We start from the raw sequence: 57,671 nt of genomic DNA on the forward strand, positions 1-57,671 counted from the left end.
AAGTCCTATACAAATTGTTACTGCATCTTTTGCCCCGTCAAATACGGCTTTATTTATTGCTTCCATCGTTCCATTTATCATGGCATATACAATCCCTATGACTGCCATCGCTACCCATACGAGATTAACCATCGCTCCCAACACCTATCATATGAGAAAAAATTTCTTTCACATTATTCCAGTACATTCCCGTTGCAGCTACTAACTTTCGTTTACTATAAAATAAATTCCGTTCTCCAACTTTCTCATTGCCAACATAAATTTCTGTCTTTCCAACCTTTACGCCATCTTTAAGTTTTGCACTTTTATCGAGTTCAACTTTTAATACGACATTCTTTCTCTCCTGCTCAGTTAAAGGCACCGCAAAACTATTTTTCGTATAAACATGATTGGCATATTTCTTTTCAGTTATTTCAGCAAGAGCTCCTTGCCCTACAACGTTCGTTTGTTTAAAACGTTCAAAACCTTTATCAAATAAATTCATATGATCATCCCAATCACTAGAAGCGCTCAAAGTTACGACAATCAGCTCTAGTCCATCTTTTGATGCCGTTGTGACCAGCGTACGTCCTGCTTTCTTCGTAAAACCTGTTTTCCCTCCTGTTGCAAATTCATAATACGACGTCACGAGTTTATGTTTGTTTTTCCACGGATAATCCCATGAATCTGATTTATACGTTTTTGTCCCAAAAATCTTCTTAAAGGTTTCGTTCCCCATTGCATACTTCGTTAAAAGTGCCATATCATAAGCCGACGAATAATGGGATCCATCTCCATCCAAACCATGTGGATTAGAAAAGTGAGTATCTTTCATTCCGATTTGTTTCGCCTTTTCATTCATTAAATATACAAACCCTTCTATACTCCCTCCTACATTTTCAGCAATTACTTGTGCTGCATCATTACCAGATCTAAGCATGAGTCCGTATACTAAATCCTCTAACTTCACTTTCTGTCCAGGCTTTAAATAAATTGCTGAACCTTCTACTCTCACTGCTTCATTACTAACCGATACCATTTCTTTCATTTTCCCTGATTCAGCAGCTAACAAGGCAGTCATAATTTTCGTTATACTAGCAATCTTTTGTGGCTCATGTTCTGCTTTTCCGTATAATACACGACCTGACTGTTGCTCCATTAATACAGCATTTCGAGCACTGACATTACTATTCATCTTTGCATATGTAGGAATTGGCATAACGCTTGCGTACATCATAAGAAGCGTGATTATTACACAAATTCGTCTCATATTTCCCCCCACGTCCTTTTGGCACTTTTTGTACAAGTGTATGCTTGGCCTTTTAAAATATGAACGAAATCTCCCTCTCCTTCCAATAAAAAAGACGCAGAGAACCTGCGTCTAGTACGGTGTCCATTCAATTTGTTTTGCACTTTCAAATCTTTTTTCTACATCAGGCCAATTTACAACATTCCACCAGTTTTTAATATATTCATCTTTGCGATTTTGGTATTGTAAATAATACGCATGTTCCCACACGTCTAATACAAGGAGCGGTATCGTATCCCATTGTGTAAATAATTGATGAAGTGTACTCTGTAAAATTTCTAATCTTCCCGATCGTGGCACCCAAACGAGAATCGCCCATCCTGATCCTTCCACTTTAGAAGCTGCTTCTGTGAAATGTTTTTGAAAACGTAAAAAACTCCCAAAATCTTGTTCAATCTGTTGTGAAAGAGCACCCCTTGGACTTCCGCCACCATCTTTTTTCATGTTATTCCAAAATATCGTGTGTAAGTAATGGCCTGATCCATGAAAAGCCGCTTCTCTTTCCCAATGCTTAATTAGATCAAATTGATTTGTTTTTCTCGCCTCTTCCATCATCTTCTCTGCCTTATTTAATCCTTCCACGTAACTGCGATGATGTTTATCATGGTGTAACATCATAATTTCTCTAGAAATATACGGTTCTAACGCATTATACGGATAAGGTAATGGCGGGAGTGTATGCCCTCCAATTGGAACAGCTCGTTCACTATCCCCTCTTTCATATAGTTCATATTCCTCTTCTCCCTGCACGAATACTTCCTGCAAATGATGCTGAATATGTTCTACATCGTCACTTATTTCATACATAAACTCTGCATCTGTATCATACTCATGCTCTTTCATACGGTCTAATAACGTTTGAATTTTATAAGCAAGCATATGGACATCATACACTTCCACTGCGCGGCTATCTAATACGTGAAGAACACTTTCACACCAACTTTCTACTTCATGAAAGTAATCTGTAAATACACCTTGCTGACTCATGTTACACCTCCTTAATGCTATCCCCTTAAATATATTCAAAGGAAATCTCTTATATAACTGCACAAAAGGAAAAGAAGCTAAGTCCCCTTAGCTTCTTTTTTCGCAATTAATATTTGTGTAACATCTTTGTTTGGTAATCCGTCTCATAATATTCTAGTTCTTCACGCATCAATTGAAATTTACCTTCTAAACTCTTCATCACTTGCTCTATAGATGCAGGTGGCGTTTGCTGAAAAACGATGGAATTTTTCCCTGTATAGGCAGACCGACTATTTTCATACCAATGATCACTCTTTGGTGAAAAAAACTCTGCAATTACTTGATGATAAATTTTATATAAAATTTTTTCAGCTGCTGTTTTTCGAAATGGCTGGCTATTTAACAAAACAAAACATGCATCATGCCCTTCTTCACAAAAAACGAGAAGACGTCTTATTGATGCTAATAACCCTTTATAATATTGTTCATTCCCTGCTGGTGTCTCTTCTAATAAAGAAGGTAACGTATGATAATTTACATAATTGGTTATCAAAGTAATAACATCTTCTAAAAACATAGAAACTTGTTCTGTTTGATTTTCAACCATTAGATTAGACATTTTTCCCTCTCCTTTGCCATTTCACGCTATTTCTACTCTTTTATTTTTATGTAATTCAGCCAATATTTCTTGTACTTTCACCACTGTTCCCGCATCAAAATATTGTTGGAATTCTTCTATATTATTTAAATACAAACGTTTTTGCATGCGAAGCCCATTCTCTTTCAGTAAACAACATATCGCTACAATATCCCGTAAATATATGTCTTGTTCTTCTACTTTACATACTGGATTTCCTTCAAAAGGAGTAATTTCTTGTAAAACTTCTTCAAAATACCGAACGTATAAAACGGAAAACGTTCTCTCTTTATTATTTAATATATATGTCACTTCAGATCTATTAAAAAAATCTTCTGATGTATTAGGTTTTGCTTTCTCTAACTCGTACCCCGCATAACCTATTATAATCATCTACTTCCCCTCTCTTCCTTCTTTCAATTTATTTTAACTTAATTTTCTGACAAACGAAATACTCTTTTAAATATACCTCTTATAAAAAATAGCTTCCTTATACAGGAATTTACCTTTTTATTTTTCTTGAAGTTTGTCATAATAATATTATTGTCTCAGTTTTCTTATACAAGGAGAGTTGTATTTATGTCGTTTTCATGGAAACGTTTCTTACAAATAGGGAAATTTATCTTCCCATTTGTTGTATTAACAATTGTATTCTTTCAAGCAAAAAAAGAATTAGCAGGCATTTCTTTTTTAGAAGCAATCAATACAATTAAAAACATTCCAACCGGAGGAGTCTTTTTAGCAATTACACTTGGCGCATTTGCCGTATCAACAATGTTCTTTTATGACTATGTTATGCTTCGTTATTTAAAAGCTGATATACCAGTCCAAAAGATTTTCCGCATCTCATGGATTGCTAATACTTTAAATGGATTTATTGGCTTTGGTGGTCTCGTTGGAGCGGGTGTACGCACAATGCTTTATCGTCCATATATAAAAGAAAATGGCAAACTGATTAAAAGTATCGCCTGGATGACAACTGCTTTTATTAACGGACTCGCAATTCTTTCATTCCTCGGTCTTATTGGAATATTAGACACAAGTTTTATTTTGCATGAAAAACCGTGGCTATGGCCTGTTCTTATCTTCTTTGCTCTTTTCGTCCCTATATATATCGGCTTTTCTAAACTGAAAAATAGAAAAACAAAACAAACCGAAGGACAAGAAGAAGGAGAAGAAGAGAAAAACCCAACTGTTTTATACTCATTAGTTTCATTAGTTGAGTGGGTATCTGCTGGTATTGTTATGTACGTCATATTAATATTATTTGGCATCGATATCGAATTTCAAAAGTTTTTAGGTGTGTATGTAATTGCTGCTTTAGCTGGCGTTGTAAGTCTTGTGCCTGGTGGACTTGGTTCATTTGATCTTGTCTTTTTAACTGGACTCGGACAATATGGCATTGATACAGGCGTATTACTACCTGCAATGTTATTATATCGCCTCGTCTATTACATTTTACCTTTCTGCCTTGGTCTTATTTTTGCAGCTTTTGAAATGACAGGTGTGGCCATTAAAAAGTTTGAAGATAAACCTTTTATTGCGCCTGCATTAGAAACAACTGGTGTTATATGGACTTTGCAGCGTGACTTTCTCGGAAAGCTCGGTTCATGGGCATCTGCTGCTTTAACAGTATTTGCTGGACTAATGGTTATTTTATCGACCATTCTACCGACAAGTATAAACAGAGCACACGCCTTACATATTCTAGCTCCAAAACATCTTATTCAATTTTCTTTTAGCTTATCACTAACATTTGGTATTCTCCTCCTAATCCTTTCAAGGGGGATATATTATGGAACAAAGCGTTCTTACTATATGACGATTATTTCTTTAATCGGAGCAGCCATCTTTAATACGCTAAAAGGAATTGATATTGAAGAAACATTTATTTTATTAATCGTACTCGCTGTATTATATATGCTTCGTAAAAGATTTGTACGCGAGAAAATGGAAGTCTCACTTTCTGATATAGTAAAAGTTTTTATATTCTTACTTGTAACTTTATATTTATATAAAAACTTAGGCATTTTATTTGCAGGTGCAAAAGAAGCTTTTAAACCTGATTTTGTCGTTCGTAATATTACGCAAGTGAAACGAAGTGCATTAGCAGCTGCCTTTTTCGTTCCTACTTTTTTACTGATTGGCTCACTCATTGCCAATCGTTATCGAAATGAATTTCCCGGGCAACCAGCTAATGATAAAAGATTGCAAAACTTTTTAGAGGAACATAACGGAAATGTACTTAGTCATTTAGGATTTTTAGGTGATAAACAATTCTTCTTCAGTAGTGATGGGAAAGCGCTCCTTCTCTTCTCTATAACTGGAAAACGTCTTGTTGTACTAGGTGACCCAATTGGTGACCCTTCCTCCTACCGTACTGTGTTACAAGAGTTTTTAGCCGAAGCTGATCGATTTGGATACATTTGTGTATTCTACCAAATCGAAAGTAAATGGATGAGTTTATATCATGATTTTGGTTATAACTTCTTTAAGCTTGGTGAAGAAGCTGTCGTTGATTTGAACACATTTACAATAACAGGAAAAAAACGCGCCGGTATGCGAGCGACTTTCAACCGTTTTGAAAGAGAAGGCTATACATTCTCTATTCACCAGCCACCATTCTCAGATGAACTATATGAAGAGTTACAAAAAGTTTCAGATGCGTGGCTCGGCGGTAAAAAAGAGAAAGGTTTTTCACTCGGATACTTTGATCGTGAATATATTAGCCGAGCACCTATCGCTACATTATCTGATGCAGATGGAAAAATCATCGCATTTACAACCTTTATGCCCGTATATCAAGACGGATCATTGTCTGTTGATTTAATGCGATATTATCCAGATGCACCTAGCGGCATTATGGATGCAATTTTCATCCACCTATTCCAGTGGGCGAAAGAAAATGAATACCATTCCTTTAATATTGGTATGGCACCACTTTCAAATGTAGGTTTATCGACACAATCTTTCTGGTCTGAACGGGTTGCTGCTGCCATCTTTAATAATGTTCGTTATACATATAGTTTCAGCGGGTTACGACATTTTAAAGAAAAATATAAACCAGCATGGAGCGGTAAATATTTAGCATTTAGAAAGAATCACTCTTTACCCATTACAATGCTCTCTGTAACGAAATTAATAGGAAAAAGAAAAAACAGCTAAACATTTAGCTGTTTTTTCTTTTTTGAACTTGTACAATAAATTCTTTTTCATATTTCTTACCGTTTATATAGAAATCTCCCCATATTTTATACGTTCCTTCTACAGGAAATGTAATGCGATATTGTAATTGCTCATCTGTATCAACAGGTATTGCATACAAAAAGTTTTCTCTCTTTTCGTCCACGATATAAAGCGCCTCCACTTCTCCTCTCTCTGCATGTAATTTCAATTTTTCACCCTTTTTCGCTTGGAATTGAAATGTTAACGTCACTGGCTCATTCGGGTGCAATGCACCAAATAAAAGAGAAACTTCATACTCCCCTATTTTTTTTGTAAGTACATTATCAATTGGAAATTTTACTTTTTTCTTATTTTTCTCCTCTATTTCTTTCCCAAAATCTTTCTTCGCAAATGAGTTCACAGACTTGTTTTTGTCTTCATATAAAAATATTGTATATCCTTCATCTTTCGCTATTTTGGAAGATACCTTATATGATCCATTCCCTGCAAATGTAGGTTTCATTTGCTGTACATGTTTTAATTGTCCGTCTACAATAACTGCCCGAATTTGATCATTCACACCACGAACTTCATTATTTTTATTATTTAGTAATTGAAACGAAATATCTACTTTTTCATTTCCTTTTCCATTTGACACATCCCATTTCACTTCCTGAACATCACCTACAGTCTCTGTAGTTTCCTGATACTTCTTTATGTAAAATCCGCCTACTACAACAAATAGCAAAGCAACGAGTCCAATGACAAGATTTTTCAAAACATCACCTACCATTTTTATAGTCTCTGTTCATACAAAACTTCTTACTTATATATTCTAGATTGTGATTTATGAAATCCTCCTGTTTTGCACATATTACAAATAATAAAAAGATTTTAATTGAAAGGATTCGTAGTGTATAATGCAAATGATATTGATTTCTATCAATACATTATAAGGAGGACTTTTCATGAGTGTACATATTGAAGCAAAACAAGGCGAAATTGCTGAATCTATTCTATTACCTGGTGATCCATTACGCGCAAAATATATTGCTGAAACATTTCTAGAGGACGTTACTTGCTATAATAACGTGCGTGGTATGTTAGGTTTCACTGGAACTTATAAAGGAAAACGTGTATCTGTTCAAGGTACGGGTATGGGTGTTCCTTCTATTTCTATTTATGTAAACGAATTAATCCAAAGCTACGGAGTTAAAAATTTAATTCGCGTTGGAACTTGTGGTGCCATTCAAAAAGACGTAAAAGTACGTGACGTTATTATCGCAATGACAGCTTGTACGGATTCTAATATGAACCGTTTAACATTCCCAGGTTTTGATTTTGCACCAGCTGCAAACTTCGACCTTTTAAAGAAAGCTTACGATGCTGGAACTGAAAAAGGCTTACACGTTCGTGTTGGTAATGTTTTAACAGCAGATGTATTTTACCGCGAAAGCATGGACATGGTTAAAAAACTTGGAGAGTACGGTGTACTAGCAGTAGAAATGGAAACAACTGCTCTTTACACATTAGCAGCGAAATACGGTGTAAATGCGTTATCTGTATTAACAGTAAGCGATCACATCTTCACTGGTGAAGAAACAACATCTGAAGAGCGTCAAACTACATTTAACGAAATGATTGAAATCGCTTTAGATGCAGCAATTCAACAATAATACATTAAAGAACTCGTCATACGTCTGTCGAGTTCTTTTTATGTGACTTTTTATTAAAAACTACTTTCGGAAGAGACAGATTTTCTCCTCTACTTTTTTGTAACGTTTGTTATAATAAAGTAATCATTTACAGTATTTCTCACAAGAGGTGACGCAGTGAAAAACAGAAGTATCGTCTTTAAACTATTTTTATTAACATCAACATTATTTACAATCATATTCCTCCTCTTTTTCCTAGGACAATCTCTATTTTTAGAGAAATTTTATATTAATAAAAAAGTAAAAACAGTTCAAACTGCTTTTGAGAAGTTCGTAGATACTTACGAAAAAAGTGGTAAAACTTATGAGGAAATTAGAAAGCTAAAACAAGAATTTCATGATAAAACAAATGCTGAAATGCAGTTTTTAAATTCTAACGGAATTATTAAAAGTGACAATAATTTCTACATTGATGTCATTAATCCTAAAAATAATAAAACATATTCCATTCCACTCAACAATCTTTTAACACCAGAAGAATATAATAAATTCGAAAACTTAGGGTTGAAAAAAGATGGAGTGATAAACGTCGTCGGTTTTGTACAAGAAAATATAATTACGCCACTAGAACTGACAACGAATTATAATCGATGGCAAAACGAACATGTCAACTCAGATTTTCAATCCATTAATGGCAATCCTTCTAAAAATAGACTTACAAACCGATACAAAACTCCAACTCAAATTGATTTTACTGGTATTGTATCTAAGTTACAGCTTCCATCCAAAGCGGATGTTCGTCTTGCAAATGATCTTGAAACATTACAAGCCGTTCAATATTTTGCAGAAATTATTAGAGATGGCACTTCTAACCCGCAGCAATTAAACACTTATATACTAGATGGCGGAGAAAATATAAAGAATAGTATCTTTGTAAAACCTATTATGAAAGATGGAAAGATTACAGAATACGCTTTTGCGATAGCATCTTTGCAACCTGTTAACGAAGCAATGCTCGTTTTAAAGGATTATTATGTCTATGCCTTAATCATCGTTTTTCTCGTAATCATTTTGTTATCCTTCTACTACTCAAAAATCATTGTGAAGCCATTAATTAAAATTAATCGTGTTACAAAGAAAATGGCCAATTTTGATTTTAGCGAGAAATTACCTGTGACAGCAGACGATGAAATCGGCGGGCTTTCCGGTAGTATTAATACGTTATCTGTAAACTTAAAAGACCGAATCGATCGATTAAATGTTGCCAATACAAAATTACAACAAGATATTGAACGTGAACGTCAATTAGAGAAAACGCGAAAAGAATTCATTTCTGGTGTATCACACGAATTAAAAACACCACTCAGTGTAATTAGAAGTTTCGCAGAAGGAATTAAAGATGGCGTTAGTAAAGATACGACGTATTATACAGATGTTATTTTAGAAGAAACTGAAAACATGAACAGACTTATTGTTGAAATGTTAGAATTAGCAAAATTAGAATCAGGTACGTACAAACTAGATATGACGACATTCTCAATCGGCGAATTAATTCAACAAGTCTATACAAAGTTATTATTTAGTATGGAGGAAAAGCATTTACAAGTGAACATAGATGTAGACTCTTCTATATTTGTTACAGCGAATCGTAGTCGTATTGAGCAAGTGGTTGTGAACTTACTTAGCAATGCAATTCGCTATACGCCAGATGGAGAAAAAATACAAGTCTCCGTTATAGCAATGGAAGATACAGTAAAAGTCGAAATTGAAAACACAGGAAATCCGATCCCAGAAGAAAGTCTTGAAAAAATTTGGGATCGTTTCTACCGTTTAGATGCATCTCGTAGCCGTCATACTGGTGGTACTGGTCTCGGATTATCTATTGTAAAAAACATTTTAGACCTCCACCATGCCGAGTACGGTGTATATAATACGACTAATAGTGTTGTATTCTACTTTAATTTACAAAAAGTAAAAGAAGTCAAATAATTTGTCTTAATTTCACTAGGAGTTCACATGAAATTCACACTCTCCCTTTATAGTAAGAAACAAGTTAATCCTTTCCTTTACACACATAAAAGAGGAGAGTGCGTGAAATGAAACAAGCAGGACAACCTATTCAAAATGAAAAACAATTAGAAACTATCAAAAATATACTTTTACAATCTTCGAAACGTGATGGCTTATTATTCGTATTAGCTGTAAATTCTGGCTTAAAAGTAAGTGAAATCTTACAATTAAAAGTTAGTGATGTAATCGATGAAAATGAAAATGTTCGCCATTCCATTTTATTTTACAATGAAAAAGTAAAGAAACATAAATGGTTTGCTGTAAATGAAGACTTACAGCACGCGATCGAAGATTACATGAAAGAACGTAAAACTTGGAAACGTAATGAACCATTATTAAAGTCTCAAAAAGGAACAAAATCTATTACGAGACAACATGCATGGTATATTTTAAACAAAGCTGCAAAAGAAGTTGGATTAGAAGGGATTAGCTCACATACACTTCGAAAAACTTGGGGATATTGTGCATACAAATCAGGTGTTGACATCGCATTTTTACAACACTTCTTTGATCATAGTACTCCATCAAAAACTTTAAAGTATATCGGTATTGCTTAATAACTCTTATACATAAAAAAGGTTACCATTTATAAATGGTAACCTTTTTTATGTTTCACATTTTCTTGTCTCTCCTATATTGTAGTGGTACTCTAATAGTAAGGGGGAGAAATTATGAACACATTAACAATTGAATTACCGAAAGAAACGGCTGAAAAACTTGATTTATTAAAACAAGCTTATGAAAAGAAAACAGGTGCTTCCATTTCTGAGAGTACCCTTGTTCAAACACTTATCTCAAAAGAATTTATCCAAGCGATAACTCCTTTTGATTTACAACAATTCGTCACTGGAAAAGAACAGCAATAATTGCTGTTCTTTTTTTTGATACTTTATCAGGTGTTTACTGGAAACCTACCCCTAAAAACTTTTTATTAGGAATCTCCCTACCATTCATGCCTCATAAAAAGTTTTTTATTTATTTTTCGGAAAACTATTGACAATGATAATGATAACCATTATCATTTATTACGAAGCCAACAATTGATGAATCAACCAAACGCTCAGTAACATTGTTACCCCTCTTTTTCATATAGAAAGGCACTGTACATTCCCCCTGTTTGTACAGTGCCTTTCTTGTTTATTATCATTCAAACAAATTTAATTGCTCAGGCTTCGGCTCACCATATGTAATGTTCATCATTTTCATAAGCTGTTTCGCATTATCCGCTGCATCTCCACCCGAATTATTATTAAATAGTACATATATGTCCTTTGTCTTCTTTTTTAATTGCTCTAATCTTTCTACCCATTCTTCCAATTCTTTATTGTTGTAACGATATAAGCAACGAACCGCTCTCCAATTTTCCCCTTTATCAAGCCACCCATGAACATTCCGACCGTGAAAACGTATAAGTGCCATGTCTGAATTCGTAACCTCTAACACGAGTGGTACCGAACCTATTCCAGCCTGTGGTTCATCACAAATTGTATGAATCCATTTCCCATGTTCTAGAAACTGTAACGTCTTATCTTTCATTTCGGGATAAAACCATGTTTGATTTCGAAATTCTATGGCACACGGTAAACCTTCCATTTTTTCTTTCGTATATTGAAGGAAATCTACATTTTTCTTTTTACAATCAAACCAAGGTGGGTATTGAAATAAAATCGTTTTTAATTTATTAGCTTCTATTAAAGGAAGAATAGATTGTTTATACACATCAAACATCTCATCGAACGTAGAATAAGGAATTTCTCCTTTCATGTGTCCCGTCATTCCTTGATATGCTTTTACGACAAAGGAAAAATCTTTCGGTGTTTCCATTGCCCACTTTGTATAGTTTCGTGCAGGCTGCATCGCATAAAATGAACTATCAACTTCCACAATAGGAAAATGCTCACTATATGTTCGTAATTTATTTCTATTTTCATAGGGATCTATATATAAAGAATCATGATCTCCCCATCCTGTCACTCCAATGAAAAGCAAATGCATCCCTCCCTTTTAACTTTATCTTCTATTCATTCTACTCACTTCTCAAATACTTCGGCTAATCCATTACATGAAGTATCCCTTTCTTTAAGAGTATCCTTATAAAAATATGATATACTAAATGGAAGAATTTTTAAATTGAGGGGTTATCTATTTATGCTTCCAAACGATGCTATTGTATCTCATGAAAAACGAATAGAAGAACTAGAAAATAAAGTACGTTTTTATGAAGAACTTGTGAATCAATTACCACATCATTTCACATACAAAAATCCACATATTGGTTTACAAATAAAGAAAACAAGAACGACTCATTCCATTCAAAACATACAAAAAGAGAATAAAGAGGCTGATTTTCAACTTACTTGTGATTCATTGTTTTTATTTGAACAACTTGAAAAATACTTTATTCATATTTTTGATGCTTTTTCACATCATGTAACCTTTGTTGATAATAAAGGGAATATTACATTATGTAATCAAGCTGCAGCAGATGATTTTGGTGTAGTACGAAATGATATAATTGGAAAGCCAATTCAACAATTATTAAACTTGCCAGAAGAACAAATTAAAGCTCTTGAAACATTAAGAACGGGCACAGAAATATATAATGAAGAAGTGCTAGACAAAAACTATGGTATTTTAAACAATCGAATTATTCGGGATTATAACGGAGAGATTTTTAGAGTTATTAGTGTCTTCCATTATTTAAACACAGAACGTGATGCAGAAAATTTTTCATTAGCAGGACGAATCGCAGCTGGGATTGCTCATGAAGTACGTAATCCTCTGACAACAGTACGGGGTTATTTACAATTTTTACAAGAAAGTGTTTCTCCATCTAATAAAGAATTATTTAAAAACTTACTTATTCCTGAATTAGATCGTGCAAATAGTATTATTACAAAATTTTTAGCTATTTCAAAAACACGTGAATTTACAAGAGAACCTTTTCCCATTCATACATTTTTACGTGAGTATATTCAACAGTTACTAGCTAGTGAAGTCTTTTTACATAACATTTTAATTGATTATAATTTTTCTACCGAATTAGATGATGTATTAGTTCATATTGATCGTCATGAACTTGTACAAGTTTTTTTAAACCTATTTCAGAACGCTGTCGATGCTCAAGGTGAAAAACAACTTTCTATTCAAATCACTAGTTATCGCTTAGATAACTTTATTCGAATCACTTTCACTGATAACGGAATTGGTATTCCTCCAGCTATTCAAGATTATATTTTTGATCCATTCTTCTCAACAAAAGATTCAGGAACAGGACTGGGCTTGTCAGTAACGAAGAAAATTATTCAAAATCATAACGGTACATTAAAAATGACTAGTAATCAAGATGGTACAACTTTCACTATTTAAATTCCAATTTTACCCAAAATACCTCTAGAAAGATTGAATGAATACAAATGAGGTACTCTTCCACAAACTGCATGCCAATTGTTAAATACCTCCAACAATTGGCATGCAGTTTTTTATATTGAACTTTTCTTCTTTATATCATATAAACCTTCTCTACATCTTACTTATTTTGGCTAGGTGGGCCAATTTCTTATTTTTTTAGAAATGGTAGTTTGTCCATCACGAATGTAGTATAAGTTTCATTTTAATATATATTAATTACTATATATTAAAATGAAAGAAAGAAATGAAAAGATGAACAATAAAAATAAAGGGAAAGTATTTTATGGTAATGATTGTTGCGAAGTCAGAGCCTGTAGTCATATTAACATCTCTAAGTCAAAACTTACAGAATTCGTTAGACTGCTTCAAACTCTTGGTCAAGCTATTCAAGCTGTCTTTCAAAACGCTTCTCAAAATAATATAGATAACTTGATTGCCGCCCTAAATAACCTACAAAAATTCCTCAATTGCTTAGATTTGTCTCCAGCACAAAAACAAATTGGAAATTCTATTATTGCTAATTTATTAACTATTTTAAGAACAACACCTTTCTCATGCGGAGCATTGTACGTTGAACTACAAAGCTTGCTTAATTATTTACTGTATATCGCAAAGCTATTCAAAATAGATTGTTGCACTATGGACAAACTAGTTAAACTCATAACAGAGATCCAAACTATCTTAGTTCAATACGGATCAGGTTGCCTTGGAGGAGGAGCAACAGGTGCTACTGGGGCTACTGGACCTCAAGGACCGGCGGGTGCTCAAGGTGCTACGGGGGCAACAGGAGCAGCGGGTACTCCAATTCCTGTAACTATCGAAGCTATCGGAAACTCAAATCCACAAACTATATCCCCTGGAACAAACATCCAATTCAATCAAGTTTTTGAATTAACTAATATCTCTTTCAACGATACTTCAGATACTTTAACAATTTTAGAAACAGGCGTATATGATATTAGTTTCTCAGCGTCTACAACTTTCCCAGGATCTTCACCATTTGGATTCGGTATTTCATTCAATGGCCAACCACCTACTCATAATTTCTCAACTAACGTTATCGGTAGTGCTGTTTCTTTCTCTACAATCGTTACTTTACAAGCTGGTACAACGATTGCTGTACAGCCTACAGCAAACACTATTTCTATTCCTAACACAGGCGATACAACTGCAACACTATCCGTATTCCGAATTTACTAATTTTCAATCAATAAGTATATTTATAATAATATGTATCGTTTAGCCGTGCATTAAATCTCTCTTTATATAGAAAGGAGCACTTATTTGGGAGGATAAGTGCTCGTTCTTTACGTTTCTTTACCTCAAATTTACTCTATCTTAATCCTCATTTTGTATGATAAATAGTGAAGTCAATGATATGAAAGAGGGATGAAAATGAGAGTTATGTCACTAATACGCATTTGGTTTGCTCTTATGGTATGCATTATTTTATGTGTAGGATTTTTTTTAACTCTAAAATATTCCACTATATCAAAAGCAGAGAGAAAAACTGTTCCATACAAACTTTTGTATACAAAACAAAGTAACATCCCTTATTCCAATGCCACAAATAATGAAAAAAAAGTTATAAAAGGAATGCTTATTACGAAAGCTTCTAGTTCCGAAGCACTACTTCAAATTGCCGAAACGATTAAAGATCAGTATACAAATAAAGAAATTGATGAAATCATGCTTTCTATTCACAATGAAAATAATGGTAATTACGAAGAAGAATTACCTTACGAGCCTATTAGTAAAGGAAAAATAATTATCACATACGATTCTCAATCCTTTGGCAGTACGAATGTTACACTTAACGAGTAATACCATTTATCCCAATTGATATGCGCTAATAACTAGTAGGTATATAAAGTTTCACTTAATTTTTCATACGAAAAAGAGGCGAATTTCGTTATTCGCCTCTTTCTTTTACCAAAATGATGGAATCCATTCTTTCACTTTATCAAACCACTCTTGTTGCTCTTTTTTTCTTTGTTGTTCCTCTTCTTTCCTCCTCTTCTCTTCTTCTTTTCTTCGTTTTTCCTCTTCTATTGTATTCAATTGTTTTTTATATTCAGCCTCAGATATGAGTGATAACTGGAATGCTTTTTGAGCTGGATTGGCATTCGCTTTTTTCATAATATCCCTGAACATTGTCGTCGTAATTTGACTCCCCCCTGGAACATAATGATCGCTATCTGTTTTATCATATCCTACCCAAATTGCACCTACTAAATCTGGTGTGTATCCAACAAACCATGAATCCTTTGCGCCTGTGCTTGGTCCATTTACAATTTGAGTAGTTCCTGTCTTACCTGCCGTATCAACATTATTAACTTTCGCTTTTTCGCCCGTACCCTTTTCGACAACACCTTTTAATAAATATGTCATCTTTTGAGAAATTTTCTCGCTCGTTACTCGTGTCTCTTTCTTATACCACTTTCCAATCGTTTCACCTTCCGCATTTTGTATCTCCCTAATCGCATGAGCTTCCACTTGGACACCGTCATTTGCAAATGTACTGTACGCTTGGGCCATTACAAATGGGGAGGTTCCCACATGCATCCCACCTAAAGCAATTGGATACGTACGATCTTCTGGCACTAATGGAATACCAAATCGCTCTAAAGATTTCAACCCTTTATCTAATCCAATCTGCTCTAATAGCCAAACAGCTGAAACATTGTACGACTTCGCTACTGCTTCATACATCGTTACATCACCATGAAAAGTATGATCACTATTTTGCGGTTTATATTCTTTAATATTAAATGGTTCATCTTTTAATATATCGTATACTTCATACCCTTGCTCTAACGCTGGTACATATACAGCAAGAGGCTTTAACGTTGAGCCTGGTTGTCTTTTTAATTGGGTTGCATGGTTAAACTGTAAAAACTGATACGGCCCTCTTCCTCCAACTAAAGCTGGTACACCACCTGTTTTCGGATTCATAAGAACTACACCTGTTTGCATAAGTTGATCTGAGCCACTATCTTTGAAATAACTCTCATTATTCACAACGTCTTCTACAGCCTGTTGTTTTTTCGGATCAAGCTCTGTATAAATACGATAACCACCTGCTAAAATTTCATTTTGTGTTAATTCGTACTTGTCCATCGCTTCTCTAACAATATAGTCTACATATTGAGAGTATTTCCCCTTGTATTTATCATCAACACCACGTTTCAACACAAGACCACTCTCTTTTTCTTTATTATACTGTTCGTCAGAAATATACCCTTGCTCTTTCATTAAATTTAATACAACATTACGTCGTTCGATTGATTTATTAAAGTTTTTATAAGGCGAATACGTAGACGGTGCTTTAATCAAACCTGCAATCGTTGCAGCCTCTGAAATTGTTACATCTTTTACATCTTTATCAAAATAAGACTTAGCTGCCTTTTTTATACCCCAAGCACCTTCACCAAAATAAATTTGATTCATGTACATTTCGATAATTTCATCTTTCGTATACGTACGTTCTATTTTTTTTGTTAAAAAATATTCCTTTATTTTACGCGAGAACGTGCGGTCTTGTGTCAGAAATACATTTTTCGCAAGTTGTTGCGTAATTGTGCTTCCCCCTGCTACAACTTCTCCTGCTGTAATATTTTTAAAAACTGCACTTATAATTCCACTATAGTAAATACCGTGATGGTTAAAAAATTCCTTATCTTCTACTGCAACAATTGCCTGAACCATAATATCAGGAATATCTTTCCTTTTCACGCCTTCTGTTTTAGAAGAAGCTAATTTTGTCGCGACTTCATTATTTGCATCATAAATTAAGGTCGGTTGCGGAACAGCTTGCTTTAATTCAGATATGTCTTGAATAGAAATTATTATATTTATAGCAATAAATAGAGTAGCAAGTAAACTTCCTAATACAATTAATGAATTACGAAGTTTCTTCCTCTTGTTGAACCACTCCTGTATTTTTTTCAAGTGAGTGTTCTTTAATTTCATTCGTTCACTTCCTTCGTTTGTTTACACTCTTCTTTTCAAAAGGAAGAATATACCTCCTTTTAAATTTATTATAATAACGTAGTCTTTCCTGTAGTGTAAAGCTTTTCTTTCACATTCATACTTTTTGCAAGAAAAGGACATTCTACAAGTAAGATATTCAATAGTGATTATTAATATTATTAATACAACAATGAGAGTTATGTTAAGTTTTTGTAAACTTTTCGATAAAATGTTTTAAAAAACGACAGTTTTTTGTTAGAATTGATTAGCCAATATATTTTACATATATTACTTTTGTGGGGGTAACTAATAATGGTCTTTAAATCAAAAAAAGATAAATTTTCTGAAATGTTAATGAATGTTTCTGAAAATTTAAAAGAAGGCGCGCAGTTTTTCGTGGAGTATAAAATTAAAAATGCTAGCGATTTAAAAGAGTTTTCTATGCGCATGAAAGAGTATGAGTCAAAAGGTGACTCATTTATTCACGAAATCATTATGGAGCTAAACAAAGCGTTTATTACTCCTATTGAACGTGAGGACATCCTACAACTCGCAATGAGTATGGATGATGTATTAGACGGATTAGATCATAGTGCTGGTCTATTCGAAATGTATTCTATTACAGAAGCTGATGAATACATGATTAAATTCGTTGAAGCAATTAATCAATGTGCGATTGAGATTGCAAATTCTGTTGAACTACTGTCTAAGAAGAAGTTAGTCGACATTCGTACGAACGCGATTAAGATTAAGGATTACGAATCACAATGTGATGATATTCGCCGTCATGCGATTAAGCACTTATTCTCTCGTGAGAAAGATCCGATTAAGATTATTCAATACAAAGAAATTTACGAAGAGCTTGAAGAAGTAGCGGATAGCTGCCAAAGCGTTGCAAACGTATTAGAAACAATTATTATGAAGAACGCGTAAGGAGTTTGATCATGGATACACTCTTGATACTGACCGTTTTAGTAGTCATTTGCGCTTTAGCTTTTGACTTTATCAATGGATTTCACGATACAGCAAACGCTATTGCAACGGCTGTTTCAACGAAAGCTCTAAAGCCTAGACATGCAATTATTATGGCAGCTATTATGAACTTTTTAGGTGCGATGACATTTACAGGTGTAGCAAAAACAATTACTAAAGATATCGTTGATCCATTTGCCTTGCAAAATGGTTCCCTTGTAATTTTAGCTGCTTTGCTTGCGGCAATAGCATGGAATTTGATCACTTGGTACTACGGTATTCCAAGTAGTTCTTCGCATGCAATTATTGGCTCAATCGCAGGTGCAGCTATCGCTGCTGCCGGTATTAGCTCATTAAATCTTAAAGGGTTTATCAAAATTCTTGAAGCCTTAATCATTTCACCGATTATCGCTTTTGTTATTGGTTATATCGTATACAGTATTTTTAAAGTAGTCTTTAAAAACTTTAATTTAACGAAAACGAACAAAAACTTCCGTATATTCCAGATTTTCACTGCAGCATTACAAGCTTATACACATGGTACAAATGATGCGCAAAAAGCAATGGGAATCATTACGATGGCTCTTATGGCCAATAACTATCATACTTCTAGCGACATCCCGTTCTGGGTACAATTATGTTGTGCGATCGCAATGGGGCTTGGTACTTCTGTCGGTGGATGGAAAATTATTAAAACTGTCGGTGGACAAATTATGAAAATTCGTCCTGTAAATGGTGTAGCTGCCGATTTATCATCATCACTTGTTATTTTCGGTGCAACATTCATTCATTTACCAGTTAGTACGACGCACGTTATCTCTTCTTCTATTTTAGGGGTTGGTGCTTCTCATCGTGTAAAAGGTGTAAAATGGGGAACTGCAAAACGCATGTTAATTACTTGGGTTATCACACTTCCTATTTCAGCTTCTTTAGCTGCTTTATTTTACTCTTTATTACACTTAATCTTTTAATTAAAAGTCGTCTTCCTTATTTTTCTAGGAAGACGACTTTTTTGTGAACAAACCTTTTTCTCATTAAAAAGCGTGTATAATAATTGGTGGATAAGTTATATAGAGGAGTTGGCAAATTTGGAATACATCATGTTACTTTTCATCGGGCTAATCGCCGGGACAGTTGGGAGTCTAGTCGGGCTTGGTGGCGGAATTATTATTGTTCCGTTATTAATCGGATTACACAGCCTATCACCACAACTTGCAGTAGGAACTTCAATGGTAACAGTCGTTTTTACAGGACTATCTTCCACCCTTACTTATATGAAGCATAAACGAGTAGATTACAAAAGTGGACTTATTTTATTTATCGGGAGTGGCCCTGGTGGTATCATCGGCTCATGGGCAAACAAATTTTTAAACCAAGACACATTTTCTTTATATTTTGGGATTTTCCTTATCTTTGTCTCCATTCTTCTTATGTTACGAGACAAATTAAACCCCCTTTCTTTATCAAATATGACTGTAATTAAGCGTTCTTTTACAGATAACGAAGGAAACACTGTACACTATCAATTCCCACCGCTTCTCGCTATCTTTATCGCCTTTATAGTTGGTTTTATATCTGGGTTATTTGGAATTGGTGGCGGTGCCTTACTTGTTCCAGCAATGATGCTCCTTTTTGCATTCCCAGCACATATTGCTGTAGCAACTTCTATGTTTATCGTATTTCTATCAGCAATTGTAAGTTCTGCAACTCACATCTCCCTTGGAAATGTCAGCTGGATTTACGCATTAATTCTTATTCCTGGTGCATGGATCGGTGGAAAAATCGGGGCTTATATCAATACGAAATTAAGTGGTAAAGCCGTAATTAATTTATTACGTATTACATTAATTATCCTCGGGACTAGATTAATCATTACTTCTTTTTTATAACGCGTTCTTTTTAGAATGCGTTTTTCTTATACGCATGAATATAAAAATCCTCCTAAGAGAACAAATAAAATTAAACAAACACATAATAACATATAATTGGAAATATGTAATTTCTTCAAGTTGACCACTCCTATAACTGCGACTGTTATCTTTATGATAGCGAAAATATAGTTTACTTGCAGTTACAAAGTGCTAACAATGCAAAATCATTTATTACAAATTTTATCCTTATATTTCATTTCTTTGTATATTCTATCGGTTTAATAAAAAAAGATGTCATATTGACATCTTTTTTAGTGAAGAAGTGACCATCCCATAAAATCCTCATGGACTTGGCACGCCCTCTTATCATTTCGATCATATAATTCAGCATAACTATCTGTTTCTTCATCATAAGCCATCGTATAAATAATTTGGCCGTCTACTTCAACGGATAAAACGACTCCACCTTTCATCTCTTCTACATGAATGATAGCATTCGCCGGAATTCTCATATCCGTCATTTTTATCGCATCTAACAATATACTAAACCTCCTACAGCGTATTCATTGCTAGTACTATTACACACTAAATAGTATACTACTGTAATAGCATACATTTCGTCAATGAAATTGCTGTTTAAATAGCATATTGTCTTTATACATATACACTAAAATAAAAAAAATAGAAATGTTTAAATGGGGGGCTAACATTGATTCTACACAAAGGAGATGTACTATTTCGTCAAGGCGAGGACGGTCCTTTATATTTTATAAAAGCAGGTTTATTAAAAGTAGTAAGAATAGAAGAAGATGGAACACCATTTTTATTCAACATTATCGTTCCAGGTGAAACAATACCTCACCATTCTTTAATTTCACCGAAGGAGTATCACGGTACAGCAATTGCTTTAATGAAAACAGAAGTTGAGCCTATAATTAGTAATGAATGGTACGATCAACTTCAGGCAAATCCCGCATCCTATGCAAATATCGCTATGCAATTACAATCAAAATTAAGAATGATGCAACAGCGTATCGATCAATTGACAACCGTCTCTCCGAAAGAACGTCTTCATCGTTTACAAGAATGGTTCACATTATATTTAGGTGACATTCCTATATATGAAATATTAACGCAAACTGAAATTGGTCAACTAATTGGTATACGCCGTGAAACGGTAAATCGGCTGTTACGAGAACAAATAAAAAACGAGGTAAAATAATACCTCGTTTTTTCGCTTATTCAAATCCATTCTATTGTAAGCTCGATGCTGGACCGAAAAATTCATAGTGGATATGCTCTTGTTTCACACCTAAATCAGTTAGTGCAGCATTTATATGTTTCATAAATGGTACGGGTCCACAGAAATAAAATTCTGCTTCAGTTGTCGGAATAATAGTTTGTAACCATTCACGCTCAATGAAACCTTCTTTATCAAAGTTCTTCATTTCCAAATCTTTTTCAGTTGGTGCAGAATAGCAAGTGTACGCTTTAACTTGTTCGTATTCATTATCTACTGCCTCAACGTGTTCTTTCATTGCATGTGTATTACTATTTATCGCTGCATGAACAAAACATACATTACGTTTTGAGTCTTGTTCAATTAACGTATTTAGCATACTCATCATCGGTGTAATACCTACCCCACCACTAATTAGTACAACTGGTAATGTTGCATCCATATTTAATACGAAATCTCCTGCTGGTGCACTTACTGGTAACATATCGCCTTCTTTTACATGATCGTGTAAGTAGTTAGATACTTTACCGTCCGGTGTATCTACACCTTTTTCTTTCTTTACACTAATACGATAATATTCTTTTCCAGGAGCATCTGATAAGCTATATTGACGATTATGTGTATATGTTTCACCTTCAATATTTATTTGAATCGTTACATATTGCCCTGGGATGAATGAAGAAACTTTTCCTCCATCTTCAGGTTTTAAATAAAATGATGTAATAACATCGCTTTCCTTCACTTTTTTAACAACTACAAAGTTACGGAAATCTTTCCATCCACCTTCTTTATGTGCCGCTTCTTCATACATCTCTGCTTCAATGCTAATGAATGCATCAGCAATGACACCATAAGCTTCTCCCCATGCGTTTAAAACTTCATCAGGTGCACCTGCAACCTCTTTAATTGCACGTAATAAACATGTACCTACAATCGGGTAATGTTCCGCTTTAATACCTAAACTTCTATGCTTATGACCAATTTGTTTTACAACTGGAATAATAGCTTCTAAGTTATCAATGTACGTTGCAGCTGCATAAACAGCATTCGCTAGCGCTTGTTGTTGTCTTCCCTTTTTCTGATTTGTATGGTTGAAAATATTCAATAACTCCGGATGTTCCGAAAATAAAATTTGATAAAATCTCGTAGTAATTTCAACGCCTTTTTCTTGTAATAATGGTACTGTTGACTTTACGATTTCAATTGTTTTTGCACTTAACATTGTATCCCACTCCTCTATTTCCTTAACTGTTTTTAGTTTAACTGAATTGTATAATACAGATTGTGATTTTAATCACTATTAACACGGTGTTTTTGTGAAAAATATATGAACATTGCACTTACAAAAGAAAATAAGCCAACTAGAATTCTAGCTAGCTTATTATTTGGACTGTATAGCTTGTTCAATTACCCTTATATCTTTCCCATCTCCAAACTCTGTATACCCCCAGACATTCGTTTCACCTCTATATTTATTTACGATAATATCCAAGTCATGGTATACACGATGTGCATAAATTACATACTCAATATTTTGGAGTTCCACACCTTTTTTTACAATTTCATAGCTTCTATTTACATCGCGTTTTATTTTTTCGTTCTTTATTTCTGTATGTATATTTTTTAATGACGATTCTTGTTGTTGAAACCATTGCTTAAATTGATTCCAGTCCCCGTCTGTATAATTCTCTGCTTTACCATAATTTAAAAAATTATTATAACTTTCATGTGTCATACGAATAAAATCAAGCACTTTTGTCTCTTCTTGCACATCTTCTATTTGAGCTATTGTACTTACCCCAGCGGGCTTATTCGCATAATGTAATAATACTTTCATAAGACTATAACTCGCAATTATCATCACGATAATAACACCAAACACATTTAGCAATTTCTTCATATACAGAACTCCTTTTCTACTATGAATATTACAATGTACTGTTACACTTGTAACATTCTCTCGTAGAAATGTAATTCCTGTTTAAATCCTTCTTGTCATTTCGACAATATTTTTCTATACATTTCTCCTTGGTAAATGTTCTTGTAAAACAATATACCCTTCATAAGCTGTGTAACCGAGTATAGCCATTAATCCGATATAACAAGCAAAGACTGTCCATTTCGTTTTCATATCAACTTTATAATAGTTTTCCTGTTGTCTCTTTTCTGTCTCCCATTCCTGTAATTTTCTTTCTGACACTTCAAACGCTTCTCTTATATGAATAATATGCGTTTCTTTTTCATCTTCATATGGAACGTAATCAAGTGGCTCAAACTTTGGTAAAAGATACTCTAACACTTCAATCTTTTGAAGTTCTCCTATTTTTAATTCTTTCTCTCTTTCTTTTTGCCTCAATACATTCATTTCATGTTGCATCATATATATATTTCGATGCACCGCACCAGTTTCTTTTAATTCCTCTTCAAGCCTTGCAACATATTCTTTCATTCCATCAATTCTATATCCTAATTCCTTAATTGGCTCATCTCTCTTTATTACTCTATATAATTCCATACAGCCGATAATAAAAATAAATCCTCCCAAAATACTTTTAAAGTAAATGGAATAACCGAGCAATATAATAAGGCCCGCTCCCCAAATCTTTGTACTTACAACTGAGATAATTCGTCCACCATCTAACGGAGAAACTGGAATCAAGTTAAAGAAGTTAATCATACTTCCAAGTAAAATAATTAATGCCCAAAATGGCTCTTTCGTTATTACATAAAGTGGAATTGCAGGTAAAAATGACAATAATCCGAAAAGAGGTCCCATATAGGCGATGTAAGCTTCATCTTTTGCATTTTTCGGCATTTCTTTCATCCCAATAAGAGCGCCCATAAATGGAATAAATATTGCTGGCGATGTTGGTATCCCTTTTCTTTTCGCAGCCCATAAATGGCCCATTTCATGAATAAACAACAAATAAATGAGCGCTACTCCAAATTTCCAACCATATATAACTGCGTATGCACCAAGTGATAGAAACATACTAAATACCGTTGAAAACTTTGCTAATTTAAAAATTGCAAATACCCACTTTAACTTAGAAAGTAAAAATAGCCCTATTGCAACAATAATTCCCCATAATCCTTTTTTATTATTTTTCATATTCCTCTCCTTTATCTCGCATTAATGAGTCATATTCATTCATTAAAGCTTTTTCTTTTCTCTATTATGACATATTTTTTTCTATCGTTAGAAATAATGTTTATTTAATCCATTTTTAGCCAAAAATATAAAAAAAGGAGGTGTATACGAATGAATTTACAGTCTCTCATAATAGGCGCTCTATCGTTTTTAGCTTCAACTCTTATTTTTTATACCGTTAGCTACGTATTATTATTAGATTTGTTGCCCAATCACGTATTTATTGCTATTATCGTCCTTTCCGCTCTTATGATTTCTTTTCTTATTACACGAAAATCAATGAATGAGCCATCTGCAAAAGCAAAGTAATAGAGAGGGGTGTTTTCCCCCTCTCTATTATCATTTCCTAGGAAAGGCCATATAGAATCCCGCTATTTGAGAGCTCCTGACCAGCGGGGGCCGCCCCCACCGCTTAAAGTTTCACTTTATCTTTGTAAATTCATTTTTTCACCATACTCTTTAACAATTTGAATGATATTTTGAAAAACACCTATTTTTTCTTTTTTTCTATTTAATATTTTCAAATCATAATTTTCATAATATGTTTCTAATGACTTTAATTGTGATTCTGAAGCACCTTTTATCGGAACAGTAGCATGCAATTCATACTGTTTATACCCTTCCTTTACCTTTTCACCTAAAACCATTTCACTCTCTTTTGCTCCAATTAATTTTTGAACTTTTTCCGGGAAAATGACTTGTAAATAGTATTCTTGTTCCTTCTCTAATTTGTTGTATAGTGATTGTGAAATCGTATAGCGTACCATATAATTCATTTTTTGATCGCCAGCTTTAATATGAAACGCGGTAATCTGCAAATCTTTTTTTGTTACTTCCGTTAAAGGACCTACCTGCATCTCATCTTCTTTTTGTTCTGACACATTTGGAAATATAGCCAAAAGCTTTTCCGTATCTTTTTTATTCAGCATATACATAGCTTTCTTATATTGTACCCATCCCCGTCTGTCTTCTCCTCTTAACCATGCATAATATGTTTCTTTTTTTCCATCTCTACTAATTTGTATTTCATATTCCGGTTCACCGAAGCTACCTGTTATTTCTTGTTTCTCAGCTTTATCCAAAATGTCCATTACTAACTTAGCTTCTGATTCCTGTAACTTTTTCTCTTTATGTTTTTTTTGTATAACGGTTATCCCTATTGTTTCTTTCACTTCATTCACCGTCTCTTCCACTTTTTTTGGTTCTTTTTTTTGCTCAACTTGACCACAAGATGCTAGTAACATAGCAAATAACAACAATACATATTTCCTTTTCAATTTAATCCTCCTTTTACAATAAGAAATTCTTATAATCTTCATATAAAAAACAAAAACGTGACACACTATAAAATAAGCTATACTAAACATTGAAAGGAGGTCTTTTTCATGTCCATTAATTTTCATGATGCAAATAATAAATACACATACGCACAGCGAAACGCCCATATTTCCTGGGGGGAAATGATAAAAAGTATTACAAATATACAAAACAAGCAAATCATTGATATCGGCTGTGGTGGTGGGATTTATACGAAAGAACTCGCCCTTATGGGAGCAACGAGTGTTGTTGGACTTGATTTTTCAAAACAAATATTACAGGCTGCAAAAGAAAATTGTAGCAGCTTTCCAAACATTTCATTCATTCACGGTGATGCTCATAGCGTCCCATATCCTAATGATACATTCGACATTGTTATTTCGCGCGCAGTTATTCATCATTTACAAGATATTCCTACATTTCTACGTGAAGCTTCTCGTATATTAAAGAAAAACGGTGTACTTATTGTACAAGACCGAACTATTGAAGATTGTACAATTCCTGGAAGCCCCGAACACATTCGTGGATATTTTTTCTCTACCTTTCCAAAACTCATTGAAATAGAATCAAAAAGACGGCCAAAAACCACCACGATACAACAAGAATTACAAAAACATTTTCTTCATGTGCTCCCCACTCAAACACAATGGGAAGTACGAAAAATACATGATTCTGTAGAAGCATTGCTACAGGATTTATCACCTCGAACAGGTCGATCCATTCTATACGAATTAACAGATCATGAACTTTCTCAACTTCTACAACAGATCCAGATCGCATTACAAAACACCTCTCCTATTATTGAAAGAGATCGGTGGACAATTTGGAGTGCCATGAAATTGTAAGGAAGGAAGCCTCACAAAATAATGTGAGGCTTCCTTCTTTCATAATCTAATTTTGCAACACTCTTGATATCCTCCACTTCTGGCCTGTGCACTTCCACACTTCGGACATACTAAATATCTAGACTGATTTGTCAACAAACTACCTTTTTGAAAGAGTAAAACTTCTGCTTGTTTAAACGAACGCGAATAATATAACCACATAAAACCAATTATAGCAATAATGCCAAATAATACTCCCATCGCAAGCATTCTAGTCACCTCTTTTGGTTTGTTCTGTCCAGCAAGTGGATTGTTGTATTATTCTCTGTAAATTCAAACAATCCCTTCTTTACTCCTACAAATATCAACTTTCTCTACAAATTTTACAATTCTATAAAAATTTCCACTCCCTTTTTACAATCCGATATTCATCACCCATTCACTTCAAAATAACGAATATCACCTTCGATATTTCTATATATGAATATATATTTCAGAAAATATATTGACTTTCTAAAAAAAACATGCAACAATACTGTCAGAATACTTGAATAAAAATTCATTGACGAGAACGAGTACGTTATAGGACTGTCCCCCAGAGAGTTGGCGATTTGCTGAAAGCCAACGTTCAGTGCGTAGCCGAAAATCATCTCCGAGAAGTAGAACCGAATGTTACAGTAAGTTCTTACCGGCTGTCCACCGTTACAAGGAACACGTATCATGTTGTACGTTGTAAAGCCGTATACATATAGACTCATTTCTACATGTATAAATTAGGGTGGTATCGCGGGTAAATATAACTCGTCCCTTTCTTTAGGGACGAGTTTTTTGTGTTCTTACAAATGAATTTTAAAAAAGGAGGAAAAACAATGAACACTGTATCAAAAAAACATATTTTTTTCACGGGTCTTATGCTATTTTCTTTATTTTTTGGGGCAGGTAATTTAATTTTCCCTCCCATGCTTGGACAAAATGCAGGTGAAAATTTTTGGCCGGCAATGATCGGATTTTTATTAACAGGAGTCGGTTTACCATTATTAACTGTTATTGCAATTTCTTTATCAGGAAATGGTATGCAACAACTCGCAAGTCATGTTCACCCATTATTCGGAATTTTCTTTACTGTAGTTGTATACATTGCAATCGGTCCATCTATGGGAATTCCACGTGTTGCAAATGTCGCTTATGAAATGGGCGTTAGTTCTTTCTTACCAGAAACAATTCGCTCTAGTAGCCTAGCACTATTTTTATATACAATCATCTTCTTTACTATCGTATTTTGGCTTAGTTTAAATCCATCTAAGCTCGTCGATCGTATCGGAAATGTATTAACACCTATTTTATTGCTCTCTATTTTCTTATTATTTGTTAAAAGTGTATTTACACCACTTGGGCAGTCAGGTCCAGCAATGCAAGCGTATCAAACTTCTCCAATCTTCAAAGGTTTTATGGAAGGATACTTAACGATGGATACAATTTCAGCACTTGCATTTGGAATTATCGTGGTAAATGCAATTCGCTCTAAAGGTGTGAATGATCGTAAATCCATCGCTATCGCAACAGCAAAAGCGGGACTTATTGCCGCTACTGGTCTCGTACTTGTATATGGCGCACTTGGTTGGCTTGGTGCGACTAGCGTCTCTCTCGGATACGCTAAAAATGGAGGACAGCTACTCACTGTTATCGTACAACAATTATTCGGTCCATATGGCCTACTTCTACTAGCATTAATTGTTACACTTGCTTGCTTAACAACATGTGTTGGACTTGTATCTGCATGTAGTCAATATTTCTCAACATTATTGACTACATTTTCATACAAAACGTTCGCGAGCATCATTTGTGCATTAGGATTATTAGTTGCCAACTTAGGTTTAACGAAAATTATTGCCATCTCTGTTCCAATTCTACTTGTTGTATATCCAGTTGCAATTGTACTTGTTCTACTATCGTTACTTCATAAATATTTCGGCGGATATCGCTCTGTTTATGTAGGTGCTTTAATTGGGGCTGCAATCGTAAGCGTATTTGACGGATTAAAACAAGGTGGTATTTCAGTTTCATTTATCACACCATATTTTGAATTTATCCCTTTATATAATGAAGGAATTGGCTGGCTAATACCTTCATTAGCCGGGGCTATTATCGGCCTTACAATCGCTAAGTTAAGCGGTGCGAAAAAAGTTCCCTTAATAACCGATTCCCGCGAAGTAAAAGCATCCTAAAAAAACTCCCGAAAGGGAGTTTTTTACTTTTGATAAGCAGTATGATTAAAACTGCTTATTTTATACGCTTTCGTATAATATTCGATATTTGTATCCACTGTTTCTACTTTAACAACATCATAGCAATCTTCTTGCTTTACTAAGAATAAATAGTACTCTTCTGTCGCCTCAACAATTGCAATTTTATCTGTTTCAACATTATATTGTTCACAAAGCGCTTGTAATGCGTTCACATAATCCCCTAATTTTTTAGACTTATCCATGCCAAATATCGTTTGAACTAACATACACTCTCTCCCCTTTGTATGTACTGTTAACAACTTAATGTTAACGCTTACATTTATTAACGTCAATAAAAAGATTTGGCGTAAACTAATAATCAGTGGGATAGCCCCCCACTGATTAAAGTTTCACTTTATCATTTCGTCAATTGATGTCTAAACGCATAAATAACCGCCTGTGTCCGGTCACTTACATTTAGCTTATTTAAAATATTACTCACATGTGTCTTTACTGTTTTGAGGGCTATAAACAATTCATCTGCAATCTCTTGATTACTTTTCCCCTCTGCAATTAATAACAAAATTTCAGACTCTCTTTCTGTTAACTCCTCATGCAAAGGTTGTTCTTTCTTCTGACGCATACGAGACATCATTTTACCAGTAACTTTTGGCTCTAATACCGTTTCTCCATCATAAGTAGCTCGTACAGCGTCTGCTATATCACTCGCTCTTGATGTTTTTAATAAATAACTTGTCGCTCCCGCCTCAATAACAGGATACAATTTCTCATCATCTAAAAAGCTCGTTACAACTACAATTTTCGCTTCTGGCCATTCCTGAATAATAGCACGTGTTGCTTCAACCCCATCCATCTCATCCATGACAAGATCCATCAAAATAATATCTGGTCTTAATTGCAGTGCTAACTCTGAACCTTTTCTTCCATTTTCAGCTTCTCCAACTACTTCGATATCTGGCTGCGTTGATAAATATGCTGATACACCCATTCGAACCATTTCATGATCATCGACAAGTAACACTTTTATCATGATTCTCCCCCTCTCTCAATCATAATCGGTACTTTTACTTCTATTTGCGTCCCTTTAGCCGGGAAACTAAGTACTTTTAATGTCCCACCAATTTCATGAACACGCTCTTGCATTGATCTTAAACCATATGAACCAGCCTTATTCACTCCGACTTCAAATCCAACGCCATCATCAATGATTTTTAGAATTGCATATTGATCAATTTTCCGAAGACGTACTTCCGTTTTCTTCGCTTTCGCATGTCGTAAAGTATTGGATAAAGCTTCTTGCACAATACGAAATAAATGATCTTCTACACCTTTTTTCAATTCTATTGGCTCGATTAGCCATTCAATTTTCATATGTTGCTTTCGCGATAATTCCGTCAATAATTCTTCTATACCTTGTGTCAGTTTCTTACCTTCTAATTGTACAGGGCGTAAATGAAGAAGCAATGCTCTCATTTCCGATTGTGCATTTACAACCATATTTTCAACGAGCTGCAACTGCTTTGTCGTCGTTTCTGGAATTTCAGCTACTTGTTCATTAATAGCCGACATCATCATTGACATTGCAAAAAGCTGCTGACTTACAGAATCATGCAGCTCCCTCGCCAATCGATGCCTTTCTTGGGAAATCGCTTCTTGTCTCATCTCTTCATTCCAATGAGCTCGTTCATTCGTTACTTTTTGAAAGAGTCCAGCTTGCTCCTCTAATCGACGAGCAAGACCGATTACTTTTCGTTCCACTTCATGAAATTCATCATCTGCAGTAAACGAAACATCACTCGGAAAATTCCCTCGCTCTACTTCAAATAGAAAAGTATTTAATCCTTGTATACGCTGCTCTATATAGTAACCGATTGCATACCCTACAATTCCCCCGATAAGTAAACTTGTAGTCATAATAAACAAGCCAATTGGAACAGAAGCGATGGATTCTTTCCATAATAAATCATAAACTTGTTGCTCACTTTTCCATACATATACAATTGTACAAATAAGTGCGATACTAACTGAGGACAACATAGAGTAACGAATATACATCCACGAAATATTTTTTTGTTTCTTCATTATACTTTCCTCACTTCCGTATCGCCTACGACAAGCGAAGAAATAATTTTAATACGACGAGGAGCTTCTTTATACTGCTCTGTTCTAAATGTAACATTGCGATTAAACCCTGTTTCCTCATGTCCTGGCAGGAGCACACGTCCGACAATAACAGAATGATTTAATGACAGTTCAATATCATACGGCACATATAAACGAATATTACCTACTACACCTCGAATAACAATTACCGTTTCTCCTTCTGGAATCATGGCAGTTGTTAAATCTATTTCAACATCACAAGCACCATATTGAACATTAATATCCTCAAGTTCATAAATATGATCCATCATTCGTACATTACCTACAAACATATTTTTTAAATATGGTTCTGTACGATATATTTGCTTCTCTTCATCTATAATCCCTTTTTCTTTAATTTCAACCTTCATTGCTTTTTGCTGATGCCCTTGTTGAATCAGTTGATAACCAATTAAAGCTAAACAAGCAAATACGACAAGAACAAATGCTGCTGATGAAAATAAGAAGAATAATAATACGATACCACCAACAAATAAAAATACATTTCCCCGTACATAACGATTCTTTTTACGATAATGCCTTCCAAACATAAGCATAATAAATGCAAAAATGAGACCACCTGGTTCAAAATGTCCAAGTATCATATCAAGAAATAGACCAAATCCAAATATGATGAGGAGCATCCCCATTAATTGTGTTTTTGAAAAATGCTTCTTCATTTCAGCTCCCCCCTTCTTGTCACATATACATAGAAGAAAAGGCATTGCTTTCCAACACCTTTTCTCCTATCACTATATCATAAGCCTGTTTTATAATATACTACTATTATTTTGTTAACTCTTTCGTTAACGATACATCATTCTTTTCTTTCATTTCACGCTCAAGCTTTGCAATCTTCATATCAAATGTGTCACGTTCATGCCCCTCATTCATACGAGTTTCTATATCGCGAATATGATCTTCAATTTCTTCAAAGCGTAAGAACGGATTATTTTCATCCATTTTATGCATCGCAGTATTCATACGGCGATTAGCATGTGCCATATTTTCACGTGCCATTAATTCCATACGTTTCGCGTGCATTTCTTTTAATTTATTTTTCATCTCAGCAAGACGACGCTCTAACTCATCAATTTGCTCTACAACACCTGCATACATTTCTTCTAATCGAGTTACTTGCCCTTCATAATAAGCTACTTCTTCTAACGCACGCTCATGCAGTTGTAGTTCGCCTGCTTCTTGTGCGATGATCGCTTGCTTTGATCTTTTATTAACGAAATAACGTGCTTGCTCAAGCTCACGAGCGAAATTAGATTTTAATGTTTTATGGCGCTGAATTAACTTCTCAATTTTTGTTATTTCACGCTCACTATCTCGTAAATATTGATTTAACATAGCGATTGGATTTTTTCTTTCTTTCTCATCTAACACATTATGAAAATCTGCTAAAATTGCATCGCGTACACGTCCGAATAAAGATTGTTTCATTATAATCTTCCTCTCTTCTACTTTATAAATTTGATTTATTTTATATTAGTTTTTCATTAACTTGTTCCACTCATCTTCAAAGTTACTATATGGTTTAGAACTTTCTGGAGCAGAATCAACAACTACATCTTTTTCTTTTTTCCACTCACGGTATCCGTAGTATAAAACTACTAATGCTGCGATACCGATTAGTGCTGGGGAATGAGAAAGTGCAATGGATAAACCGATTAAACCAACAATACCCCAAGCTAACTTTCCAAAAAATGATTTAGCTCGCACAAATGATTTATAGCTCCAGTACACAACTCCTGCTCCGATTGCGAATCCTACAATACCAGCAAGACTACCAAGAGCAATTAAAGCCAAAATACCGGCCGCGATAAACGCTAGAAATTGTTTCATCTTGTGCTTGCCTCCCTTCGATTTGATACTCTTATCTTAACTATTTTTTCATGTTTCCATAACGAGCTTAAGAACCGTTTTTGACTCAGACTTAAGACCGAGTTGCATTCAGCCTTTTGTAAAAACATGCGGTAAGATCGGATGCTTTACTCTTTTATCGCACATAAAAAGCCGTACAGAGAATATTCTCTGTACGGCTTTCGTTACTATTCATTATGCTGTTTTATGATACTCTTTCTTTCCCGCTACTTTAGAAAACCTCGGGAAACCAATTAATATAGAAATGATTCCACATACTCCAACTAAGATTGGATAAAACGCATATGGCAACAATTCAATTGGAGATAACGCCGCAAATCCTGCTGCCGTTAACATTTGCGCACCATACGGAATTAATCCTTGCACACAACATGAGAAAAGATCTAATACACTCGCTGATTTACGAGGATCAATTTCATATTGATCTGCAATATTTTTCGCAAGTGGACCTGTAAAGATAATAGAAATTGTATTATTCGCTGTACACATATTCGTCATACTCACTAAGCCAGCAATACCAAACTCTGCTCCTTTTTTTGAACGAATGTTACGCGTTAAAATATTCATTAAATATTGAATGCCACCATTATATTGAATCAGTTCGACCATACCGCCAATTAAAATAGCTAGTAATACTAACTCCATCATACCGCCCATTCCAGTCGTTACACTTTTAAAGAAACTCTCTAACGTGTAACTTCCATCTAAAAGACCGATAACGCCAGATAGTACAGTTCCACCAGTTAACACGATAAGTACATTCCAACCAAGTAGCGCTGTAATAAGTACTCCTGCATAAGGTAAAATCTTTATCCAGTCAAAGCTATGCGCTTTAATCTGCGTATCGCTTCCTAAAGTGACGATTACTAAAAGTACAATTGTAATAATAGCTGCTGGTAATACAATTAAAAAGTTCGTTTTAAACTTATCTTTCATTTCTGTTCCTTGTGAACGTACAGCTGCGATTGTTGTATCTGAAATAAATGATAAATTATCACCAAACATCGCTCCGCCTACGACAGTAGCCATCGTAAGTGCAATTGAGATATCAGTTTGCCCACTAATACCTACAGCAATTGGTGCTAATGCAGCAATTGTTCCCATTGAAGTTCCCATCGCTAATGAAATAAATGCCCCTATAACAAAAATTCCAGCTACGATAAATCCTTGCGGTAAAATTGATAACGCTAAGTTAACTGTAGAATCAACGCCGCCCATCCATTTTGCTGTTTCAGAAAACGCTCCCGCCAGTACAAAAATCAAAACCATAATCATAATATCTGGGTTCCCTGCACCTTTAGCAAATCGTTCCACTTTTACATTAAAACTTTCTTTACGATTCATTGCTAAAGCGACTCCTACAGCAATTGAAATCGCTACAAGTATCGGCAATTTATAGAAATCACCTGTAATAATTCCAGAACCAATAAATAGCGCCAAAAATATTCCAAGTGGTAATAAAGCCAAACCATTTCCTCTCGTTTCTTTCAAAGTACCATCTCTCCCTAGTTTCAACCTTTTTCTAATGAATAACAAAAGACCTCTTCCAATGAGAAGAGGTCTTATACATCTATAAGAAACACTCTTCTCATCTTTCAAGCACATGCTTGCTGGATTTGGCACAGCACTCTGAAATCGAGTCCGCTGCCGAGGCATCGTAGGGCCAGTCCCTCCGCCTCTCTTTATAAGAAGGTTTCATATTTATTTTTTAATAATAATTTCTTCCCTAACTTTACTCGCTTACAAAACAAAAGTCAATTATTTTTTGTATAGATTTTTTTGGTAATTATGCAAAAATTTGAATACAACAATCATTTTAACTTTTTGATTTCTTCTTCCAATATTGAAATCCAATAAAATTCACTATTCTTTATTGCAGCTATTATCCATTTCGTAGTGTACCAAGCTAACTCGTACTCTCCTTTTGTAACATCGCCACTTTTATAAGCACCCTCTAGCTCATCTTCATCTAGTACATACATCTTACCATTCGCTAATAACACTACATCTAAATATAAATCATCAAAATACGGTAAACCACGGTCGTCTATTTCATATTCTTTCGCCACATCGATATAATATTGCACTAATTTTTTCTGATCATCTAACATAGCCGTAATCGCAAAGTTTTTCCCGTCTATGAAATATTGAATCCACGTATACTGATCCGCTGCAATACAAAGTTCTTTACCATCATATTCTTTACAACTTGGTTCTTTCACCTTTTTCATTTCCAGTATTCCTAGCATTCCCTCTTCTATTTTCTTAACCGTATAATCCTTCTCTATTAGTCGCTTCCACGAAGAACCGTCACCATATTTACGTTTCATTACGTCTACTCCTCTTCTATATACAGAAAAGCTCCCACATATTATGTGAGAGCTTGTTCATATTATAATTAAGCCGCTTGTCCTTTTTCAGAAATCTCTTTCAAATAAGCTTGTCCTTTTTCAGCGTCATATTGACCTTCCCACTTAGACATAACTACAGCTGCTAAAGAGTTTCCTACAACGTTAACTGCTGTACGAGCCATATCTAAAATACGGTCAATACCAGCGATGAATGCTAAACCTTCAGGTGGAATACCTACTGTACCAAGTGTCGCTAATAATACAACGAATGATACGCCTGGTACACCTGCGATACCTTTTGATGTAACCATTAATACAAGTAATAATGTAATTTGTTGTGTAATAGATAAATCAATACCGTACATTTGTGCTAAGAAAATAGCCGCAATTGCTTGATATAAAGTTGATCCATCTAAGTTAAATGAATAACCTGTCGGAATAACGAAAGATGTAATTGCTTTCGGACAACCGAACTTCTCCATTTTCTCCATGATTTTCGGTAAAACTGTTTCTGAACTCGCTGTAGAATATGCTAAGATCAGCTCGTCTTTTAAAATCTTAAAGAATTGGAAAATATTAATTCCAAATATTTTCGCTGTAAGTCCTAAGACAACTACGACGAAGAAGATCATTGCTCCATATACGACAATAAGTAATTTCCCTAATGGAATTAATGAAGCTAGACCGAATGTAGAAACTGTAACACCAATTAGTGCAAACACACCAAATGGTGCAAATTTCATAACTTGGTTTGTTACATAAAACATTGCATCAGCTACACCTTGGAAAAATTGAAGAACCGGTCTTCCTCTTTCACCAATTGCTGCTACACCTAAACCAAATAATACAGAGAAGAAGATAATAGCAAGCATATCTCCGTCAGCTAATGACTTCATAATGTTCGTTGGAACAATATTTACAAATGTATCTGCAAATGAATGACTTTGCACTTGCTCTGTCGTATGTGTATATTTTGAAATATCTGTCTTCGTTAACTGATCCATATTTACGCCTTTTCCCGGTTGGAAAATATTCGCAATTAATAGACCGACAATAATTGCAATTGTTGTAATAATTTCAAAATAAAGAATTGTTTTTCCGCCTAGTCGGCCTAGTTTTTTAACATCGCCAACACCAGCAACCCCAACAACAATACTTGCTACAACAATTGGTACAACGATCATTTTAATTAATCGGATGAAAATATCACCAATTGGTTGTAAATATTTCACAACCGCTGGATTATCAAAGAAAATCGCCCCAACTGCAATACCAAGCGCAAGTCCTATTAATATTTGCCATGCAAGTCCTATTCTTTTCATATTTGTTGTAACCCCCTCTTCGATGTGTCACTCTATCTCTCATTCTATCTCTATAAAAACATGAAATTAAGAGTATTACATATTATTCGACAATTCACTACATTTTGTCCCTGTTAAAAATCATAAATCAAAATTTTAAATCTGACAACAAAATAAGTTTGCCCGAACGCAAATAATTTTCTTGACAAAAACAAAACCCATGTCAGAAAACCTCACATGAGAACGATTCCTTATCAGTGTTTTATTGGATTCTCATCTAATATTTCACTATATAAAACAAATGTATTTTTCCCTTTATTTTACAACGAAAATTAAATAATACATCCTTTTTACATGAATTTTAAAAATCCATCTACCGTGAAAATTATCGTTAAAAGACGATAATTTCCGACAAAACTTAGCAATTTTATAAAATTTTCTTTACATTATGGTTACAACGATAGACACCCTTCTTCTTATGATATATAACATTCATAGGGAAAGGAGCCAGACAACCATGAAAAAGAAATTTACAGCGTTCAGTGTTTTAGCAGCAGGAACGATTTTTGTTTCTCCGTTTCTTTCACCCGCATACGCTGAAACGAATCAAGATAAATTATCTAATATTCAATCTGAATTAGAAGGAAAACAAAATGACTTACAAAATAAATCAGCCGAGAAAGAACAAATAGAAAAGGAAATTCAAGAATTACAAAAGAAAATCGACGACCTAACTACTTCTATTAATAAAAACGAAGCTGAATTAAACGATACAAAAAAAGAAATTAGTAAAACACAACAAGTAATCGCTGAAAAAAAGAAACATATAGAGCAATTACAAACAAACATAGATACGCGTCAGGAAGTTATTAAGCAACGTTTACAATCTATGCAAGAAAAACCTCGTACAAATATCATTACAGAGGTATTAACAAATTCTACAAACATTGCAGATCTTGTTGATAATATGTACTCTGTAAGTTTAATTTTAAACAATGATACAGATATTGTGAAAAAGCAAACAACTGACCAAAATGCTGTAGCAACTGAAAAAGAGGCTGTTGAGAAAAAAGAGCAACAATTAAAAGAATCCGAACAGAAATTAGTTCAAAAACAACAAGAGTTGCAAACGAATCAGCAACAGCAGCAAACCTTTATTAGTGATCTACATACGAAAGTAGCAAAAGTAGATTCAGAGATTGAAGGATTAGAAGAATCCAAAGGTATTTTAGAAAACCAGCGTCAAGCTGTTCAAAAAGCAATTGAAGAAGAAAAACGTGCCGAAGAGGCTCGTAAAGCTGAAGAAGCCCGCAAGGCAGAAGAAGCTCGTAAACAAGCTACTACATCTGCTCAAAAAGCTCAAGCAGCTCCAACACCACACGATACAAATATTGGCGGCTTTATTAAGCCAGCAGCTGGATCAAAAACTTCTGGGTTTGGCGTGCGCTCTATAGATAACCATAAAGGAATCGATATCGCAGCTTCAGGAACCGTACCAATTATTGCTGCTGCTGATGGCGTTGTTATTCGCTCAGAATTATCATCTAGTTACGGAAATGTTGTGTACTTATCTCACCGTATTAACGGAAAAACATACACAACAGTATACGCTCATATGAGTAGCCGTTCTGTATCTAATGGACAAACTGTAAAACAAGGAACTCAACTTGGATTTATGGGGAACACTGGTCAATCATACGGACAGCATTTACACTTCGAACTTCACCTTGGAGAATGGAATGTCGGCAAAACAAACGCAGTTGATCCATCTCCTTATATCGGATTATAAAAAAACTCGGTGCATACCGAGTTTTTTTATTTCCACTTCACACACTATAGGCATTCCACATAGACTACAACTAAATGCCTATATTTTACGAGGTGAATCATATGAATACGCAATTACAACAAAAAATCGAAGAGGCTAGAGAAACTTATATTGGCCGGCTATTTACATTTGGTGGTTCAGCATTATTTTTAATCGGATCATTCGTAGCAGTCGTAACAGCCTATAAAGCATATAATCGTTTATTAAATACACCTACAGCATAATAAAAAGACGGAGATTTCTCCGTCTTTTTATTATGCAAACATTTTAAGTACGCCTATTGCATTTAAAAATACAATAATCACAGTTACTGGAATAACATAACGAAGCAAGAAGAACCAAATATTAAATAATGTTTTCCCTTTCGTTTCTGTAACTTCTAATTCTTTCATTAACATTTCTTTACTCATTTTATTTGGTACAAATAGCGAAATAGCTAGTACTCCTAACGGCAGCAATACATTACTTACCGAAAAATCGACGAAATCAAAGAATGTCTTACCAAATATTTTCACATCACTCATAATTCCAAATGATAATGCTGACGGGATTCCAACTGCAAAAATAAGAATACCAATTAATAACGATGCTGACGGACGCTTTTTCTCATTATCTTTCGCAACAGATGCTACTACAATTTCAAGCATAGAAATTGCAGAGGTTAACGTTGCAAAGAAGAATAAAACTAAAAACATAATGAAGAAAAATTGTCCAAATGGTATTTTCGCAAATACTGCTGGAAGGACGATAAACAGTAGTCCTGGTCCTTCAGTCGGCTTAACGCCTAATGCGAAAATCGCCGGGAAAATTGCTAATCCTGCAAGTACTGTAATAAAAACAGTTAAACTTACAATAGATGTTGCTGATTTCGCCAAATGTTCTTCTTTCTTCAAATACGAACTATACGTTACCATTACTGAGGCACCTACTGTTAGCGAGAAGAATGATTGTCCCATCGCGTATAAAATTGTATCTGCTGTAAGCTTTGAAAAATCAGGTTTTAAGAAGAACTCTACTCCTGCAAAAGCACCATCAAGTGTTAATGCACGAACAATGATCGCAATAAATAAAATAAATAATAGCGGCATCATATACTTACTTGCCTTCTCTATCCCTTTTTCTACACCTTTACTTACAACAAAAATTGTGCAAAGCATAAAGATAAATTGCGCTCCAATCGCGCTTACTGGATTTGAAATCGTTTCACCAAACAATTTCCCATAATCAACAACACCATTCCAGAAGCTACCTGTAACACTATAGTATAAGTACAGTAAAATCCATCCACCTACAACACTATAAAAAGATAGTACACTAAAACAAGTAACAACTCCCATGCGACCAATCCAAGGATATAACTTGCTATTTGGCACTAATACTTTATACGCTGTAACTGCCTCTTTTTGCGTACTACGCCCAATAACAAATTCAGCTATTAGAAGGGGCATACCTATAAATAAAGTTAATAGTAAAAATACAAAGAAGAATGCGCCTCCCCCGCCATTACCTGCAACATACGGAAATTTCCATATTGCACCAAGACCTACTGCGGCTCCAGCTGCTGCGAGTACAAAGCCTATTTTCGACGTCCATTGCTGTGTTTCTTTCATCATAAATTCCCCTTTTCTGAATATTTAAACTTTTATCAATTATACACTTTCATTTCATACTCGCACACCTCCTTTAGAAAATAAAAAAGTCCCCTACACGCAAATATGCATGTAGAGGACGATATATGTAATGTTAATACCGTGGTACCACCTCAATTGGATTGATAAATCCCACTTGTTCAAGTACAGGAAAATTCCGATACTCTATCCTTTTAACGGCGGAACCCGGGTTGCCTACTACAATGTTCAACATACCTCTCGCAAGCCCATTCTGTATATTTTATCGTACCGGGCTCACACCTTACCCCAGCTCTCTGAACGTATCAAATATACATACTCTTCTTGCTCATCGATTTCATCTATTGAAGTTACTAGTGATTATAAATTATATTTTTATAGTTGTAAAGTACAATTTATTCATTATCCTATATGAACTCTTCTCTCTAATTCTTGTAAAAACAATTCTCTTTTTTGTTCATTTTGAACATATATCGACTTTAATACCTCTTGCAACAATATATTTCTCTGCCTTTTCTCTATTTGTAATGCTTTCACTTTTACTCTAACTTCGTATAAAAAATCAAGATACGCTTCATACGCCTCATCATATTTATTTGCGATATCATCACGAATTTTTTTTGCAAGTTTCGGGCTCGCTCCTCCGGTAGAAACAGCCACATTCAGTAATCCACGATGAATCGCTGCCGGAAAATGAACATTACCACTTTCCGGGTTCGTAATAACATTTACTAATTGATTCTCTGCGCTATCTTCAGCAATTTGTTCATTTAATACAGCATCACTACTCGCTGCAACAACTAAAAAAGCGTCTTTAATATCACTTTTTTCATACTCCCTTTGATACCAACGAATTTTCTTTTCTTCTACAAGTTTCACTAAATTCGCATCCAATTCAGGACTTACCACAACTATATCCGCACCTTGTTTTAGTAAAGGAATAATTTTAAATCCCGCGACTTTCCCTCCACCAATGACAACAACACGTTTCTTCTCAACTCGCACTGTAAGTGGATACATATTGATCTCCCTTCAATAATTTCTTCGTTTTCTGAATTAACATATACTGAAACGCTTCATTCTTTCCTAAATACGGACTTATTTTTATCTCATCCAACTCATATTGGCGCACTTCTTTTTCAATATGTTTCATAAGTAAACCTGTAAATAACAAGTAAGGCAGCACAACGATGTTCTTTTCTTTTCGTTCTACAACTTCCTTTAACTTCTCCTCAAATTTTGGCTCGGCAGCCGCTAAATAACAAACTTCTACTTTTTTAATCTTCTCTTCTGTTTGAAATAAAGAAGCAATCCAGTTTATATCTCTTAATACTTCAGGATCACTGCTCCCTCTTGCAACGAGAAGTAGCGTCACTTCATTCTTATCTTCCTGTTCAATGCCACTTCCGCTATACACCGATTTAACAAGTGTTTCTGATACACCAAACGGGTTACCATAGGTCACTTTAACATTCGAAAATTGCTTAGTTAACTTCTCCAATTCAAACGGGATATCTTTTTTCACATGACCTGCCGCTAATAAAAAAACTGGAATAACAATAATCTCTGTAGCACCACGCTTCACACATGTACGGAACCCTTCATCAATAGTTGGATTCGCTAACTCTAAAAAACAAACTTCTTGAATACTCGCCTCTACACGGTTCATACATGACGTAATAAACGCAACTGCTTCTTCTTTAGCCGCTTTCAAACGACTTCCATGACATATATATAAGATGGCCTTCATTTTATAACACTCCGCTTACTTGATACGTACTTTCTGTCTGTTTCTCAAACCAATGGATTCTTTCTCTAAAACGGACCACTTCTCCAATTACAATCATGCTCGGATTTTGAATTTGTTCTTTTTTCGCAATATCTATAATTGTCCCTAACGTCCCTACAACTGTACGTTGCATAGATGTCGTTCCCCGTTCAATAATAGCAGCAGGTGTACTTTTATCCTTTCCATGCTTCATCAGTTGTTCACATATGTAGGGTAAATTACTAACCCCCATATATACCGCCAATGTCTCTACACCTTTCGCTAAATTTTCCCACTTCACTTCCTCTGCAGCATCTTCTTTCCTATGTCCCGTCACAATAGCAAAACTCGCACTTGCATCACGGTGCGTCACCGGAATACCAGCATAAGCAGGCGCAGCTATTCCAGCTGAAATACCAGGAACGATTTCAAATGGTACACCTTGCTTTGCTAACGCTTCAGCTTCTTCTCCCCCTCTACCAAATACAAATGGATCACCGCCCTTAAGCCTCGTTACAACTTTTCCTTTTTTCGCATATTTAATAAGAAACATGTTAATTGTCTCTTGCTTCATCGTGTGATAATTTGGTAGTTTTCCGCAATAAATTAAATCTGCTTCGGGCTTTGCATAGGAAAGCAACTCTTTATTTACAAGACGGTCGTACAAAATAACATCTGCCTTCTCAATACATTTCAACCCTTTCACAGTAATTAAATCTGGATCACCAGGACCCGCACCAACGATATAAACCTTCCCCATCATCTCTCCTCATTTCTACTATTAAAGTGAAACTTCCATCCTTATATACGAATGGAAGTTTTCATTATTTCGTATTACTTTTTCCTTACTCATGAATAACAAATGCCGCACCTTTTCGAATCTTCTTTTTTTCAAATAGGGAAATCTCCTTTACTTCTGGCAGCGGTAAAAAATGTTTTTCAAGCTCCATCTCCGCCAGCTTAAACGCCTGTTCTTCACTTTGAGCAACGACAACAATCGGAACAATACTATTTACTAACACAGCTTCAAATCGATATAAATCCATATTGTCCCTCCTAAGACGCTATTACTTCTTCTAGCACATTATTTAACGCTATTTGTAATGTCTCTACACCAACTCGGCCGACAAAATCATAAAACGTTTCAGCTGGTAATTTATTCTCTTTGAAATAACTTATAAATGATGCAAGTACATCAGGTAGATCCTCGCCATCTATTTTTCCTTTTAACTTTTGATTATAAGCACCACCATCTAACAACGTTCCACCTACATATATTTCAAATGCCTCAACAATTCCTTTTTCCTTCGTTTTCATTTTCACCCCTTGTAATCCAATGTCAGCAATTTGACGTTGACCACATGAATTCGGGCATCCTACCATATGAATACGAACCGGAACATCGAGTGCAATTTGTGTATCTAAGTATTCGGCGATTTTTCGCAATCTTTCTTTCGTTTCTACTAAAGCAAGATTGCAATATTCAATACCAGTACAAGAAACCGCATGACCAATAAACGATTTCGGACTTGCTGATATTGCTTCAAACAACGGCTCATTTAGTAAACCCGCCACATTTTTTGGCGGAACATTCGGAATAATGAAGTTTTGCGAATTACATGTACGAATTTGTCCATTTCCATACTGCTTAGCAATTCTTGCAATCTCAAACATTTCTTCTGCATGCAGACGTCCTACCGGCACATTAAAACCTACATATTTTAGTCCATCTTGTTTTTGGTCTTGGACACCATAGAAGTATCCCGCATTCCAACCTTTGAGAGCACTTTCCCCTTTACTTTGCAATGGTCCTGTATACTCTATTAGTTTCTCTTTAAACTTCTCTGCTCCCCAGTCTGCAACAAGAAATTTCAAACGGGCTAAATGACGTTTTTCACGATATCCAAAATCACGGAATATTGTAGCAATCGCAATCGCTACCGTCTTTACTTCTTCTGGTAAAACAAATACATCTAATTCATCAGCTAAGTATGGACGAGCTGATAATCCACCGCCTACTTTTATATGAAAACCAACTTTTTCCTCACCATCTATCTCTTTCTTTGCAGGTGTAAATGCAACACAGTTAATCTCTGCGTTTGCTGAGTTATAAATGTTAGAACTAATAGACATTTTAAATTTACGTGGTAAGTTAGAAAACTCTTCATTATGTTGGAAGTAGTCATATACCTCTTTCACAATACCAGTTGTATCCAACAGTTCATTCGCATCAATACCCGCAAGTGGATTCCCTGTAATATTACGCGTTATATCACCACACGCTCCAGCTGAAGATAACCCCACTCGCGCTAACCTTTTAAAAATATCTGGAATTTGATGAATTTCTAACCAGTGAAACTGAATCGCCTGTCTTGTCGTAATATCTATTACGTCACGCCCATAATCCTCAGCGATAGAAGCAAGCACTTCTGCCTGTGCATTCGTAATAATCCCTGAAGGAATATTGACACGCATCATAAAATAACCAGCTTCTTTCGGTCTTTGTAAATACAACCCTGCCCATTTAAATGCGTCCCACTCTTCTTTCGGAATAGATTCGAATCCATTTTCAGCATAGTAAGGAATATCATTAAAGATTTCCAAACCATCTTTTTTTAACTTATTTTTCTCAGTCTGATTTAATTTTTCATTGTTAGCCCATACTTTTTCATAACTCATTTTTAAATCCCCCTATATAAAACTACGCTCTTGTAAGTACTTAACAATTTGTTCTGCACATTCTTCAATAGAATACTTATGCGTTTCTACAATTAATTCCGCTTGCTTTGGTTCCTCATACGGTGAATCAACACCTGTAAATTCCTTAATATCACCTTTTCTAGCTTTTTTATAAAGCCCTTTTGGATCACGTTTTTCACACTCTTCAATTGGACATTTTACAAACACTTCTATAAACTCATCTGCAGCTAATAGATCTCTAACTTGTTTTCGATCTAATCGAAATGGTGAAATGAACGCTGTAAGAACAACAGTACCTTGATCTACAAATAGTTTCGCTACTTCGCCAATCCGTCTTATATTCTCCATACGATCACTTTCAGAAAAACCTAAGTCTTTATTTAAACCGTGGCGTATATTGTCTCCATCTAGTACATAGTTTCCAATATTCTTTTCAAATAGTTTACGAGCAACCGCGTTCGCTACCGTAGATTTACCTGAAGCTGATAATCCAGTAAACCAAACTACAAAACTATGATGCCCATTTTTTACTCTTCTCTCATCTTTTGAAACAGATGCTGTATGCCAAGTAATATTCGTATCCATCTCATTCTCTCCCTATTCTGTTACTACTTCTTTTTTCAAACCTTTAATTAGTACTTCCACTACTTCTTTACGACTAAATGTACTTGGCGGAACCTCACCGTTTCTTAATAGTTCTCTTACTTTCGTACCAGATAAAATGACATGATCTTCTTTTCCGTGCGGGCATGTTTTCGTCGAAGCCATCGCTTCACATTTCGTGCAGTAAAAACTATGTTCAAAAAATAACGGTGTAATCCCTAACTCTTCCACTGTAAAGTTTGTAAAAATTTCTTGCGCTTCATAAGTACCGTAATAATCTCCTACCCCTGCATGATCGCGCCCTACAATAAAGTGGGTGCATCCAAAATTCTTTCTGACTAACGCATGAAATATCGCTTCCCTCGGTCCTGCGTAACGCATTGCTGCAGGAAATACACTTAAAAAGACACGATCTTTCGGATAATAATTTTGAAGTAATACTTCATAGCTTTCCATCCTTACATCAGCAGGAATATCGTCCGACTTCGTTTCCCCAACGAGTGGATTTAAAAAGAGGCCATCTACAATTTCAAGAGCAGATTTTTGAATATATTCATGGGCACGATGCACCGGATTTCTCGTTTGGAATCCAACTACTGTTTTCCAACCACGTTTTTTAAATTCTTCTCTCGTTTCAATTGGATCTAAATGATAAGAAGGAAACGGATTATTTTCAAAACGTTTCGTAAGAATAATTGCTCCTCCAACGTAAACGTTCGGTCTTTCGTATAATTTTTTCACTCCAGGATGAGCCTCATCCGTTGTTTTATACACTAGTAACGCTTCTTTTTCCTTATCTGGTACAAAAATATCTTCTATTTGAATGACACCATATACATTTCCACCGTTAACAAGTTTTACTTCCTCCCCAGCTTTTAGAGTCTCTGCTACTTCTTCTGTTACTGGTAATGTAATTGGTATACTCCATACGATCCCATTAGCTAAACGAAGCGTTTCTACGACCGAATCATAATCTTTCTTTCCTAAAAAACCAGTAAGCGGGCTATATCCCCCTGTCGCTAATAGCTCTAAATCACTTAATGCAATGTTATCTAGCTGAATTTCTTTTTCAATTTGTGATACGTCGTATGTCTCGTCTACACGATTTATTAATTTGTTTACTGTACTCATTTTCTATACCCTCTCTTAACTTTATTTTCAAATTCATCTTATTGGTAATGAAGACCACATTCAGTTTTCACTTTCCCGGCCCATCTACCATCTCTCGAATCGCCACCCTCTCCTACAGGTAACGTACATTTCTCACACCCAATACTTGGATATCCAACATCATGCAATGGGTTATACGGCAAGCTATGTTTGTATACATATCGCCATACCTTTTTCCACGTCCAATGAATGAGCGGACAAACTTTAATAGATTGAAAGCGATGATCTTGATTTATAAACTTTGTATGCTTACGCGTTTCTGATTGTTCCCTCCTTAAGCCCGATATCCATGCTTTTTCCGCCGCTAATGATTTTTCTAACGGTAAAATTTTTCTAATTTTACAACAAAGATTCGGATTACTTTCCCATAATTTCTCACCATGCAGCTTCGCTTGTTCATCAAGTGTAAGTTCCGGCTGTTTTTCTATAATATTTAATGAAGGAAATCGTCCCCGCACTTTTTGAATTAATTCATATGTTTCTTGAAAATGAACATTTGTATCTAAAAATACAACTTTAGCAGATGGATTTACTTGGTTTATAAGATGCAGTAAGACCATACCTTCCACTCCAAAGCTACATGCGTATACGATTTCATCTTTATACTCTTTATAAGCCCAACTTAAAACTGACAACGCGCCTTTCGTTTCATCTTCTTCCGAAAATGAAATGCCATTTTCATCCCACGTTTCATACGTCAACATGTTTTTTCCCCCTGTAAAAGCAAAAAGACGGTTTTAACCTCATAAAATAGGTTAAAACCGCCTCTAGTTTTTCTAGTCAGCGCTTTTTTTACTTTAAACGTACTTTTTCACTTTTCTCTAATTGAATGACTTTCCCATCTTGCACAACAATTGTAATTGAACCATATTTCATATCAGCAAGCATCGCTTGAATTTTCTCAGATACTTCCTCAAAATGTTCCCGTACGCTCACGCGAACAGCCCCCCTTTTTTATTCATAAAAAAAATCTTTCCCATTTCGAAAAGACTGTTCGGTAATATATTTTACCTTATCTTTCAAAATGGATTCCATTTTGCTGGATTTAGCACCTTGCTTTCTATAAGCAGGTTGCCGAGCTTCGTTGGGCCAGTTCCCTCCGCTTCTCTTGATAAGCTTTGTATTTGTATTTTATCACAATTCTGATTTTTTTCAATCCTAGTTTTCCGATATATTTTATTTATTTTATACCACCATTTAGAGGCCGTACAATTCTTACCTCAAAATCCAGCAAGAGAAAAGTGCCTTGCTGCCTGTAAACGCCCAATTGATGGGGACTAATAATTAGTGGGGAATGCCCACACTGATTATAGTTTCACTTTATAAAAAAGGAATTGCCCCTCAGAACAACTCCCTTTCCTTACTTAAACAAGTTCTTTAATACGTATGCGATCGTTCCCAATAATATTTTCATATGTTTCACGCTCTACAACAATTTGTGATGTGCCGCCTTTCGCGAAGACGACAGCCGGTCTACGAATCCGATTATAATTATTTGCCATCGAGTACCCATATGCCCCTGTACAAGAAATCGCTAGTAAATCGGCAGAAGCAACTTTCGGTAGAGTAATATCCCAAATTAACATATCTCCACTCTCACAGCACTTCCCAGCAATCGAAACAATTTCCTCATTCTCATCATTCCCTCGATTCGCTAACATCGCTTCATAACGAGCGTTATATAAAGCAGGTCTTAAATTATCAGTCATCCCACCATCCACTGATACATATTTCCGAATACCAGGAATGTCTTTCACAGATCCGACTGTATAAATTGTCGTTCCAGCATCCCCTACAATACTACGGCCTGGTTCAACCCATATTTCTGGCAAGGGATAATTACATACCGTAAATTGTTCCCTCACCGCACTTGTTACAGCTCGCACATATGTCTCAAGAGTTAATGGTGTATCTGACTCTGTGTAGCGTATTCCGAATCCTCCGCCTACATTTAATACTTTTACTACATAGTTCGCGCGCTCTCTCACCTGTTCTAAAAATTGATGAAGAACTTCAATCGCTCGAACAAATCCAGCCGTTTCAAATATTTGCGATCCGATATGTGAATGAATTCCTAACACATTATAATTTGATTTTTGTAAAGCAAGCTCAATTGATTGCATCGCTTGACCATTTGACACGCCAAATCCAAATTTCGAATCATCTTGACCTGTTGTAATATATTCATGTGTGTGCGCCTCTACTCCAGGCGTTACACGAATTAATATGTTCACAAATTTCCCGTGTTGCACTGCTAAATCATGCAAAATTTCTAATTCCAAAAAATTATCTACGACAAAACAACCAACATTAGCCTGAAGAGCCATCACGATTTCTTCTTCTGTTTTATTATTGCCGTGAAAATGAATACGCGATGCTGGAAATCCTGCTTGAAGCGCAGTATATAATTCTCCTCCAGAAACAACATCTAATGACATATTTTCTTCACGAGCTACTCGGCACATCTCCATGCACAAGAACGCCTTGCTTGCATATGCTACTTGATAAGAGAAACCACTTTCTTTAAAAGCACGATGAAACGCGCGGCACTTTCCTCGAATAGACTCTTCATCGTATACATAAAGTGGTGTTCCGTATTGTTTTGCTAGCTGCGTCGTATCGCACCCTCCAATTTCTAAGTGTCCCTGCCCATTGATTCGGCTTGTGCCGTGTAAATACATTTGAATTCCTCCCTTATTTCCTCTAAAACTCATAACCCCAATCTTCTATTCATTGCAGCACGCTTTTAGATAGACAAAAAACGCGCGGAACAATGTTCACACGCGTTTCTTATTAGGAAAAATATATATTGAAAAAATAAACGAGTTGTTATCTCCTCAAAATAAGAAACCGCATCAACATCTCCAAATAGCTCTCCATAAAATAAATCTTATGACAGTACTACATTTATTCAATGCAGTCCCAATATATGAATAAGATGGTTATTCTTATATTTCGGCAATAGTCCCTTTCAACCTATGATCACAGATTCCATTAAATCTCCCATAGCTTACTCTTTCCTATCGCGGCCTCTACCTTTGAGAGTAGATGAGGTAAGTCTATTTAATTTTCAAACATCTAATTGATGCTATTAACAATACCAAAGGACCATTTTATTTGTCAAACAATTTTTTATATTGTTTTTTTACAGTTTAGTTTTGTATCATCTGGTAAGCGCTTTACTAAAATCTTTGTCACTTCCCATTCGCCTTCTTCGTTATTAAATATAATCGTTACCTTCTCAAATGGTGGAGCAATTTTCCCAGCAACTCGTTCATACTTCGTCACTTCAATACTCGCTTGAAATAAATATGTACCGCTATACACTTTTTTTAAACTAATAATTTTAGGGCATTGATAAGGCTTCAAACTCCCATATTGTTTTTCAATCGCTTTATTTATTTTCGGAAATAAAACAGAATAAAGGGCATCTTCCATAAGAGGTGCATCATATTGGGCTACTGACACACTCGGTGAAGCAAAAAGTATAACACTACTGCATACTATAAAATATAATAATTTTCGCATTATAACCTCCGTATTATTACACGATTCTTTCTGCGCACGATAATTATCATACATAGAAACTCCGTTTTATTGTCTCCCTCTGCCCTTTTTCTACTCAATTATTATAAAAAAGCCCACAACTCTCTTTTATTTTCGTATAATGATACTCATAGTATAATAAACATAATAACAAAGGACTGTTCGTATATATAAAATGAGGCGCTAATCAAACCGGCCCACAAGAACTGTCATGCTTTTAGGAGAGGAGTATATTATGCTACAACGTCTGTTTCCAAAACTGCGATTCGCACTCGTTGCAGTCGTTTTATTATGGATAAAAACATATATTGTGTACAAGCTAGCATTTGATATTAAAATTGATAATTTCTTTGAAGAATTTATGCTTTTTATTAATCCACTAGCTGCGTTACTTTTATTTTTCGGTTTTGCTTTATTCGCATCTAAGCACCGAAACAGAATTATAATTGGAATCAGTTTTATACTGTCCTTTATTTTATTTGGAAATGCAATGTTTTATGGGTTTTATAACGATTTCGTTACGTTCCCAGTTTTATTCCAAACAAACAATATGGCTGATTTAGGGACGAGTATAAAAGAACTCTTTACGTATAAAACATTACTTTTATTTGCAGATGCAATTATTTTAATGTTTCTTTCGCGTAAATTCCCGGCATTTTGTGACAAGACGCCGCTTTCTCGCTCTGAGAAGCGAACTTTCTTTAGCGGTGTAACAGCTTTATTAGCACTACAAATTGTTGTTTCAGTTATTTATAAACCACAAATGTTCTCACGCTCATTTGATCGTCAAACAGTCGTGAAAAATTTAGGTTTATACACATATCATCTATTTGATATTACACTTCAATCTAAATCTTCAGCTGAACGTGTATTTGCAAGTGGTGACGGGTTCTCTGAAATTAAAAACTATACAGACTCAAAAGATAAGCAAGTTGATAAAAACTTATTTGGAGCTGCAAAAGGTAAAAATGTAATTTTGATTTCAATGGAATCTACACAAAGTTTTGTTATTAATAAAAAAATAAATGGAAAAGAAATCACTCCATTTTTAAATGAATTTATTAAAGATAGTTTTTATTTCGATAACTTCTATCATCAAACGGGACAAGGTAAAACTTCTGATGCTGAATTTATCGTTGAAAATTCACTTTATCCGTTAGACCGCGGTTCTGTATTCTTTACTCACGCAACAAATGAATATACAGCTACACCAGAGCAATTAAAAAAATACGGATATTCTTCTGCTGTCTTCCATTCAAACGATAAAACGTTTTGGAATCGTGATGTAATGTATCCTGCCCTTGGATATGATCGTTACTTTAATTTAAATGATTACACAGGTACAGAACAAATGTCTGTCGGCTGGGGATTAAAAGATAAAGAGTTCTTTGAACAATCTATGCCAAAGCTAAAATCTTTACCGCAACCGTTCTATACAAAATTTATTACTTTAACAAACCATTTTCCGTTTCTTCTAAATCCAGAAGATCAATATGTTGATGAGTTTAATTCGGAAAGTGGTGTTGTAAACCGCTACTTCCCAACCGTTCGTTACACGGATGAAGCTCTTAAATTATTTATTAAACAATTAAAAGACGAAGGACTGTATGATAATTCTGTTATTGTCATTTATGGAGATCATTACGGCATTTCTGAAAACCATAACGCAGCAATGGCTCAGTTCCTTGGGAAAGACGCTATTACACCGTTTGATTCTATGCAATTACAACGCGTCCCTCTCATTATTCATGTACCTGGTCAAGAAGGAAAAATCATTTCTAAAGTATCTGGTCAAATTGATATTAAACCAACGCTACTTCATTTACTTGGTATTAAAACAAATCAATCCGTTGAATTTGGAACTGACTTATTTATTAAAGAAGAAAACCCACTTATGGTAATGCGTGATGGTAGCTTCGTTTCGGAAGATTATGTTTATACAAAGAACATGTGCTATAAACGAAATACAGGTGAAGAAGCAGACATTTCATTATGTCAACCGAATATTGAAAAAGCAAAAACTGAATTGAAACTCTCCGACAAACTCATTTATGGAGATTTATTACGTTTCGATCCTAACAATCGATATAAAACCGGAACAATGACAACGAAATTTGAATAGTGCAAGAAGCAACTTTTATAAAAGTTGCTTCTTTTTTTACTTATTTTCCCAATCGTTTCGCTATGAAATCTTTCACAAATTGGGAATTTCTTTCGTATGAGGAAGAAATTTATGGTATGATAAAATAAGTAAAATTTCATACACTAATTAAGAATTTATTACAGAAAGCAAGGGATCAGATTTTGTATAGAGCAGCTATTCCAAACTTATTTACGCTCGGAAATTTATATAGTGGATTCTTGTCAATCGGCTATGCATCTTTAGGATATTATAAATCAGCTGCTATTTTAGTACTTATCGGGATGATGTTAGATAGTCTTGATGGGCGTGTTGCTCGTTTATTACGTGTTGATTCACAAATGGGTAAAGAGCTTGACTCGCTTGCGGATGTCGTAACATTTGGTGCAGCACCTGCTGTTCTCATGTATTACACATCTTTCTCCAATTATGGCATCATCGGACTATACATAGCGGGACTATTCCCTCTTTTCGGAGCATATCGCTTAGCACGATTTAATGTAACACCATCTTCTACTTCAATGAAATATTTCACTGGGGTACCGATTACAGCAGCGGGAGGGCTTGTTGCTTTCTTAACATTATTTTCACATACCATTCCAAAAATCGTTCTTATTACAGTATTTGTAACGTTCGCATTTTTAATGGTGAGTCGTATTCGTATCCCGAGTTTAAAAGATGTACCAATTCCACGATATAGCATCATTATTACACTATTTTTAGTTGGGATCATTATCACAATGTACCAAACAGGGTTCGGTAATTTTTCTGTTTTCTTATTCATTGCTATTCCACTATATATTTTGTATATGCTATCTCAATTTCTTAGACAAAGACCATCTAAAAGAGCCAATAAAGAAAAATAAGAAAAACCTTCCGATTCCGGAAGGTTTCTTTTTATTTTGTAACTACTGCTTTTTGATTTACAGGTGTTACAGGCTCTTCACCGTTTAATACGGCTAAAATATTTCTTACTGCCATTTCAGCCATCGCATCACGCGTTTCGAATGTTGCATTTCCTACGTGAGGAGCAAGTACTACATTCTTTAATCCTTTTAGCTCTTCTGTAATCTTCGGTTCAAATTCAAACACGTCAAGAGCTGCTCCTTCAATTTCATTTGTTTTTAATGCATGAGCAAGTGCCGCTTCATTCATAATTGGTCCACGTGAAGCATTTACAATATACGCTGTTTTCTTCATCATTTTAAACTGTTCTTCATCAATCATATGATGCAATGTCGGATTATAAGCACAGTTAATTGTAATAAAATCTGCTGTTTGTAGTAATTCTTCCAATGTTACATATGTTGCTTCCAGTTCACTTTCAGCTTCAGGCTTTCGATTTGGTCCTGTATATAAAACTTTCATTCCAAACGCTTTTGCACGCTTTGCAACTGCCTTTCCGATTTCTCCAAGGCCAATAATTCCAATTGTCTTACCATGTACTTCGCGGCCTAAGAAAAATAATGGTGCCCATCCGTTAAATCCAATTGTACGACATAGCGTATCACCTTCAGGGATTCTACGTGCCGCTGCTAAAAGAAGAGCAAATGTTAATTCTGCAGTGGCTTCAGTTGATACTTTCGGTGTATTCGATACTATAATTCCTTTTTCGCCCGCATACGTGTAATCAATATTATCGTAACCAGCACCATAGTTTGCAACAATCTTTAAATTAGGTGCCGCATCAATAACTTCTTTTGTTACTTTTGTAGAAAGTAGGCTTAACAATGCATCTTTATCTTGTACACGCTTTGTTAATTCATCTAAAGAAATTAACTCCTCTTTATCGTACATTTCTACATCATGATCTTTTAATAGTTCTAATCCGATTGATGGAATTTTTCCTGCTACTAATATTTTCGCCACTACTAACACCTCTTCTATAAAAATAAGATATCTCTTATCTTTCATTGTAAGAAATCCACATATAAAAACCAAGGAATTTGATTATAGTTTTGAAAATCGACACTTTTCCATTAAAAAAGAGGAGATGCAAGTCTCCCCTCTTTTTACGCTTTTTCTTGCGATTCTTTTCCAAGCTTCACATCAATTGTTCCCTCTGCAACTGTATCGCTAATTTGCTCCTCAATAACTGACTGAGCGGTATTCGTTGTTTCAGAAGTATACGATTGTTGCTCTGCACCTTGTACATTTTGTTTCTTTTGTTGTTTTTCCATTTCTTACCCTCCTTTTTATTCTTTCTTATTTTGAACAAAAAGAAGGGTTTTCATCAAAAAATCATGTTCATTTTGAAATTGTTACTTCTTCTAGTAATCTCATCGTTCTTACTCGTTTCGTAAATGTAGCTATGTGAGTAATATCATGATTACGTAATGTCTTCATATTCTCTTCCACGTATTTTCCTAAATCATTCGGATAATGGGCATCCGAGGAGAGAGTAATCGGAACCTCGTACTTAGCTAATACTTGTAAATATAGCGGACTCGGACACATTTCGTGCACAGGATAGCGATAGTACAATCCCGCATTTATTTCCGTTGCCGTATTTGTTTCTACTAACGCACGCGCAATTTCCTTATAATAAGAAAGTTGTTCATTCTCATCTAACCGATAATTAAATACTTTTATGTTATCAAGATGAGCTATAATATCAAATAACCCAGAGTGAACTGCACACTCAACCGTTTTGAAAAACGTATCATATAAAGCGTATAAGTCATGTTCCTCAAAATATTCTTTCGTATCTGGATTATCAAATCCCCAGCCATTCAAAAAATGAACAGAACCAATTACATAATCAAAGTCTCCTAATGCCAGTAAAGATTGTAATTCTTGTTCACCACCAATAAAATAATCCGCTTCAATTCCAAGTTTAAGCGTAACGCCTCTTTTACTCCATCTTTCTTTCGCCTCTTCAATTGCTTTTGTAAAATCATATAGTGACGCTATCCTTACTTGGTCTAACCATTCCTTCTGTAAACGTCCCAGCTTGGAATCACTAATATCGACATATTTTTCATAGTATTCTTTTGCTTCATAAAAACGGTATAAATGATCGACAATACCAACTTCTTTTATACCTTTTCGCAGCGCTTCTTCTAAATATAGATCAATCCATTTCGTTGTAAACGGCCCTTCTTTCACACGTTTTTGCAGGCGTTCTTGTGTTTTCACAAGCCATTCCATAGAATGTTTTTTTTCTTTAAGCGGTTCATATTGTTGTAGGGCTTCATTTATTTTAGCTAGCCATCCTATTGAATATGGCCCTTCTTCTAAATGAATGTGATAATCCACCTTCATCTACATTTCCCCCTTATAAAGTATCTATTTCTCTTCTGTCCCCTACTCTCGAAAGCTTCCCATTTCTTTCTGTCACTTCCTCCATAATATCTTCTAACGATATATTTTTTTCGGCTAATAAAACGAAGCAGTGATACAATACATCTACCATTTCTTTCACTAATTCTTCTTTGTCATTATTTTTAGATGCGATAATTACTTCCGTGCATTCTTCACCAATTTTCTTTAAAATTTTATCTTCTCCCTTTGAAAATAAGTAATTTGTATACGATTCAGGAAGTGGATTTTCCTTTCGTTCTTCAATTGTTTCAAATAATAATTTAAAGGCATTTTCCATATGTATCCCCCTATATAATTTTGTAGTGAAAACATGTTTTCTCTCCCGTATGACAAGCAGGTCCCACTTGCTTTACGACAACAACGATTGAATCTTGATCACAATCTAAATAAAGAGATTGCACATATTGGACATTTCCTGATGTTTCTCCTTTATTCCATAACGATTGTCTTGAACGAGAATAAAACCATGTTCTTTTCGTTTCTAGCGTTTTTTCATATGCTTCTTCATTCATATAAGCTAACATTAAAACTTCTTTTGTCCCTTCTTCAATTACAACTGCTGGTAGTAATCCTTTTGAAAAGTTAGGTTTCATAACCGCACCTCAACGTTTTCATTTCTTAATTTTCTCTTTACATCCTGCACTGTCGCCTCACCATAATGAAAAATGGATGCTGCAAGTGCTGCATCAACTGTTGTCTTTTGAAAAACTTCTATGATGTGATCAGCATGACCACATCCACCTGACGCGATGACTGGTACGGAAACACCGTTTGAAATTTCTTCTGTTAAACGAAGATCATATCCGTTTTTCGTTCCATCGGCATCCATACTCGTTAACAAAATTTCACCTGCCCCTAGCTCGGTAACACGCTTTGCCCACCCGATTGCATCCATTCCCGTATCAACTCTTCCGCCGTTCACATATACATTCCACTTATCTTCTGCTACTTTTCTAGCATCAATTGCTACGACAATACATTGTGATCCAAAGTGTTCTGCCCCTTCTTCAATTAGCTTTGGATTTCGCACTGCCGCTGAGTTGATTGAAACTTTATCTGCTCCGGCTCTTAGTAAATTGTACATATCTTTAACACTTGAAACCCCTCCTCCAACTGTAAGAGGAATAAATACTTTTGAAGCTGTTTTTTCTACAACATCTATAATCGTTTTTCGTCCTTCATGCGTTGCCGTAATATCTAAAAATACAATTTCATCTGCTCCCGCATCATTATATAAAGCAGCTATTTCAACAGGATCACCGACGTCTTGTAATCCTATAAAATTTACCCCCTTTACGACTCGCCCTTCTTTCACATCTAGACATGGAATAATGCGTTTCGCTAACATAACTTTGTTACCTCTAACACTTCTTCTAAATCAATCGTTTTCTCGTAAAGAGCCTTACCAATTATGACGCCGTATATATTCATATCATTTAATTTTTTCACATCTTGTATAGATGCCACTCCTCCAGAAGCAACAAGACGAATGCCCACGCTTTTTTGTAGTAACTCTAATTGCTCTACATTCGGCCCTGCAAGTGTCCCGTCTTTCGAAATGTCTGTAAACACAATCGTTTGAACACCTACATTCTCCATTTGCTTTGCTAAATCAATGTAAGAAATTTCAGATACATCAAGCCAGCCTCTCGTTGCTACGAAACCATTTTTCGCATCAATTCCAACAATGATTTTTTCTTTATATAGAAGAACTGCTTCTTCTAAAAATGTCCTATCATAAAGAGCAGATGTTCCTAAAATCACTTTATCTACACCTACTGACAATAACTTCTCTACCGCTACAAGTGATCGAATTCCTCCTCCAACTTGCACTGGAATACATACTTCCTTGCAAATCCTTTCAATAACGGACAAATTTACTGACTCTCCAGCAATTGCACCATCTAAATCAACAATGTGTAGTGTTTTCGCGCCCAATTTTTCGAATATAATCGCTTGCGCAACTGGATCTTCATTCATTACTGTTTCTTTACTAAACTCTCCTTGATACAGTCTAACGCATCGTCCTTCTTTTAAATCGATAGCTGGGAAGATCTCCATGCTTCTACCACCCCTTTGAAATTTTTCAACATTTGCATTCCAATGTCACCACTTTTTTCAGGATGAAACTGTGCGCCGTATATATTTCCTTTTGCTACAAAACCAGGTACTTTCACTCCATATTCACTTATCCCATACACAATCTCATTTGGACAATCTGCATAATAAGAATGGACATAATATACATAAGAACCATCTTCTACTCCATTCCAAAGCGCTATTTCCCCCTCTTTCTTTAACTCATTCCATCCCATATGTGGAATTTTATAAGGAACCTTTAACTTTCGAATCACACCTGGTAATAAACTTAATCCGTTACAGTCTTGTAGTTCCTCACTTTTTTCAAATAAAAGCTGCATTCCTAAGCAAATGCCAAGAAGCGGTTTTCCTGAACGCCCGACCTCTTTTAACACACGAGCTAAATCTTTTTCTTC

Annotated in this window: 62 protein-coding genes, 3 riboswitches and 2 other annotated features (2 of these 67 only partly in view); of the genes, 19 read left to right on the top strand and 43 right to left on the bottom strand. The window is 35.1% G+C overall.

Annotation, left to right across the window (positions count from 1 at the left end):
* The 5 genes from spmA to ACUN28_RS22050 all read right to left on the bottom strand — a co-directional run.
* A protein-coding gene (spmA, locus tag ACUN28_RS22030; RefSeq protein WP_000247806.1) for a spore maturation protein SpmA crosses the window boundary here: on the bottom strand, positions 1-132 show its start. The gene continues 465 nt to the left of window position 1, outside the view; only the first 132 of its 597 coding nucleotides appear in the window; the start codon lies at positions 130-132; the stop codon falls past the left edge of the window.
* On the bottom strand, positions 125-1,249 hold the full coding sequence (gene dacB / locus ACUN28_RS22035) for a D-alanyl-D-alanine carboxypeptidase DacB (protein ID WP_016088672.1): 1,125 nt from the start codon (positions 1,247-1,249) through the stop codon (positions 125-127). The genes spmA and dacB overlap by 8 nt, the downstream gene beginning before the upstream one ends.
* 111 nt (positions 1,250-1,360) lie before the next feature.
* Positions 1,361-2,275 (bottom strand): superoxide dismutase, encoded by a 915-nt coding sequence (locus ACUN28_RS22040; RefSeq protein WP_016088673.1) that lies wholly within the window; start codon positions 2,273-2,275, stop codon positions 1,361-1,363.
* A 106-nt stretch (positions 2,276-2,381) separates the two neighbouring features.
* Complete coding sequence (locus ACUN28_RS22045; protein ID WP_016088674.1) at positions 2,382-2,873, bottom strand: YpuI family protein; 492 nt, start codon at positions 2,871-2,873, stop codon at positions 2,382-2,384.
* Between the two features lie 21 nt (positions 2,874-2,894).
* Positions 2,895-3,284, bottom strand: coding sequence for a hypothetical protein (locus tag ACUN28_RS22050; protein ID WP_016088675.1), 390 nt, complete (start codon positions 3,282-3,284; stop codon positions 2,895-2,897).
* A gap of 186 nt (positions 3,285-3,470) precedes the next feature.
* On the opposite strand from ACUN28_RS22050, the gene mprF reads away from it, so the two are divergent.
* Complete coding sequence (gene mprF / locus ACUN28_RS22055; RefSeq protein ID WP_016088676.1) at positions 3,471-6,056, top strand: bifunctional lysylphosphatidylglycerol flippase/synthetase MprF; 2,586 nt, start codon at positions 3,471-3,473, stop codon at positions 6,054-6,056.
* 4 nt (positions 6,057-6,060) lie between these two features.
* On the opposite strand, the gene ACUN28_RS22060 is transcribed toward mprF, so the two are convergent.
* Positions 6,061-6,849, bottom strand: a complete 789-nt coding sequence (locus ACUN28_RS22060) for a hypothetical protein (RefSeq protein ID WP_016088677.1) — start codon at positions 6,847-6,849, stop codon at positions 6,061-6,063.
* Positions 6,850-7,024: 175 nt separating this feature from the next.
* On the opposite strand from ACUN28_RS22060, the gene deoD reads away from it, so the two are divergent.
* From deoD to ACUN28_RS22080, 4 genes are all read left to right on the top strand, one after another.
* Positions 7,025-7,732 carry a purine-nucleoside phosphorylase gene (gene deoD, locus ACUN28_RS22065; RefSeq protein WP_000110708.1) on the top strand — a complete coding sequence of 236 codons (708 nt, stop codon included), beginning with the start codon at positions 7,025-7,027 and terminating at the stop codon, positions 7,730-7,732.
* Positions 7,733-7,888: 156 nt separating this feature from the next.
* Positions 7,889-9,700 (top strand): sensor histidine kinase, encoded by a 1,812-nt coding sequence (locus ACUN28_RS22070; RefSeq protein ID WP_016088678.1) that lies wholly within the window; start codon positions 7,889-7,891, stop codon positions 9,698-9,700.
* Between the two features lie 107 nt (positions 9,701-9,807).
* Positions 9,808-10,338 carry a tyrosine-type recombinase/integrase gene (locus ACUN28_RS22075; RefSeq protein ID WP_000806236.1) on the top strand — a complete coding sequence of 177 codons (531 nt, stop codon included), beginning with the start codon at positions 9,808-9,810 and terminating at the stop codon, positions 10,336-10,338.
* A 114-nt stretch (positions 10,339-10,452) separates the two neighbouring features.
* Positions 10,453-10,647: a DUF3924 family protein gene (locus ACUN28_RS22080; protein ID WP_016088679.1), complete on the top strand. Its 195-nt coding sequence runs from the start codon at positions 10,453-10,455 to the stop codon at positions 10,645-10,647.
* Between the two features lie 277 nt (positions 10,648-10,924).
* On the opposite strand, the gene ACUN28_RS22085 is transcribed toward ACUN28_RS22080, so the two are convergent.
* The gene (locus ACUN28_RS22085; protein WP_016088680.1) at positions 10,925-11,770 is read right to left on the bottom strand and encodes a DUF72 domain-containing protein; all 846 of its coding nucleotides are present in this window, start codon (positions 11,768-11,770) and stop codon (positions 10,925-10,927) included.
* Between the two features lie 159 nt (positions 11,771-11,929).
* On the opposite strand from ACUN28_RS22085, the gene ACUN28_RS22090 reads away from it, so the two are divergent.
* From ACUN28_RS22090 to ACUN28_RS22100, 3 genes are all read left to right on the top strand, one after another.
* Positions 11,930-13,150 carry an ATP-binding protein gene (locus ACUN28_RS22090; RefSeq protein ID WP_016088681.1) on the top strand — a complete coding sequence of 407 codons (1,221 nt, stop codon included), beginning with the start codon at positions 11,930-11,932 and terminating at the stop codon, positions 13,148-13,150.
* Positions 13,151-13,423: 273 nt separating this feature from the next.
* Positions 13,424-14,392: a Gly-Xaa-Xaa repeat protein gene (locus ACUN28_RS22095; RefSeq protein ID WP_016088682.1), complete on the top strand. Its 969-nt coding sequence runs from the start codon at positions 13,424-13,426 to the stop codon at positions 14,390-14,392.
* Positions 14,393-14,587: 195 nt separating this feature from the next.
* Positions 14,588-15,016 carry a hypothetical protein gene (locus tag ACUN28_RS22100; protein ID WP_016088683.1) on the top strand — a complete coding sequence of 143 codons (429 nt, stop codon included), beginning with the start codon at positions 14,588-14,590 and terminating at the stop codon, positions 15,014-15,016.
* 105 nt (positions 15,017-15,121) lie between these two features.
* Here the strand turns inward: ACUN28_RS22100 and ACUN28_RS22105 are convergent, their stop codons facing one another.
* Entirely contained in the window at positions 15,122-17,164 is a 2,043-nt protein-coding gene (locus ACUN28_RS22105) for a transglycosylase domain-containing protein (RefSeq protein WP_016088684.1), read from the bottom strand.
* Between the two features lie 312 nt (positions 17,165-17,476).
* Here ACUN28_RS22105 and ACUN28_RS22110 point away from each other — a divergent pair, with 312 nt between their 5' ends.
* The 3 genes from ACUN28_RS22110 to ACUN28_RS22120 all read left to right on the top strand — a co-directional run bounded on the left by ACUN28_RS22110 (position 17,477) and on the right by ACUN28_RS22120 (position 20,025).
* Positions 17,477-18,097 (top strand): DUF47 domain-containing protein, encoded by a 621-nt coding sequence (locus ACUN28_RS22110; RefSeq protein ID WP_000231446.1) that lies wholly within the window; start codon positions 17,477-17,479, stop codon positions 18,095-18,097.
* An 11-nt stretch (positions 18,098-18,108) separates the two neighbouring features.
* Positions 18,109-19,107 carry an inorganic phosphate transporter gene (locus ACUN28_RS22115; RefSeq protein WP_016088685.1) on the top strand — a complete coding sequence of 333 codons (999 nt, stop codon included), beginning with the start codon at positions 18,109-18,111 and terminating at the stop codon, positions 19,105-19,107.
* Between the two features lie 117 nt (positions 19,108-19,224).
* On the top strand, positions 19,225-20,025 hold the full coding sequence (locus ACUN28_RS22120) for a sulfite exporter TauE/SafE family protein (RefSeq protein WP_000455763.1): 801 nt from the start codon (positions 19,225-19,227) through the stop codon (positions 20,023-20,025).
* A gap of 293 nt (positions 20,026-20,318) precedes the next feature.
* On the opposite strand, the gene ACUN28_RS22125 is transcribed toward ACUN28_RS22120, so the two are convergent.
* Positions 20,319-20,546 carry a hypothetical protein gene (locus ACUN28_RS22125; RefSeq protein WP_000882907.1) on the bottom strand — a complete coding sequence of 76 codons (228 nt, stop codon included), beginning with the start codon at positions 20,544-20,546 and terminating at the stop codon, positions 20,319-20,321.
* A 170-nt stretch (positions 20,547-20,716) separates the two neighbouring features.
* Here ACUN28_RS22125 and ACUN28_RS22130 point away from each other — a divergent pair, with 170 nt between their 5' ends.
* Positions 20,717-21,229 (top strand): Crp/Fnr family transcriptional regulator, encoded by a 513-nt coding sequence (locus tag ACUN28_RS22130; RefSeq protein WP_016088686.1) that lies wholly within the window; start codon positions 20,717-20,719, stop codon positions 21,227-21,229.
* Between the two features lie 31 nt (positions 21,230-21,260).
* On the opposite strand, the gene hmpA is transcribed toward ACUN28_RS22130, so the two are convergent.
* The 3 genes from hmpA to ACUN28_RS22145 all read right to left on the bottom strand — a co-directional run bounded on the left by hmpA (position 21,261) and on the right by ACUN28_RS22145 (position 24,359).
* The gene (gene hmpA / locus ACUN28_RS22135) at positions 21,261-22,469 is read right to left on the bottom strand and encodes an NO-inducible flavohemoprotein (RefSeq protein ID WP_016133987.1); all 1,209 of its coding nucleotides are present in this window, start codon (positions 22,467-22,469) and stop codon (positions 21,261-21,263) included.
* 159 nt (positions 22,470-22,628) lie between these two features.
* Positions 22,629-23,147, bottom strand: coding sequence for a hypothetical protein (locus tag ACUN28_RS22140; RefSeq protein ID WP_016088688.1), 519 nt, complete (start codon positions 23,145-23,147; stop codon positions 22,629-22,631).
* A 114-nt stretch (positions 23,148-23,261) separates the two neighbouring features.
* A complete protein-coding gene (locus ACUN28_RS22145; protein WP_016088689.1) occupies positions 23,262-24,359 on the bottom strand; it encodes a site-2 protease family protein in 1,098 nt (365 codons plus the stop codon).
* Positions 24,360-24,509: 150 nt separating this feature from the next.
* Here ACUN28_RS22145 and ACUN28_RS22150 point away from each other — a divergent pair, with 150 nt between their 5' ends.
* Positions 24,510-24,707: a hypothetical protein gene (locus tag ACUN28_RS22150; protein WP_016088690.1), complete on the top strand. Its 198-nt coding sequence runs from the start codon at positions 24,510-24,512 to the stop codon at positions 24,705-24,707.
* 116 nt (positions 24,708-24,823) lie between these two features.
* Here ACUN28_RS22150 and ACUN28_RS22155 read toward each other — a convergent pair whose 3' ends face one another.
* Complete coding sequence (locus ACUN28_RS22155; protein WP_016088691.1) at positions 24,824-25,675, bottom strand: hypothetical protein; 852 nt, start codon at positions 25,673-25,675, stop codon at positions 24,824-24,826.
* A gap of 108 nt (positions 25,676-25,783) precedes the next feature.
* On the opposite strand from ACUN28_RS22155, the gene ACUN28_RS22160 reads away from it, so the two are divergent.
* Positions 25,784-26,560, top strand: a complete 777-nt coding sequence (locus tag ACUN28_RS22160; RefSeq protein ID WP_016088692.1) for a class I SAM-dependent methyltransferase — start codon at positions 25,784-25,786, stop codon at positions 26,558-26,560.
* Positions 26,561-26,599: 39 nt separating this feature from the next.
* Here ACUN28_RS22160 and ACUN28_RS22165 read toward each other — a convergent pair whose 3' ends face one another.
* Positions 26,600-26,809, bottom strand: a complete 210-nt coding sequence (locus tag ACUN28_RS22165; protein WP_000880630.1) for a hypothetical protein — start codon at positions 26,807-26,809, stop codon at positions 26,600-26,602.
* Positions 26,810-27,092: 283 nt separating this feature from the next.
* Positions 27,093-27,351: a binding site (T-box leader), on the top strand.
* 57 nt (positions 27,352-27,408) lie between these two features.
* Between ACUN28_RS22165 and brnQ3 the strand changes: the two genes are divergently transcribed.
* Complete coding sequence (gene brnQ3, locus ACUN28_RS22170) at positions 27,409-28,764, top strand: branched-chain amino acid transport system II carrier protein BrnQ3 (RefSeq protein ID WP_016088693.1); 1,356 nt, start codon at positions 27,409-27,411, stop codon at positions 28,762-28,764.
* Between the two features lie 23 nt (positions 28,765-28,787).
* Here brnQ3 and ACUN28_RS22175 read toward each other — a convergent pair whose 3' ends face one another.
* The 9 genes from ACUN28_RS22175 to gltP form a co-directional block, all read right to left on the bottom strand.
* A complete protein-coding gene (locus tag ACUN28_RS22175; RefSeq protein ID WP_116329309.1) occupies positions 28,788-29,084 on the bottom strand; it encodes a DUF3922 domain-containing protein in 297 nt (98 codons plus the stop codon).
* 98 nt (positions 29,085-29,182) lie between these two features.
* Entirely contained in the window at positions 29,183-29,815 is a 633-nt protein-coding gene (locus ACUN28_RS22180) for a response regulator (RefSeq protein ID WP_000598709.1), read from the bottom strand.
* A complete protein-coding gene (locus tag ACUN28_RS22185) occupies positions 29,812-30,867 on the bottom strand; it encodes a sensor histidine kinase (RefSeq protein WP_016088694.1) in 1,056 nt (351 codons plus the stop codon). Before ACUN28_RS22185 ends, ACUN28_RS22180 begins: the two co-directional genes overlap by 4 nt.
* Positions 30,867-31,607, bottom strand: coding sequence for a cell wall-active antibiotics response protein LiaF (liaF, locus tag ACUN28_RS22190; RefSeq protein ID WP_016088695.1), 741 nt, complete (start codon positions 31,605-31,607; stop codon positions 30,867-30,869). Before liaF ends, ACUN28_RS22185 begins: the two co-directional genes overlap by 1 nt.
* Before the next feature lie 106 nt (positions 31,608-31,713).
* Positions 31,714-32,376, bottom strand: a complete 663-nt coding sequence (locus ACUN28_RS22195; protein WP_016136605.1) for a PspA/IM30 family protein — start codon at positions 32,374-32,376, stop codon at positions 31,714-31,716.
* Positions 32,377-32,421: 45 nt separating this feature from the next.
* On the bottom strand, positions 32,422-32,778 hold the full coding sequence (locus ACUN28_RS22200) for a lmo0954 family membrane protein (RefSeq protein ID WP_016088697.1): 357 nt from the start codon (positions 32,776-32,778) through the stop codon (positions 32,422-32,424).
* Positions 32,779-32,991: 213 nt separating this feature from the next.
* Positions 32,992-34,308, bottom strand: coding sequence for a Na+/H+ antiporter NhaC family protein (locus ACUN28_RS22205; RefSeq protein ID WP_033660048.1), 1,317 nt, complete (start codon positions 34,306-34,308; stop codon positions 32,992-32,994).
* A gap of 94 nt (positions 34,309-34,402) precedes the next feature.
* Positions 34,403-34,508: riboswitch (SAM riboswitch) on the bottom strand.
* Between the two features lie 120 nt (positions 34,509-34,628).
* A complete protein-coding gene (locus ACUN28_RS22210) occupies positions 34,629-35,147 on the bottom strand; it encodes a DUF402 domain-containing protein (protein WP_445423419.1) in 519 nt (172 codons plus the stop codon).
* Between the two features lie 68 nt (positions 35,148-35,215).
* Positions 35,216-36,490 carry a glutamate/aspartate:proton symporter GltP gene (gene gltP, locus ACUN28_RS22215; RefSeq protein WP_016133985.1) on the bottom strand — a complete coding sequence of 425 codons (1,275 nt, stop codon included), beginning with the start codon at positions 36,488-36,490 and terminating at the stop codon, positions 35,216-35,218.
* A gap of 496 nt (positions 36,491-36,986) precedes the next feature.
* Between gltP and ACUN28_RS22220 the strand changes: the two genes are divergently transcribed.
* Both ACUN28_RS22220 and ACUN28_RS22225 read left to right on the top strand, forming a co-directional pair.
* Positions 36,987-38,258, top strand: coding sequence for a murein hydrolase activator EnvC family protein (locus ACUN28_RS22220; RefSeq protein WP_016136602.1), 1,272 nt, complete (start codon positions 36,987-36,989; stop codon positions 38,256-38,258).
* A gap of 101 nt (positions 38,259-38,359) precedes the next feature.
* Positions 38,360-38,521, top strand: a complete 162-nt coding sequence (locus ACUN28_RS22225; RefSeq protein WP_016088702.1) for a hypothetical protein — start codon at positions 38,360-38,362, stop codon at positions 38,519-38,521.
* A 30-nt stretch (positions 38,522-38,551) separates the two neighbouring features.
* Here the strand turns inward: ACUN28_RS22225 and ACUN28_RS22230 are convergent, their stop codons facing one another.
* From ACUN28_RS22230 to ACUN28_RS22285, 12 genes are all read right to left on the bottom strand, one after another.
* A complete protein-coding gene (locus ACUN28_RS22230; RefSeq protein ID WP_016136601.1) occupies positions 38,552-39,907 on the bottom strand; it encodes a sodium-dependent transporter in 1,356 nt (451 codons plus the stop codon).
* 111 nt (positions 39,908-40,018) lie between these two features.
* Positions 40,019-40,266 (bottom strand) — a binding site (T-box leader).
* Positions 40,267-40,327: 61 nt separating this feature from the next.
* Positions 40,328-40,945, bottom strand: coding sequence for an NAD(P)-binding protein (locus ACUN28_RS22235; RefSeq protein ID WP_016088704.1), 618 nt, complete (start codon positions 40,943-40,945; stop codon positions 40,328-40,330).
* Positions 40,920-41,675, bottom strand: coding sequence for a sirohydrochlorin chelatase (locus tag ACUN28_RS22240; RefSeq protein ID WP_016088705.1), 756 nt, complete (start codon positions 41,673-41,675; stop codon positions 40,920-40,922). The genes ACUN28_RS22235 and ACUN28_RS22240 overlap by 26 nt, the downstream gene beginning before the upstream one ends.
* A 1-nt stretch (position 41,676) precedes the next feature.
* Complete coding sequence (gene cobA / locus ACUN28_RS22245) at positions 41,677-42,453, bottom strand: uroporphyrinogen-III C-methyltransferase (RefSeq protein ID WP_016088706.1); 777 nt, start codon at positions 42,451-42,453, stop codon at positions 41,677-41,679.
* A gap of 85 nt (positions 42,454-42,538) precedes the next feature.
* Positions 42,539-42,739, bottom strand: a complete 201-nt coding sequence (locus ACUN28_RS22250; protein ID WP_000366917.1) for a DUF3906 family protein — start codon at positions 42,737-42,739, stop codon at positions 42,539-42,541.
* Positions 42,740-42,749: 10 nt separating this feature from the next.
* Entirely contained in the window at positions 42,750-44,372 is a 1,623-nt protein-coding gene (locus ACUN28_RS22255; RefSeq protein WP_016088707.1) for a nitrite/sulfite reductase, read from the bottom strand.
* 12 nt (positions 44,373-44,384) lie between these two features.
* A complete protein-coding gene (gene cysC / locus ACUN28_RS22260) occupies positions 44,385-44,978 on the bottom strand; it encodes an adenylyl-sulfate kinase (protein WP_016088708.1) in 594 nt (197 codons plus the stop codon).
* A gap of 12 nt (positions 44,979-44,990) precedes the next feature.
* On the bottom strand, positions 44,991-46,127 hold the full coding sequence (gene sat, locus ACUN28_RS22265) for a sulfate adenylyltransferase (protein ID WP_016088709.1): 1,137 nt from the start codon (positions 46,125-46,127) through the stop codon (positions 44,991-44,993).
* A 38-nt stretch (positions 46,128-46,165) separates the two neighbouring features.
* Entirely contained in the window at positions 46,166-46,870 is a 705-nt protein-coding gene (locus ACUN28_RS22270; RefSeq protein WP_016088710.1) for a phosphoadenylyl-sulfate reductase, read from the bottom strand.
* A gap of 88 nt (positions 46,871-46,958) precedes the next feature.
* Positions 46,959-47,102 (bottom strand): YezD family protein, encoded by a 144-nt coding sequence (locus ACUN28_RS22275; protein ID WP_000116163.1) that lies wholly within the window; start codon positions 47,100-47,102, stop codon positions 46,959-46,961.
* A gap of 73 nt (positions 47,103-47,175) precedes the next feature.
* Positions 47,176-47,284, bottom strand: a riboswitch (SAM riboswitch).
* Between the two features lie 246 nt (positions 47,285-47,530).
* Positions 47,531-48,847 (bottom strand): diaminopimelate decarboxylase, encoded by a 1,317-nt coding sequence (lysA, locus tag ACUN28_RS22280; RefSeq protein WP_016088711.1) that lies wholly within the window; start codon positions 48,845-48,847, stop codon positions 47,531-47,533.
* 180 nt (positions 48,848-49,027) lie between these two features.
* Positions 49,028-49,209: riboswitch (Lysine riboswitch) on the bottom strand.
* A gap of 89 nt (positions 49,210-49,298) precedes the next feature.
* Complete coding sequence (locus ACUN28_RS22285) at positions 49,299-49,694, bottom strand: DUF3888 domain-containing protein (protein WP_033659649.1); 396 nt, start codon at positions 49,692-49,694, stop codon at positions 49,299-49,301.
* A 253-nt stretch (positions 49,695-49,947) separates the two neighbouring features.
* Between ACUN28_RS22285 and ACUN28_RS22290 the strand changes: the two genes are divergently transcribed.
* Positions 49,948-51,834, top strand: a complete 1,887-nt coding sequence (locus tag ACUN28_RS22290) for an LTA synthase family protein (RefSeq protein WP_016088713.1) — start codon at positions 49,948-49,950, stop codon at positions 51,832-51,834.
* A 182-nt stretch (positions 51,835-52,016) separates the two neighbouring features.
* The gene (gene pssA, locus ACUN28_RS22295) at positions 52,017-52,718 is read left to right on the top strand and encodes a CDP-diacylglycerol--serine O-phosphatidyltransferase (protein ID WP_000285422.1); all 702 of its coding nucleotides are present in this window, start codon (positions 52,017-52,019) and stop codon (positions 52,716-52,718) included.
* Between the two features lie 31 nt (positions 52,719-52,749).
* Here the strand turns inward: pssA and ACUN28_RS22300 are convergent, their stop codons facing one another.
* The 8 genes from ACUN28_RS22300 to hisH form a co-directional block, all read right to left on the bottom strand.
* Complete coding sequence (locus tag ACUN28_RS22300; protein ID WP_033660137.1) at positions 52,750-53,721, bottom strand: NAD(P)-dependent oxidoreductase; 972 nt, start codon at positions 53,719-53,721, stop codon at positions 52,750-52,752.
* Between the two features lie 143 nt (positions 53,722-53,864).
* Positions 53,865-54,032, bottom strand: a complete 168-nt coding sequence (locus tag ACUN28_RS22305) for a DUF4025 domain-containing protein (protein WP_016088715.1) — start codon at positions 54,030-54,032, stop codon at positions 53,865-53,867.
* A 67-nt stretch (positions 54,033-54,099) separates the two neighbouring features.
* Complete coding sequence (locus ACUN28_RS22310) at positions 54,100-55,116, bottom strand: histidinol phosphate phosphatase domain-containing protein (RefSeq protein WP_016088716.1); 1,017 nt, start codon at positions 55,114-55,116, stop codon at positions 54,100-54,102.
* Positions 55,117-55,129: 13 nt separating this feature from the next.
* Positions 55,130-55,453 (bottom strand): phosphoribosyl-ATP pyrophosphatase, encoded by a 324-nt coding sequence (gene hisI, locus ACUN28_RS22315; protein ID WP_016088717.1) that lies wholly within the window; start codon positions 55,451-55,453, stop codon positions 55,130-55,132.
* A gap of 10 nt (positions 55,454-55,463) precedes the next feature.
* Complete coding sequence (gene hisI / locus ACUN28_RS22320; protein ID WP_016088718.1) at positions 55,464-55,769, bottom strand: phosphoribosyl-AMP cyclohydrolase; 306 nt, start codon at positions 55,767-55,769, stop codon at positions 55,464-55,466.
* Positions 55,766-56,524 (bottom strand): imidazoleglycerol phosphate synthase cyclase subunit, encoded by a 759-nt coding sequence (hisF, locus tag ACUN28_RS22325; protein WP_016088719.1) that lies wholly within the window; start codon positions 56,522-56,524, stop codon positions 55,766-55,768. The genes hisI (ACUN28_RS22320) and hisF overlap by 4 nt, the downstream gene beginning before the upstream one ends.
* Positions 56,518-57,237 (bottom strand): 1-(5-phosphoribosyl)-5-[(5-phosphoribosylamino)methylideneamino]imidazole-4-carboxamide isomerase, encoded by a 720-nt coding sequence (hisA, locus tag ACUN28_RS22330; protein ID WP_016088720.1) that lies wholly within the window; start codon positions 57,235-57,237, stop codon positions 56,518-56,520. Before hisA ends, hisF begins: the two co-directional genes overlap by 7 nt.
* Positions 57,210-57,671, bottom strand: partial view of an imidazole glycerol phosphate synthase subunit HisH gene (hisH, locus tag ACUN28_RS22335; protein WP_016088721.1) — the 3' portion only. 168 nt of this gene lie beyond the right edge of the window; only the last 462 of its 630 coding nucleotides appear in the window; its start codon lies beyond the right edge, outside the window; the stop codon is at positions 57,210-57,212. The genes hisA and hisH overlap by 28 nt, the downstream gene beginning before the upstream one ends.

It is taken from the genome of Bacillus sp. WC2507 (genome assembly GCF_052656125.1).

What these genes read in the sequence shown, in the direction of transcription:
- ACUN28_RS22060 (WP_016088677.1), bottom strand. Translation starts at nt 6,849, where the DNA reads ATGGTAGGTGATGTTTTGAAAAATCTTGTCATTGGACTCGTTGCTTTG.
- ACUN28_RS22310 (WP_016088716.1), bottom strand. Translation starts at nt 55,116, where the DNA reads ATGAAGGTGGATTATCACATTCATTTAGAAGAAGGGCCATATTCAATA.
- ACUN28_RS22255 (WP_016088707.1), bottom strand. Translation starts at nt 44,372, where the DNA reads ATGAGTTATGAAAAAGTATGGGCTAACAATGAAAAATTAAATCAGACT.
- cobA (WP_016088706.1), bottom strand. Translation starts at nt 42,453, where the DNA reads ATGGGGAAGGTTTATATCGTTGGTGCGGGTCCTGGTGATCCAGATTTA.
- ACUN28_RS22145 (WP_016088689.1), bottom strand. Translation starts at nt 24,359, where the DNA reads ATGAAAAATAATAAAAAAGGATTATGGGGAATTATTGTTGCAATAGGG.
- cysC (WP_016088708.1), bottom strand. Translation starts at nt 44,978, where the DNA reads ATGGATACGAATATTACTTGGCATACAGCATCTGTTTCAAAAGATGAG.
- hisI (WP_016088717.1), bottom strand. Translation starts at nt 55,453, where the DNA reads ATGGAAAATGCCTTTAAATTATTATTTGAAACAATTGAAGAACGAAAG.
- ACUN28_RS22165 (WP_000880630.1), bottom strand. Translation starts at nt 26,809, where the DNA reads ATGCTTGCGATGGGAGTATTATTTGGCATTATTGCTATAATTGGTTTT.
- ACUN28_RS22305 (WP_016088715.1), bottom strand. Translation starts at nt 54,032, where the DNA reads ATGGAAAAACAACAAAAGAAACAAAATGTACAAGGTGCAGAGCAACAA.
- lysA (WP_016088711.1), bottom strand. Translation starts at nt 48,847, where the DNA reads ATGTATTTACACGGCACAAGCCGAATCAATGGGCAGGGACACTTAGAA.
- ACUN28_RS22240 (WP_016088705.1), bottom strand. Translation starts at nt 41,675, where the DNA reads ATGAAGGCCATCTTATATATATGTCATGGAAGTCGTTTGAAAGCGGCT.
- ACUN28_RS22050 (WP_016088675.1), bottom strand. Translation starts at nt 3,284, where the DNA reads ATGATTATAATAGGTTATGCGGGGTACGAGTTAGAGAAAGCAAAACCT.
- ACUN28_RS22195 (WP_016136605.1), bottom strand. Translation starts at nt 32,376, where the DNA reads ATGAAACAATCTTTATTCGGACGTGTACGCGATGCAATTTTAGCAGAT.
- ACUN28_RS22270 (WP_016088710.1), bottom strand. Translation starts at nt 46,870, where the DNA reads ATGTTGACGTATGAAACGTGGGATGAAAATGGCATTTCATTTTCGGAA.
- brnQ3 (WP_016088693.1), top strand. Translation starts at nt 27,409, where the DNA reads ATGAACACTGTATCAAAAAAACATATTTTTTTCACGGGTCTTATGCTA.
- ACUN28_RS22200 (WP_016088697.1), bottom strand. Translation starts at nt 32,778, where the DNA reads ATGAAACAATTTCTAGCGTTTATCGCGGCCGGTATTTTGGCTTTAATT.
- hisI (WP_016088718.1), bottom strand. Translation starts at nt 55,769, where the DNA reads ATGAAACCTAACTTTTCAAAAGGATTACTACCAGCAGTTGTAATTGAA.
- gltP (WP_016133985.1), bottom strand. Translation starts at nt 36,490, where the DNA reads ATGAAAAGAATAGGACTTGCATGGCAAATATTAATAGGACTTGCGCTT.
- deoD (WP_000110708.1), top strand. Translation starts at nt 7,025, where the DNA reads ATGAGTGTACATATTGAAGCAAAACAAGGCGAAATTGCTGAATCTATT.
- ACUN28_RS22105 (WP_016088684.1), bottom strand. Translation starts at nt 17,164, where the DNA reads ATGAAATTAAAGAACACTCACTTGAAAAAAATACAGGAGTGGTTCAAC.
- ACUN28_RS22045 (WP_016088674.1), bottom strand. Translation starts at nt 2,873, where the DNA reads ATGTCTAATCTAATGGTTGAAAATCAAACAGAACAAGTTTCTATGTTT.
- ACUN28_RS22140 (WP_016088688.1), bottom strand. Translation starts at nt 23,147, where the DNA reads ATGAAGAAATTGCTAAATGTGTTTGGTGTTATTATCGTGATGATAATT.
- liaF (WP_016088695.1), bottom strand. Translation starts at nt 31,607, where the DNA reads ATGAAGAAGCATTTTTCAAAAACACAATTAATGGGGATGCTCCTCATC.
- mprF (WP_016088676.1), top strand. Translation starts at nt 3,471, where the DNA reads ATGTCGTTTTCATGGAAACGTTTCTTACAAATAGGGAAATTTATCTTC.
- ACUN28_RS22115 (WP_016088685.1), top strand. Translation starts at nt 18,109, where the DNA reads ATGGATACACTCTTGATACTGACCGTTTTAGTAGTCATTTGCGCTTTA.
- ACUN28_RS22110 (WP_000231446.1), top strand. Translation starts at nt 17,477, where the DNA reads ATGGTCTTTAAATCAAAAAAAGATAAATTTTCTGAAATGTTAATGAAT.
- ACUN28_RS22080 (WP_016088679.1), top strand. Translation starts at nt 10,453, where the DNA reads ATGAACACATTAACAATTGAATTACCGAAAGAAACGGCTGAAAAACTT.
- ACUN28_RS22230 (WP_016136601.1), bottom strand. Translation starts at nt 39,907, where the DNA reads ATGAAAGAAACACAGCAATGGACGTCGAAAATAGGCTTTGTACTCGCA.
- sat (WP_016088709.1), bottom strand. Translation starts at nt 46,127, where the DNA reads ATGAGTACAGTAAACAAATTAATAAATCGTGTAGACGAGACATACGAC.
- hmpA (WP_016133987.1), bottom strand. Translation starts at nt 22,469, where the DNA reads ATGTTAAGTGCAAAAACAATTGAAATCGTAAAGTCAACAGTACCATTA.
- ACUN28_RS22160 (WP_016088692.1), top strand. Translation starts at nt 25,784, where the DNA reads ATGTCCATTAATTTTCATGATGCAAATAATAAATACACATACGCACAG.
- ACUN28_RS22185 (WP_016088694.1), bottom strand. Translation starts at nt 30,867, where the DNA reads ATGAAGAAACAAAAAAATATTTCGTGGATGTATATTCGTTACTCTATG.
- ACUN28_RS22095 (WP_016088682.1), top strand. Translation starts at nt 13,424, where the DNA reads ATGAAAGAAAGAAATGAAAAGATGAACAATAAAAATAAAGGGAAAGTA.
- ACUN28_RS22150 (WP_016088690.1), top strand. Translation starts at nt 24,510, where the DNA reads ATGAATTTACAGTCTCTCATAATAGGCGCTCTATCGTTTTTAGCTTCA.
- dacB (WP_016088672.1), bottom strand. Translation starts at nt 1,249, where the DNA reads ATGAGACGAATTTGTGTAATAATCACGCTTCTTATGATGTACGCAAGC.
- ACUN28_RS22220 (WP_016136602.1), top strand. Translation starts at nt 36,987, where the DNA reads ATGAAAAAGAAATTTACAGCGTTCAGTGTTTTAGCAGCAGGAACGATT.
- ACUN28_RS22235 (WP_016088704.1), bottom strand. Translation starts at nt 40,945, where the DNA reads ATGTATCCACTTACAGTGCGAGTTGAGAAGAAACGTGTTGTTGTCATT.
- hisA (WP_016088720.1), bottom strand. Translation starts at nt 57,237, where the DNA reads ATGGAGATCTTCCCAGCTATCGATTTAAAAGAAGGACGATGCGTTAGA.
- ACUN28_RS22180 (WP_000598709.1), bottom strand. Translation starts at nt 29,815, where the DNA reads ATGATAAAAGTGTTACTTGTCGATGATCATGAAATGGTTCGAATGGGT.
- ACUN28_RS22100 (WP_016088683.1), top strand. Translation starts at nt 14,588, where the DNA reads ATGAGAGTTATGTCACTAATACGCATTTGGTTTGCTCTTATGGTATGC.
- hisF (WP_016088719.1), bottom strand. Translation starts at nt 56,524, where the DNA reads ATGTTAGCGAAACGCATTATTCCATGTCTAGATGTGAAAGAAGGGCGA.
- ACUN28_RS22090 (WP_016088681.1), top strand. Translation starts at nt 11,930, where the DNA reads ATGCTTCCAAACGATGCTATTGTATCTCATGAAAAACGAATAGAAGAA.
- ACUN28_RS22075 (WP_000806236.1), top strand. Translation starts at nt 9,808, where the DNA reads ATGAAACAAGCAGGACAACCTATTCAAAATGAAAAACAATTAGAAACT.
- ACUN28_RS22290 (WP_016088713.1), top strand. Translation starts at nt 49,948, where the DNA reads ATGCTACAACGTCTGTTTCCAAAACTGCGATTCGCACTCGTTGCAGTC.
- ACUN28_RS22225 (WP_016088702.1), top strand. Translation starts at nt 38,360, where the DNA reads ATGAATACGCAATTACAACAAAAAATCGAAGAGGCTAGAGAAACTTAT.
- ACUN28_RS22210 (WP_445423419.1), bottom strand. Translation starts at nt 35,147, where the DNA reads ATGAAACGTAAATATGGTGACGGTTCTTCGTGGAAGCGACTAATAGAG.
- ACUN28_RS22040 (WP_016088673.1), bottom strand. Translation starts at nt 2,275, where the DNA reads ATGAGTCAGCAAGGTGTATTTACAGATTACTTTCATGAAGTAGAAAGT.
- ACUN28_RS22250 (WP_000366917.1), bottom strand. Translation starts at nt 42,739, where the DNA reads ATGGATTTATATCGATTTGAAGCTGTGTTAGTAAATAGTATTGTTCCG.
- ACUN28_RS22285 (WP_033659649.1), bottom strand. Translation starts at nt 49,694, where the DNA reads ATGCGAAAATTATTATATTTTATAGTATGCAGTAGTGTTATACTTTTT.